Below are 55,180 nucleotides of genomic sequence, written 5' to 3'. Positions count from 1 at the left end.
AACACCTCCACTCTTGGCGTTAAAAAATTCTGGGCGTGGTTAATTGTGCCGTGGTTTGCATTGTCCCTTAGCCTGCATAGCTGGGCGAATCTTATCCAGTCACTCAAACAGTGGCGAACCCCGATCCAAGCACCCACCGCCAAAACGCTACGCTAATCCTGCTTACCCTAATGACGGTCCGTTTATGACGATTGCTGTTTTCTTGCTGCTGTTGCTCGGTGCGGTGCCCATTGCGCTAGTACTGGCATTGACTGCCATGTGGTATATCCAGATGTCAGGCAATACGGTGTTGTTTGATTCGTATCCACAGCAGCTGTTTAGCGCCATTGAAAGCTATGGATTGCTGGCGATTCCGTTATTTATGTTGGCGGGTGAACTAATGAATGAGGGCGGTTTAACCCGCCGTTTAATCGCTCTAGCACGCATTCTGGTAGGAGGGTTTCGAGGTGGTCTCGCCTATATCAATTTAGTCGCCAACATGATGATGGCGGCGATTATTGGTTCAGCAGCCTCGCAAATTGCCATTATGTCCCGTGCGATGGTGCCAGCAATGGAGCAGGAAGGTTACGACAAATCCTACAGCGCAGCGATTACCGCTGCGGGTGGGCTACTGTCGCCGATTATTCCACCTTCCATGCTGTTTGTGTTGTTTGGCGTCATGGCTCAAGTGCCTATTGCGGAAATGTTTATTGCGGGGTTGCTGCCGGGACTGCTCTTGGGAACCAGCTTTTTTATCGTGATTGCCTTGGTAGGCTTGGTTCAGCAATACCCTAAAGGCCAGTGGCCTACTCGCTCTCAGGCGCTTCATGACCTGCTTTGGGGGCTACCAGCACTGCTCATTCCAGTGATCATTATTGGCGGTATTTTGTGGGGTGTTGCCACGCCAACGGAATCGGCCGCGCTGGCTTCACTGGCGGCGCTATTGATGGGACGTTTTGTCTACGGTGATCTGCATTTCAGCCAGTTGCCCCAGGTGCTGACGCGCACAGCGATTAATGCGGGGTTGGTCATTATGCTGATTGCCGCCGCTGGCGTGTTTGGCTGGGTGGTGATTTATGAGCAGCTTCCGCAGATGGCCGCCGCATGGATTGCCGCGTTGACCAGCGATCCCTTCGTATTCTTGCTACTGGTGATTGGCGCACTGCTGTTAGTGGGAATGGTGATTGATGGCATTGCGGCGCTAATCTTAGTGGTGCCGATTTTAATGCCCATTGCCCAAAGCCAGTTCGCTATTAGCCCCTACCAGTTTGGTGTGGTGGTGTGTTTAACCCTGGTGATGGGGTTGTTAACGCCCCCCGTAGGGGCAGGGCTGTTTATCGCTTCCTCAATGACGGGGGCGCCGCCGCTTAAAATATTTCGCTCGCTGCTGCCGTTTTTGCTAGCAACGTTAGTGACCCTTGTTCTTCTCGCCTGGTTGCCGTGGTTAACCAACGGGCTTATCCAGCGTTAATCGCTATCACATCCATTTCAACCTCCAGCAGAACTGATGTTCTCCACGGCGTTTATGATGCCTTTTTAATGGCGGAACATCAGTCTTAGGCTGCTTACTCAGCGCTGAGTTGGCTAACTCTTTATCAAGTGGCTAATTGACGTTTACGTCAACTTGCTGATATACCCTAGAGTTCATCTTTGCGTCTCATAACAAACACAACGTTGAGGAAGGAAGTCATGTCCGTTCGTGAAATCCCTATGTATATCGATGGTCAGCCAGTCATGTCACAAAGCCAGGATTGGCGTGATGTGGTAAACCCGGCGACTCAGGAAGTGGTTGCCCGCGTACCATTTTGTACCGCCGAAGAGGTGGAACGTGCGATTGCCAGCGCTAAAACAGCTTTTAAAGGATGGCGTAAAGTGCCGCTTGGCAAGCGCATGCGCATCATGCTGAAACTTCAGGCACTGATACGCGAAAATACGGCTGAATTAGCCGCGCTAATCACCGAAGAGCACGGTAAAACCCTGCCTGACGCTGAAGGTGAAGTGGGGCGCGGTTTAGAGGTCGTGGAACACGCTTGTTCAATTACGTCGCTGCAGTTGGGTGAACTGGCGGAAAACGCCGCGAATGAAGTCGATGTTTACACCATGCACCAGCCGCTGGGCGTTGGCGCAGGTATTACCGCCTTCAACTTCCCGATTATGCTGCCCTGTTTTATGTTCCCGCTTGCCATCGCAACGGGAAATACCTTTGTCCTGAAACCATCCGAGCAGGATCCTAGTTCTACCATGCGACTGGTTGAGCTTGCCCATGAAGCGGGCGTCCCGGCCGGCGTTTTAAACGTGGTTCATGGCGGCCCTGATGTGGCCAACCAAATCGCCGACCACCAGGATATTAAAGCACTCTCATTTATCGGCTCGACCCATGTGGGCTCCTTGCTTTACGACCGTGCCGCCGCCGCTGGAAAGCGTATGCAGTCGATGATGGGAGCTAAAAACCACTGCGTTGTTATGCCGGATGCTAACCGTAGCCAAGCGATTGATAGCCTACTTGGCTCGGCGTTTGGTGCCGCTGGCCAGCGCTGCATGGCTAACTCTGTAGTGGTGCTGGTAGGTGAAGCGCGAGAGTGGCTGAAAGATATTGAGGAAGGCGCACGCAGCATGAAAGTTGGCCCAGGCACCCAGCGCGATGCCGACTTAGGGCCGCTTGTCTCACCACAAGCGAAAGAGCGCGTTGAGCGCTTGATTACAGCGGGTGAAAAAGAGGGCGCTAAACTGCTAATAGACGGCCGTGGTTGCACGGTAGAGGGCTATCCAAACGGCAACTTTGTTGGCCCAACTCTGTTTGCTGATGTGACCGCTGATATGACGGTGTACCGGGAAGAAATTTTTGGCCCAGTGCTATGCGTGGTCAGTGTGGAGACGCTGGATGACGCGATTGCGTTTATCAACGCTAACCCTAACGGCAACGGTACGTCGATCTTTACCAACTCAGGTTGGGTAGCACGGCGCTTTGAAACTGATATCGACGTAGGCCAGATTGGTATCAATGTGCCGATCCCTGTACCCGTCGCTTACTTCAGTTTTACGGGTTCGCGAGCTTCCAAGCTTGGCGACTTGGGGCCGAATGGCAAGCAGGCAATTACCTTCTGGACGCAGACCAAAACGGTCACTGCCCGCTGGTTTGAGCCAGAAAATGTATCTAGCGGTATTAATAGCACTATTTCGTTGAGTTAATTGCACCATGAAGAAGCCCCGCGATAAGCGGGGCTTTTAACGTTTCGGCTTAAGTATCCTGAAATAACGGCAGGCTTCTTTTTAGGAGCTGGCCGATAGGGCCAAGCTGACTGACGTGCATGACGAGAATGGTGGGAGTGGCAGTTTGCGTTTTTGCGCTGTGAGGAACTAACAGTGCAAATTCGCCTTCTTCAAGATGAAATTCATGCAGCTCACGCAGGCCATCAGGCGTTTCACACTGAGAGCAGCGGTAGTTGTCATCTTCGCCATAAACTAAGCGATGATACATTTTGAAGAGCGTATAAATGGCTAAACCGCCTTTCAAAGTAGGCCAGCGGGCAGGTGTGCTGCGCAGCGCGTCAGAAACGATGATGCCATCGGCTGCTGCGTTAGCGAATGTGCTCGCCAGTGGTGTTGAGAGGAGCGGCGTGCTAGCGCTTAATGACGTCTCGTGTTCTTGAGGGTTAGGAGGGATCTCGTTAACCACTCGGTGGAAATCATCTAAAGAGGCAAGCGGGAAGTCTTTGTGCTTTAGGTCACTTGGCTCGAAGCCGCCGTTTTCCCAGCCATGGATAACCCGGAGCGTGGCACGCGCGTGATGCATAGGCAGTGCAAGAAGGGTATGTAGCATTATCCGGATATGCAGCTGACGCTCATCGGTGTTGTTTTTAAACGCGCAATAAGGGTCGGCAAAAAGAGTGTGCAAGCGCCCAGGCGTATGCTCTTTGGCTTCGGAATAATGCATTTTGATGTTCCTGTTAATTGCCGTTTGATGCATTTTCTGCACGGCTTATAGGTCATTGAATAGTTGAGAGTATGGACAGCGTTAGCCGCGATTGAAAGTCACTTTGTTTAGTGTTTTGTTACCGTATCGCGTTATCTAACAACATAATTGTTTAAGCAAAACAAAAATTTAAAGCTAAAACAGCAAGTGAGGTGTAGCGATGACTGATCGACTTAGCCGTTTCCGTGTACCAGAAACGCTGGATGAACTACCTGACGATATTCGTGATGCAATATTAGAAGTGCAAAGCAAGGCGGGATTTGTGCCCAATGTGTTCTTAATGCTGGCGCATCGCCCTGCAGAGTTTCGCGCTTTTTTTGCTTATCACGATGCTTTGATGGAGCGTGAATCCGACACGCTGACTAAAGCTGAGAAAGAGATGATTGTTGTGGCTACTAGTGCTCGCAATCGTTGCCTCTACTGTGTTGTTGCCCATGGCGCGCTATTGAGAATTTATAGTAAAGATCCCTTAGTCGCTGACAATGTCGCTATCAATCATCTGACGGCAGGGCTAAGCGAACGCCATCGTGTCATGCTGGATTTTGCATTGCACTGCGGCATTGAGGTTGGGGAGTTCTCAGCCACGTGGCAAACAACATTAGAGAAAGTAGGTTTTACGCTAGAGGACTGTTGGGATATTGGCGCCATTGCTGCTTTTTTCGGCATGTCGAATCGATTAGTGACCATGACGGGTACGCCCCCCAATGAGGAGTTTTATTTGATGGGCCGCCTACCGCGTTAGCAGGATAAAGACGCACATCTAGTAGGCGTTACTCACGGATAGATTTTACTAACGCCCAGCCTTTACTAACGAGCCGCTTTCACCGAGGATAGCGTCTCCATTCACTGTCGCCAGGGGAGCCCGCAGCTGTTGGGCTGAGAATGCGCACTGCGCAGACCCTGGAACCTGATCCGGTTCATACCGGCGGAGGAAGCGCGACATGCCTTACCTAACGTCAGCCGTACTTGGTGCGGCGCTATTCTGTTTTGCTTTTCTGGGCCTGCGTGCACGTCATGTGCAGGGATCGCTTGATGACTATGTCACGGCACGAAACTCGCAAACCGCTTCCACACTTGGATTCTCCTTTTTAGCTTCGGGAATGGGCGCCTGGATCCTGTTTGCCCCGCCTGAAATTGGTGCCTTTGTTGGTCCGTTAGCGTTGGCAGGCTATGCCATTGGCTCTGCGCTGCCGTTTATTGTGTTGGGGTTGTACGGACCAAAAATTCGTCGTGCATTGCCAGAAGGCAGAAGCATCGCCGAATTCGCCCACGCTTGTTACGGCAAGGGGGTGCGTCATTGGGTGCTACTGGTGTCCGTAGCCTACATGGGCTGTTTTTTAGCAGCGGAACTGACGGCGATAGGTGCTATTACCGCGCTGCTTTCCGATGTGCCACCTGCACTAGTGATTATTGGTGTTGCGCTCACTACCTTGGTGTATACGGTGATTGGTGGGTTGCGTGCAAGCCTCGCAACGGATCGCTGTCAAGCATGGCTTTTGCTAGCTCTGTTATTAGCCGTGGGTAGCGTTGCGATTTGGCGGCTACCAACCATGCCGAATGACGCAGTCATGCCCTCTATTCCTATCGCAAGCGCGTTGAGTGTTGCTCTGACGCTTGTGATTGCGGTGACCGCCGCCAATCTTTTTCACCAAGGCTATTGGCAGCGCGTATGGGCTGCTCAGGATGACCAGAGCTTAGGTCGTGGCGCTTGGCTGGGCGGCGGGCTGACCGTACTGGTTGTGATGGTGATCGGCGGTGTCGGCATCATGGCCGCCATGAGCGGTGTTGCTTTGGGAGAACCACCTATTCCTTTCTTTGCGCTGTTAACAGATGCGCCTGCCTGGGTGGCGTTACCTGGATTGGTGTTGGCAGTCGCGCTAGTGACCTCAAGTGTTGATACGCTGCAAAACGGTATAGCGTCGCTGATAGTTGGGCGTGGCGGTGAACAACATGCAGCATCTTTAACGACCGCACGTTGGATAACGGTCGCAATGATGGTGCCGGTGGTATTTATTGCCCTGCAAGGACTGTCAGTGCTGCGACTCTTTTTGATAGCAGACCTACTTTGCGCTGCCATCGTGGTGCCTGTGCTGCTCGGCCTATGGCAACGTATGACGCCAATGGCGGCGATTGGTGGCGGCATGGCTGGGTTAGTAGGGGCAATACTACCGGGATGGCTAAGCCAGGGAAGCATCGCAGCTGGCATCATGGCGGCTACCTTTCCAGGCAGTATCCCAACGTTAGGGCCTTTTCTAGGGGCGTTGCTGGCGTCTATTGTCGTCAGCGTTACACTGGCATATCTGCCTAATCGACGAAGCGTTAGGCCGTAACGTTAAGCCGTGAGCCAAATTAACAGGGACGATCATGATTCGCAGCCTACTAACGACGTCAGAAGGCGATGTGTGCGAAGGCGATGAACGCCTCATCGATGACTGGCAAGCGATACCCGGCAGCCACCTATGGATAGACATGAAAGGTGAGCCTGAGGAGCGTGAACGCCAGCTATTGGAGCGTTTTGATTGTCATCCAATGGCAATTCAAGATGCCCACAAAGAGCGCCATCCGCCGAAAATTGAAGAGTTTGAGCACCATACCCTGATTATTTACCGAGGTATTTCGTCGTTTGATGCTCAGCTAAACTTTGTGCCTCAGCAGGTGTGCCTCTTTATTGGAGAGCGTTTTCTAATCACGCTGCACGCCGGTGAGGCGCTTAGTATTGAACGACTCTTTAATGAGCACGGCAAAACGCTGCTGGCACTATCTCCCGAGCGTGTCGCGCTGAAAATTATGTACATCTCGGCAGGCTTCTACATCGATAGCCTGCTGGAATTTGAAAGTGAGCTAAGCGATATAGAAGATGAGCTTTTGGAGGCTGGTAATGATGTGCTGATGCGCAAAATCACCGCCTATCGTTCACGATTGGTAAAGATGCGCCGTATTTTTAGCTACCACAAAGGCATTACCCAAGAGCTTACTGCCTATGACTATGCCCATCTGCCTCGCGGAGAAAGTGAAACGCTGCATGCCATCACAGATGTAGAGGAGCGCTTTGAGCGCCTATATACACTGACACAAATGTATTACGACATTTGCGGTGATCTCATTGATGGTTACATTTCGATTTCCTCTCACCAGCTAAATATCACCATGCGCGTATTAACGGTGATTACTGCCATATTTGTGCCACTGACGTTTATTGCCGGTATTTACGGCATGAATTTTGAGTACATGCCAGAGCTGCGCTATCAGTACGGATACTTTTTTGTTTGGGGAGCCATGCTGGGTATCGGAGGTTGTTTAATTTGGTTATTTAAGCGTAAAAACTGGTTTTAAACTGAGCCAGATGATCGCTGGTGGCGAAAAGTTGATAGTTGGTCATGTGGTTTGAGCGCTAGTGTGGCATCCTCGCAGTCGACCAATGACCTGCAAATAACCTGAGAGCCACTTTTATGACCATCATGATTATTGGCCTGCTGATTTTTCTTGGCAGCCATTCTGTGCGTATCTTTGCTGAAGACTGGCGTCAGCGACAGATTGTTAAACACGGCGAAAACACCTGGAAGATAGCGTACTCCGTAGTGTCGGTGATTGGACTGGCAATTGCTATTTACGGTTTTGGCCAAATGCGCCTAGACCCTATCTACGTTTGGTTTCCCCCCACGGGCTTACGCCATGCGGTAGCACTGCTGATGGTGCCTGCCTTTATTATGCTGGTGGCAGCCTATGTGCCGCGTAATGCTATCAAAGCGAAGCTTGGTCATCCGATGATGTTGGCCGTAAAAATTTGGGCATTTTCACACTTATTGGCTAATGGACGACTTGGCGATATTGTCTTTTTTGCAGCATTTTTGGTGTGGGCTATTCTGGCCTTTAAGGCAGCCAAAAAGCGTGATCGCCTGCATCCCGCTAACACAGTATCAACCTCGGTTCCCGCGACAATAGCCACCGTCGTGATTGGCTTGATAGCGTATATTTTGTTTGCTCTTTACCTGCATGTGCTAGTTATTGGTGTACCTGTTTTTAGCTAGTAATTGTTAATAAAAATTAACGGCGTCAATGGTTTATATCCGTTGACGCCGTTTTTATTATTACTCTTGAGTGGCGGCGAAAGTTTGCTATTGTCAGCTAGGTTCATCCAACGTTTCACAACGGAGAAATTTATGGCCGAAGCTGTACCTCAAGTACCTAAAACGATGTCTGCCATGTTGTTAACAGGCCATGGTGATGTAGATAAATTACAGTACCGGCAGGATGTTATTACCCCTAAACCAGGGGCGGGGCAAGTGCTGGTTCAGGTAACGGCAACGGCCAAAAATAATACCGACCGGAAAGCGCGTGAAGGGCTTTATCCTACGAAAGGGAAAGAGGAAGTCACATCGTTTGCGATGGGCGGATCGCCTACACTGACATTTCCTCGTATTCAAGGGGCTGATATTGCTGGGCGCGTGGCGGCAGTAGGCGAGGGCGTGGATGCTTCACGTATTGGAGAACGAGGCCTGCTCGATTTTAATATTTACGCTGATGAGCGTCGCGATATCAATCTGACGCCAGATTATTATGGCCACGGGGCTGATGGTGGCTATGCTGACTTTGTCGTCGTCCCAGCCGATCAGTTTCATCATGTTCCCAACCCTGAACTGCACGATGCAGAGCTTGCTGCAATGGGGATGTGCTCGTATCAGACGGCTTATCACATGATGACGTCTGCCAACATTGGCGCGGGTGAACGTGTGCTGGTGACAGGCGCCAGTGGCGGTGTTGGAACGGCGTTAATTCAGCTTTGTCGGATCGTGGGCGCTATTCCTTACGCTGTCAGCCAACCGGATAAAGCCGATGCGCTTCTGGCGTTGGGTGCAGAAGTAGTCATCGATCGGGGTGATTTATCAACGTTTGTTGAGCGTGTATTGGCGACCACTGATGGTAAGCCAATTGATGCAGTGATGGACTTGGTCGGTGGGCAGATGACCGATCTGTTTATCGATACCATGATTGTTGATATGCAAGGCCGTAGCAGTTATCCGCGGCTTTCCATTGCAGGTGCGAGTGGTGGCAATATCAGCGAGATTATGTGGACTCGCGTCTACTTGTACCAAGTGCAGATTTTTGGTGTTTCCCATGGTACTCGTGAAGAGGCTGAACAACTGATTGAGTGGATTCGCAGTGGGGCACTAAAACCAGTGCTGCACGCGGCCTTTAAACTATCAGATCTACATAACGCTGAGCGCTACTTTGTAAACCGTGGCAGTAACTACTTGGGAAAAATAGTTATTGTTCCTGATGCGCAGTGGGAAACCCATGGTGCACCGTTTGCCCTCACCACCGCCTAGGAGCAATGTTAATGAAGAATCTGCATACGATTCAGCTGATGGATACTCATGCCGGTGGTGATGTTAGCCGTATTGTGACGGGGGGGATCGGTGTGCTTCCTGGTGCCACAGTACGCCAACAAATGGAGTTTCTGCGTGATGATGCCGATGGTTTGCGACGGCTGTTGCTAGAAGAGCCGTATGGTATTCCGGAGATGTCGGTAGATCTGTTGGTGCCTTCCTCGCATCCGGACGCCGTCGCGGGCTATATCATTATGGAAGTCATGGGCTACCCGATTTATTCGGGCTCTAACACGCTGTGTACAGCCACTGCTGTGTTGGAAAGTGGGCTTGTCCCCAAGCAGGAAGGTATTCAACGCTTTAAACTGGAAGCACCCGCAGGCTTGGTGCAAATTGAAGCGAAGGTGTGCAATGGGGTAGTGGAGTCTGTTACCTGTGAAGGCCTGCCAAGCTATATCGACACCTATCGCGACACGATTCAAGTTCCGGAACTGGGAGCAATTACCTACTCAGTCGCTTACAGCGGTGGCTTTTATGCCTTGGTAGATGCCGAAGAGTTAGGCTTCAAGCTAGTACGCAGTGAGGAGCAGGCGCTTGCCGCTTGTGCTTATAAAATTGTTGAGGCGATCCAAGCGCAGCGCGGCTTTTCCCATTACACCCTGGGAGATGTAGGGCCATTGCCGTTTTTACATTTTATGGGGCCGGAAGAGAAAGTAGCTGAAGGCTATATTCGCTCGCGTTCAACAACGTATGTACATCCTGGTGTTATTTGTCGTAGCACCACTGGCACGGGCACCTCAGCGCGGTTGGCGCTGATGAATTATGAAGGTCGGCTGAGAATCGGTGATAAGTTAGAAACCGTATCACTACGTGAAACGGGGTTTATTGGTACCTTCACCGGTACGCATCAGGAAGGCGCTTATCAAGTGGTGGAGAACACCACGACTGGCCGTAGCTATGTGTTGGCAGAATCAAACATCGTGATTAACTGCGACGACCCGATGGTGGCGTGTGGCGAACTGCATCACATTCTGAGTGACCGGCATACAGAAGAGGGCTAGCGCTCTTCTCTGCGTAATGCATCGACGTAGCCTGTTTGCTCAAGCCGCTCCCATACCGGGGTCTTCTCGGCCTCGGTCATACTTCCCCAACAGGCAATTTCATCTAGCGTCCGACCGCAGCCTTGGCACAATGAAGAGGCTGGATCAATGTTGCATACCTGAATGCAGGGCGACAGCGGGCGAGCAGCACAGAGTGTAGTGGATGAGTCGCTGGACATGATGGCTAAGCTCAATGCAGTGGTGAGAAAACGGCGCTAGGGGAGAATTACTTACTCTGTTCACTTCTTATGGTCAGTGCATAGCATAAATTCAGTTCACGTCTTATGAGAGTGGCACTTTACCACGCAGCGACTTCGTTTTGCCTTTACGCGTTTTGTGGTCCACACGGCGTCGCTGTGAGCCTTTGGTGGGCTTAGTTGGCCGCCGCGTTTTCTGCTGCTTGCCAGCACTTTGAATCAGTGCTTTTAAGCGTGCAAGAGCGTCTTCTTTGTTCAACTCCAGGGTGCGATAGCTTTGCGCTTTGATAATCACCACGCCCTCTTTACTAATACGCTGATCAGACAGCGCCATTAAACGCTCTTTATAAATCGGCGGTAGTGTAGAGCTTTGAATATCGAAACGTAAATGCACCGCAGAGGCGACTTTATTGACGTTTTGGCCACCCGAGCCTTGCGCTCTGATCTGACTAATATCGATTTCCCAGTCCGCTATTGTCACGTTATTTGAGATAGTGAGCATTCAGTTCCTTTATGTCGCGTGTGGCTCGTAAGGCTAGCATACTTAGCGCCGAGGAGCCGATTTGAGACGGATTAAGGCGCGTCGCGTTGGCATGTATTTATAAACACTCCCATAGGAATACCCATGAATTACTTACTAGATGAACAACCTTTGAGTGCTGGTGTTATCTACCGTTTGCTGTCAGGCAGTGTCTGTCCAAGGCCAATTGCATGGGTGTCAACTCAAGATAAGAACGGCAATACAAACCTCGCACCGTTCTCCTTTTTTAACGTAGCCAGCGTTAATCCCCCCATCCTGGCTTTTTCACCGTTGCTCGACGGCAGCGGGCTGCCCAAAGACACGCTGCGCAATTTAACCGAACTAGCCGAATGCGTCGTGCATATAGGCAATGAAACGTTGATAGAAGCGCTCAACACGACCAGCGCGAGTGTTCCTCCCGAGCAAGACGAGTTCTTATTAGCGGGGCTAGAGAAGGCTGAAATGCCGGGAATCAGCGTGCCACGTATTGCAGGTGCCCCGGTCGCCTTTGGTTGCAAGCTGCGCGACTTAATTCGTTTTGGCGATCAGCCATTAGCGGGATCGTTAGTGCTTGCTGAGATTGTCGCTATTCATATTGATGACGCGATATGGGATGGTCGGCATATCAATATGGACGTGCTAAAGCCAGTAGGGCGCTTGGCAGGCAGTGATTATGTAAGCATCAGTGACCGGTTTGCTCTTGAGCGGCCTGCATAATCTAGCTAACCGATGTCATAAGCCTTGTCGTGAGTGGATGTAGTAGTGGCTTACTACCCGCTGCGAAGCTGCACTTGCTACTCTCATTTAACACACCCTTCGTGTGCTCTGTGCCTCGACCAATAACGACAAGGAGAAGTGAGATGAGCAACAAACGAATTTTAATGATTACCGGTGATTTCACTGAAGATTATGAAACGATGGTGCCTTTCCAGGCACTGATGGCGGTTGGCCATCAAGTCGACGCGGTATGTCCCGACAAGGTCGCCGGTGATACCGTGGCAACGGCTATTCACGATTTTGAAGGTGACCAAACGTATACTGAAAAGCCCGGCCATCGTTTCGCTCTGAACGCCGATTTTGCCAAAGTTAACCCGGCTGACTACGACGCCTTGGTGGTTCCTGGTGGCCGCGCACCTGAATACCTGCGCTTAAACCAGGAAGTACTGGCGATGGTGAAGCACTTTTTTGACACTCAGAAGCCGGTCGCTGCTATCTGTCATGGCGCCCAGCTACTGGCTGTCGCTAAGGTGCTTGAAGGCAAGCAGTGTTCTGCTTATCCGGCTTGCCAGCCAGAAGTGGAACTTGCCGGTGGTCACTTCGCAAACCTGGAGGTCACCGATGCAGTGACGGATGGCAACTTGGTAACTGCACCTGCATGGCCCGCACACCCTGCATGGCTTGCCCAGTTTATGGCGCTATTGGATAAGTAGTACTGATAGGCTACCCCTTTCGCGCCCAGCGGTATTGAACTCAATACGGTTGGGCGCGTTGTCTGTTAGCCGCTATGCTAAAAAGCAGAATTTACTCGATAGCAGATCTTGCCTAGTAGCTTAATAGTAGAGTTTGATAGCGGAGAGGGTGTAACGATGTGCAAGCTGTTTATTGATGCTGACCCGGAGCTATGGCGCAGCGCCACACACTCACTGCGCATTGATGGCATGGTGACCAGCGTTCGCATGGAAAACTACTTCTGGCACCTTCTGGAAGAGATGGCTCAACGGGATGGGATGAACACGGCTCAACTGATTACGCGGCTTTATCATGAGTCGATTGATGCTGGCCACGATCTTGGCAATTTCACCTCATTTTTGCGTGTCTGCGCGCTACGTTACCAAGCGCTACAGCTTAGCGGTGATATTCCCAAAAATGTAGAGGTGGCGATTGGCTCGCTAGATGCGCAGCAAATTCTGAGCAGAGAAGCTGCCGCGCGTACTAACCAAATGCACTGAAAGAGACGCACTGAAAGAAATACACTGAAACTGGTTTTCTACTGTTAAATCAGTCGAGAGATGAAATCCGCTTCAGATAAGACCGTTATTCTAACCGCTTACCCAGATTATCCAGGAAGGTTTCGATACGCAGTGCGTTGGTGCCGACATCGCTGGTCCCCAGTCGGGAGGCTGAGCGCATGTCCACCTGCACGCCGTTTTGTTGCTCAGTAAGACGAATGATGACGTCATCTTCAAAGCCAAACCAGCGGGTTGTTGCGGTCGCTTCGATAGTGCTCTCTGTTATCGCGGCGATCTGCCAGCCGGACGCTTCTACTTCTGCCTGAGCTGCTGCTAGAACGGTCGCTTTAGGCGCAGCTACTTGTAAAGGCTGCAGATTAGGATAAGCCATTTGTTGCTGACGCGCGGTGGCTTCTCCAGGGTAATCAACCGCATTAGGCGCCGCCTCGCGGGCGTCTCTTAACGCGACGAAGTCGGGTGGCTTTTGGGTGTCGGTGGTTATGTCATGAATGGCCGGTGCCTGCTGTGCACGCTGCCATTGTTGCCAAGGCATATATAACAAGGCAGCGGTTGCAACAATAACGAAGATAGCCGCTACGCCAGCGCCCATGCGGCGGGTAAAGGCGCTGAAGAGCAGCAGCAAGATGCTGATTGCCACGGCTGCGGTTGCTGCATAGACACCATTGCGCATCAGGCTGAAGGCGTCGCCCAGGCTAATCAACTCCCAGCGATAGGCTGGCCCTGCTCCAGCCATTAGCAGGGCTGATGCTATCAGTGCAATGACACTGAGCCAGGCCAGCAGCGTTGGCCAAACTCCTCCTCTACGCGAACGTGCTGAGCGCTCCTTTGCCATAGATCTTCCCTCATTTTGAATACGATGTTGACTTACTTAGCATAGGTTGCACTAGACCATCTGTCTTCGTTAGACGAATTGGCTAAGACACCCTACTATGCTGCTGTTAGCAGTAACGCAAGTATTCGCTGTGACACAAATGGACGTCAGTTTTTACAACTTGAGCTTTTTACACTTTGAGAGATTAACGCAAGCATGACATTAGCGACTGCATTAGCACCACCCTTGCGAGAGTTACTGGCGACGACCCCGAGCAGTGCTTTACCGATAACCTATCAGCAAGCGGCGAATGCGCTAGGCCTTTCGCCACCTAAGACTATTCAACGTATCGCACAGGCACTTGAACAGCTAATGAAAGAAGACGCCGCTGCAGGAAAGCCTTTTATTGCAACGCTTGTGATTAGCCGGAGTGGCAAAGGGCTTCCAGCGGCAGGCTTTTTTGAGCTTGCCGTGGAATTAGGACGTTTTCCTGCAGCGCCATCCCAGCAAGAAGCGTTTTACTATGCCGAACGTGGGCAAGCCATTAACGAATGGTGTCGTTCTTAGTTTTGAAAAGAAATCAGTTTTGAGAAAATTCAGTTTTTGCGCAGCGGGTTGAGCAAGTCGCTCAAACCATTGTGGTCAATTTCATGCATTAAATGCAGGAGTTGACCAATTTCTCCTTTTGGAAACCCTTCCCGAGCAAACCAGTTCAAATAGGGACCAGGCAAATCGGCAATAAGCCAGCCTTCGTATTTGCCAAAGGGCATGGTACGCGTTACCAGCTTCTCAAGGTCTTCGGGGTTCATGGGCTATATCTCCTTATCAATGGCAGCTGCACGTTGGCAGTTTAGAGTTGCTGTGATGATTCAGCTAGAAGCTGGGCAAACGCACGGGCAGGTTCGCTTAGATGGCCAACAGCGCGATGCACTAACCCAATATCTCGATGAAACGTATGCTCTTCTAACGAGATGGCTCGAACTGTTTGGGGCCAGCGTTTTAGCGCTATTGGCTGCGGTACTAAAGCAACGCCCACGGCGTTACCCACCAGCTTCACAATGGCTTCAAGCTCGTCCAGCTCACACAGGTCGCGAACTTGGCAGTGGTTGTCCCTTAAAAAGCGGCCTACTTGGCGTCCACCGAAAGAAGCGCGGTCGTAGCGAACAAAAGGGGAGTGGGTTAGCAGCTCCCGCCAGCAATCACCAGGTAACTCCTGCGGGACAAGCAAGCGAAACGGCTCGTGGGCAATGGGCGTCCAACGCAGATCGCTATGCAGCGAAAAAGGCGGCCGAATAATAACAGCCATATCCAGCTCGCCCGCATCTACCTGGTTCATTAAGTCCATGGAAAGACCTGGCACGATGCGGGTGCGACACTCGGAAAACTGCTGATGAAAGCGCGCTACAATATCTGGCAACACAGTACGCTGGATAGAGGCAATGGCACCAATAGTGACACGGCTGCCAAGCCCTTGGCCTAATGGTGAAACGCCTAGCGTGGCGTATAACCCGAGTAGAGTTTGGGCCTGAAGTAACGTCTCTTCGCCCCGCTGGGTAAGCACCGCAGTTCGGCCGCTGCGTTCAAATAGCGCAATGCCCAGGGCCTCTTCCAGACGCTTCATTTGAGCACTTACCGCGGCTTGGGTGAGGCCAACCTGGAGGCCTGCCGCCGCAAAAGTACCGTGCTGTGCCACGGCTACTAGCGTTTTAAGTTCTCGTATCATTCGTTGTTTCTGTCATAAGAACTGTCATAAGAAAATTCATAAAAAATATTTGTGAATGGGTCAAAAAACAATTGATTTTATTTTTGCATAGCGCGATCTAGGATGGCTACACAGTGGCCGTGTAATGCGGCTGACCATTGCAAATAACGCAACGAATAAATGCGCTGCAACAGGAGATAACCATGAGTCTTTCCCCTTTCCATCTCGCCATCCCTGTTTACGATGTCGCCCTAGCCAGAGCATTCTATAACGACGTATTTGGCCTGGAAGAAGGGCGCTCTAGCGATCACTGGGTCGACTTTAATTTCTTCGGCCATCAGTTGGTGATTCACGAACATCCGAAAACACCCGGCCAGCAGAGTGCTCACACTAACCCGGTCGATGGCCATAATGTACCGGTGCCGCACTTTGGCGTGATTTTGGAATGGGATGAGTGGGAAGCCTTAGCCGAGCGCTTGAAAGCGCGGCATACCGATTTCGTGATTGCGCCATACGTTCGCTTTAAAGGCGAAGTAGGGGAGCAAGCCACTATGTTCTTACTCGATCCCTGTGGTAATGCCTTGGAGTTTAAAGCGTTTAAAGATCAGGGTCAGATTTTTGCCAAGTAAACCTGTCCTGAAAAATATCCAAGCGAGGTGGGGGAGGTCGTGGGTATGGTTAAGCACGTAGGGCCTGTTCCTGGCGCCTATGCTGCAGCGGTGATGCGCCAAAGTAGCGCTTATAGTCTCTGCTAAATTGAGGCACGCTGCGATAACCGACCGCTTGTGCCGCTTGGTTCACATTGTGGCTATCTTGCAACAACAGTTGCTGCGCCTTAAGTAGGCGCAGTCTTTTTAAATACTGTGCGGGTGACGAACGTGTAATCTGCTTAAAGTGCTGGTGAAACGTCGATATGCTCATATTGGCCTGCTGGGCTAACTGGTCGACGGTAAAGTCCTCAGCAAAATGGGCATGCAACTGCGATAGTACCTGCACAATACGTGAATAGTGACCGTGACCTTTAACCAGTGCGCGTAAGGCGCGGCCTTGCTCGCCTTTTAACGCTTCAAACACCACCTCTCGTATCCTAGCTTCGCCCATGGCAATGCACTCGACTTCGTCGTGTAATGCATTTGCCAAGCGCAACACCGCGGCTTGCATGCCGTCATTCATCGCCACTGACGCCATCGGCTTAGGAGCCAGGTGTGAATGGCTCATATCGCCCATAGCGGTGACCATCTCACTCAGTAACGCTGGGTCTAGCTTCACCGATATACCTAGCAAAGGTGCTTCCGGCGAGCCGTGAGTTTCACACTCAAAGGGTAGCGGCAGGGTTTGTACAAGATAGTGGCCAGGATTGTAATGAATCTCACGATCGCCTAAATAGCCTATTTTGCGGCCTTGGGCGATGATGATAAGACTAGGTTCGTACATCAACGGGGTTCGTTCTTGACGCCGCCCAAGGCAAAGTAGCCCCACTCTGGGCAACCGAGACACGCTTAGCCCATCCCCCGTTACTAGCGGTGAGATCAAATCAGCGAGTGCGTTGCCGACGAGTTCGGTGTTGGCCACCATAGAAACTCCTAATCTGAGTGCATATTAGAGCTAAACGACAATTATGATGTTTTTTTGAGGTTTTTTGTTATTTTGTTGCGTTCTGATGGAGAAATGAGCAAAAAATACGTAGCTTCGTTCATCGCTATCTGGTGCTTAGCAGCGAATAATGGAAACACTTTCTCGTTTTGCAGAATACTTGTTAAGGAGTTTCCATGAGCCAAGCAAAATCTTATGCTGCCTTTTCTGCTGATAAACCACTCGCGCCATTCACCTTTGATCGACGTGAGCCCCGTCCAGATGATGTTGCCATTGAAATCCTTTACTGTGGTGTTTGTCACAGTGACCTACACTTTGCCCGAGATGACTGGGGCATGAGTCAATACCCTGTGGTACCTGGCCATGAGATTGTCGGCCGTGTAACCGCTGTTGGTGATGACGTGACACGTTTTAAGGCGGGTGATTTAGTCGGCGTAGGTTGCATGGTCGACTCTTGCCGCACATGTTCTGCTTGTAAAGATGGCGTGGAACAATACTGCCTGGAAGGGTTTACGATGACCTACGGCGGCCCTGACCGCCAAGACGGCACGCTAACCCAAGGCGGCTATTCAGATGCCATCGTGGTGAGCGAGCATTTTGTGCTGCAAATGCCAGAGGGCATTGATCTAGCCTCCGCGGCACCTATTCTCTGTGCGGGAATTACGACGTATTCACCGCTCAAACATCATGGCGTTGGTAAAGGTCACAAAGTAGGCGTGATAGGCATGGGCGGCCTCGGTCATATGGGCGTGAAATTGGCCAAAGCACTGGGTGCGGAAGTCACCGTCTTTACTCGCTCGGATGCCAAGGTAGCAGAAGCAAAGCGCAATGGTGCGGATCACGTAGTGGTATCCAGTGACCAAGCGCAAATGGAGGCTGTCGCAGAAACGTTCGATTTCATGCTGGATACCGTTCCTGTTCAGCACGACCTAAACCCCTATCTTACTTCTCTGAAATATAACGGTACGCATATTATTGTTGGCCTGTTAGAACCGATTGAGCCTGCTATTGAAGCATTCAATTTGGTGTTTAAGCGTCGCGTGGTAGCTGGTTCGCTGATTGGTGGTATCGCTGAAACGGAAGAGCTGCTCAAGCTTTGTGCAGAGCAGAACATCACTTGCGATATTGAGATGCTGGATATTAACAACATCAATGAGGGCTTTGAGCGTATGGAGAAAGGTGACGTACGCTATCGCTTTGTGATTGATATGGCAACGCTGAAAGATACTGCTGCGTAGCGAGTTGTTATCAATAACCCCACCGTTGACTAACGGTGGGGTTTTCGCGTGAGAACCACTGGGCGTCGAGGCTATCACACGTGGGCAGAGACCCGCAGTCTGACGTAGTCGGCGGTCCAGTTGCCTTGCCCATCACTTAGACTGTGAGAGAGCAGGTTAATCGTATTATCAATAATGGCTACCTGCAGGTCCTCATCTAATCCGTGCAAAAACGGGCTTGCAAAGGTTTCGAGCCAGCCAGCAATACCCGTGGGTAGTGGTGTGGGGCGAGGGATTAGCTCGATAGAATCGACATGAAAACCCGTCGTTTGAAGTAGGTTTGTGTACTCTTCCGGGGTGGGAAAGTACCAAGGATGACGGCCACGTGAGCTAATACCGCGAAACTGCAGCGAGGCAATAAGCGCAGTACAAATAGCGGCCACGTTGCCATGCCCCCCAAACTCTGCAACAAAACGTCCGCCGGGTTTTAGTGCGCGTTTTACGCCGGCCAATACCGTTTGCGGGTCCAGCATCCAGTGCAACGCCGCGTTGCTGAAGACCGCATCAAATTCTTGGTCAAAGGGTAACTGGTGCCCATCGACAACCCGAGCAGTGACTCCGCGCTGTTGGGCGGCGGCGACCATCTCTGCGGAGGCATCGACACCCAGCACATCGGCACCTAATTGCATAATACGCTCGGTGAGCGCGCCATCACCACAGCCAAGGTCCAGGATGCGCTGTCCGGGCTGTGGCGCTAAAAGCTTCATTACATCGCTTCCCAACGTGGGAACAAAATTTGCGTGTTCCGCGTAGTGGCTGGCGTTCCATTCCTGCCCTTGCGGTGTGAGAGGGGTGTTAGACATTATCGGCTTCCTAGCGGCGTTATTTATCTTAGGGGGGACCCAATGGCTTCATTTAGTATAGCTTGCTATCAATAGCATGCGTTAAGCCTGAATTCAGGAGTAAACGCATGGAACCAGGGCACTTTAGTTGTCATATCCGTTATATCAAGTATTAAGAGGCGAGACGAAATGAATGATGTTATCAAACTGCTTCAATCCCACCGCTCTATCCGCAAGTTTACCGATCAGAAGATTTCGCGTGGGCTGCTGTTAGAGCTCATCAAAGCGGGCCAGGCCGCAGCCACATCAAGCCATGTGCAGGCCTACACCATTATTAATGTCACAGACTCAGCGAATCGCGAAAAAATCGCTGAATACGCCGGTGGTCAAGGCTATGTCGCAAGTAGCGCGGTTTTTTTAGTGTTTTGTGCGGATATGAAGCGCCCGACAGAGGCGTCTGAACGGACAGGTGCCAACGTTGAACGAGGTATGACAGAACAGCTATTGGTCGCCACCGTTGATACTGCTCTAGTGGCACAAAACGTTGCAGTGGCCGCTGAGTCTGAAGGGCTTGGAATTTGTTATATCGGTGGTATACGCAATAATCCTCAGGCGATCAGCGAACTTTTGCATTTGCCTGACCATGTTTATCCGGTGTTTGGTATGTGCCTTGGCTATCCGGCCCATGACCCTGAGGTTAAGCCGCGTCTACCGGTAGAGGCTATTCTCAAGGAAGATACTTACCGTGAAGATACTGAGCAAGTCGAAGCGTTTGACAGCACTATGCAGGCTTACTACCAAACACGCAGCACGGGTAACAAAACGACTGACTGGTCGCATAATCTAACGCCGCTCTTCGATTCAAAACTGCGTCCCCACATGCGTGACTTTTTAGTTAAGCGTGGTTTTGAAATGAAGTAACGAACGAGCTGAGCGTGAAGCAGCTCATCACCGTGTGGTAAGGCGTTTAAAAGAGCAGGTTTCTTGCGCTGCACGATAATTGCGTTCATCTATACTGGTTGCATGCCAAAAGTAGTGCCGATAACAATAAAAGGAGCTATTGATGAATCTTCAGCGCGCTTATTACCTGCTAGCAGCTTTTTACAGCCTGTTTCCACTTATCGGGCTAATGGCCATTTTCTCAGGCGGGGGAACACCGTTTGCTGTGGCTCACCTCGCGTTGGGAGTGCTCGCCGTGATAGGGCTGTGGGGCTACGTACTCAAACGTGGGTTTATGAACCCCCGTATGTGGCGGCCCTTAGCCATGGTGCTGGCAGTCATGGCAGTAGGTCAGATGCTGGTGATCTTCATCCTTCCCGTTTCCAGCATTGCACTTACGTGGATGCTAACAAGCAGTATCTTCTCCGTAATGCTGGTCATAGTGCTGTTTCACTATGGAAAACGTGATCAGCCACTATGGGCAACGCCTGTAGAGGCAGATGCTGCAAAGCAGCTTGCAAAAATGCTTGATAGCGCTTCGCCTTTATCTGCTGTTCATTACGAAGGTGAACAAGAAAATAGCGTTAACGTTACTAAAATAGGCAGTCAATATCATGCCAAAGTGACGCGGCGTGGCAAAAACGGGCAAGAGACATTTGAACGCTACTTTCAGTATCCTGAAACACTGGTGTTTTTTCTAGAAAAATTCGCCAGCATTTCAGTTCATGATTTTCGGCAAACGGCGCTTTCTTAAATCGTTGAACGAGCCGGATTTTAAAAATGCGTTAAGAGATAAATGTGTGAGCGATCTGAGGCTTTAATGTTTTTACGATATATTCGTATAACGGGATCAGTCGCTCGCTCATCTCTTGTTTCGCCACATGATAGTCGATGTAGTAAGCATGGCGAGTACCGTGATACACAATCGGCTCACTCACTTTGGTAAACTTAAAACCTGATATCGCCAATAAACGGGGAAGGCGAGGTTCCATCATTGCAAAAACATGTCGGCGATTAGTTAAACCAACGATAGAGTAGGTGCATAAAAAAAGGCCCAGGGCGACGAGTGAAAATGTCTTTGCCTCATCTTGTGAAAATAAAACGACTTCTTTACCTGCTATTTCTTCTGGGGTGCTGGATTTTCGCGTTCTGAAATTTTTAGAAATGGCTAACCGTGATACTTCACACGTTTCAAGGGTCGGTAGCTTAAACGGCGTTAATGTAGGATGGTTTAGTAACTGCTTCCCTTGGTTTTGAACAGGCAAATGATCAGGAGGATTAGTGTTACTGGAAAAGGGCATGACTAATCGTACGCACCCTGCAAGAATGCCACTACGTTTGTGTTCTATAAGACAATGAATCGAGTAATTATCGTACTCATCGGACTCATACAAACGTGCCTCATCTTCATGCATCTCATAGTTGAACTCTTTTAAGAAAACATCATGCCGTAGCCGAAAGGCGCGCCGTTTTTGGTCGTCGGTGTTAGCAATAAAAAAATGATATTCGTCGATAAATTTGTCAATCATTCCCTTATGATTACTTTTATCGTCAAACTCACTCTCTTGGGTGGTTTTCCCTGCTAGCATCTGTTGCTTCCTTCTGAGTGCGGCACTTACCAAAGTCGAATTTTTTCAGGTTTCCCTAGATGATAGCCCTGTCCATACTGAATGCCATATGAAAGAAGAACAGGTATCAGTGCTTCTTGATCTACAAATTCAGCAATAGTCTGCTTACCGAAGCCTCTTGCTATATCGGCAATCGCTTTGACAAGCGTGTGGCTATCCGTATCGATAAGTAAGCTGCGAATAAAAGAGCCATCGATTTTAATATAGTCCACAGGGAGCTGACTAAGATAGTGAAAGCTGCTAAATCCAATCCCAAAGTCATCGAGTGCTGTTCGGCAACCTAAATCCCTTACGGTTTGCAGCACGTTGCGCGCTGTTGAGAAGTCTGTGATAGCAGCGGTCTCTGTTACTTCTAAAATGAGATGATGGGGATCAGCGCCACTGGTTTTTAATTGATCTGCCAGAAACTGTTTTAAACCTAAATCATGTAAAGACTGGCCTGATAAATTTACAGCCAACGACAAGCCCTCTTTTTGTAGCGTTGCCAGTGCTGCTAAGCTATGGCGCAGCACCCAACGGTCAACTTGAACAATTAAACCGCTTTGTTCAGCAACAGGTATAAACTGTGCCGGAGAGACCAAGCTACCATCGTCATTGCGCATACGTAGCAATACTTCGTAATGCTTAATATCGCGGTCCTTCAGCCGCACAATGGGCTGCGCCCACAGTTCAAACTCGTCGTTTTCTAGTGCCTTGTGCAGCCGCTCTACCCAATAGACACGTTCTTGAAGCTCATCTTTAGCATTTTCCGCCTGCTTGAGAAGGTACCAATGCTGATTGCCACTCTCTTTTGCTTTATACATGGCCATATCGGCGCTAGCTAACAGGTCAGCCGGTGTCTGCCCATTAACGGGGAACAGCGCGATCCCAATGCTGGCGGAAACATGATGCTTTCTTTCTATGGCTGAAAAGCTAAGGCCGTCCAACAGCTGAGCAATGTACTCAGCCACGTTAATTGCTTGTTCACTGCTAATATCTTCCAGCAGCAGGGCAAATTCATCACCACCGAGGCGGGCAATAATGCTTCGCTGACTGAGATTTAAAAAAAGCGTATCAGCAACTTCGCGTAATAGACGGTCGCCTACATGGTGGCCACTGAGTTCATTGATCTCTTTAAACTGGTCTAAGTCTAGTAGTAAAACAGCGCCTTTGGCTTGATTAGCGATAGTGCGCTGCAAGGCATCTTGGAAATAGCGACGATTATAGAGTTCCGTTAATGGATCGTGTTCCGCCAGCCATGTTAAACGTGCCTCAGCAGCTTTACGTTCGGTAATGTCTAGCCCAACGGATATCTTAGAGGCATCGTGGTTGTTACTGTTGGCCAAAGAAGCGTGGTACCAAACGACAGTAAAAGAGCGTCTATCCTGAGTTTGAAATGTCTTTTCTTCCTGGTTGAAAGCACTGAGGTGAGTCACGGTGCTGCCATTAGCATTACTTTCGCTGTCGGCTTCATCCACATTGTTGCTAGGCAATGCCAAGTGAGCATTTTTATCAAAGATGTCAGAGAAATGGCGCCCAATGATATCGGCGTCTTTTAGCCCTAACCTTTCTAGTGTGTAGCCATTAATCAGTTGGATACGCCCTGCACTATTTTGAACAACAATAAAGACCTGTGCAGTGTCGAGTAGGCTATTAACAAAATCACGCTCTTTGGCTAGCTCATCAACGCGTTCGGCTAGCTGTCCGCTATGTTCTTGGACACTCTGTTCCAGTGCTTCTAGCTGATGGGAAAGCTCACGGGTTGAATCTTCCAGCCTATCAATTTCATTAGAAAAATGCCGCCGAGGCAATGGTAGTTTATCTCTTACTCGACGAAACTCACCGTTTGCCAGCGCAGGCAGTAGGCCCGCGACTCGCCGTAGCCGATCCATTGGACCCAATAGGATAATCAACAGTAATAGCTCGGCAGCTAACCAGCCAACTAAGCCCACCACAAGTAGTGTCTTCGTTGCTGTACGAATAGCGGCGATCTGAGCAGTGATATCTGAAATAAGTAGGAAATACCCAGTGCTGCGCCAGTCGGCGTCTTCCTCCATATACACGGCACTTAATTCAAAATATCGGTTCATGTATTCAAGGCTGAAAGGCATGTGAACCAATTGATTCAGAAAGACGTCTTGAGATGCTCGTTGAAGTACAGAGAACGTCTGGTCACGGTTTGTAAGCGCTAGAATATGGCCGTTCCAATCTTCCAGTAGAAGCGCCTCGGCGGGAGGAGAGCCAGTAATGCGCCCTGTCACCATCAGCGCTATTTCGCTATTGGAGACTTCTTTCGCTTGTCGCGTAACATCGGCAAGTGAGCGCGATAGCACTACCATGCCGATGCTAGCGCCTTCCATAAGAACAGGAACCGCAGCAAACTGCTGGCATGTCATGGCGCAGCGTAGTGTGGTAATGGGTGACTCTGTGGTTAGTACACTACTTATCCAGCCTTGAATGGGCAGATCAATCAGCGGGTCGTTGGTGCCTGAGTAACCAACTCTTGTTCCTTGGGTATTAAAAACAAAGATTTCATCAATCCCCGCTTCTAATTGCAGAGAAGGCCACTGTGCTCTGAGCACATCAGCTAGCTCGTCCTGGTTATTCTCTTGTAGCGCGCTTCCAAGCTCCGGCGCCGCAGCGGTTAAGCCCGCTAACTGGCGTAAGTTATCCGATGAGCGTTGCATCGCTAAGCTTATCTCGCGCTGCTGCCGCTCATGGCTTTCCATCCGACTACTTTCTAACTGTTGAGTGAGCTGGTGTTGGCCTAACCATATAAAGAGTGCCACAAGCGCTAGCAGTAATAGACTGCTCAGCGCGATAACACGCCAAGTCAAACTAAGCCGGTAACGCGCTTTAGGGGACGAACGTGTGGTCATCTCTGCGTATCCCGATCAAAAGCGCAGTGAAAGCTGGAAGAGCAGCATATTCCAATGTCGGCTTGTTTCAGACGCATCCGCGTCTTTATGTAAGGGTAGCCAACCAGTGCCATCCACATGATGATATTCACCTGCCAACATTAGGTTGGGTCTGGGTGTCCACTGAACGCCAAAGGTAATGTCATCAGCAAATTGAGAATGGGCAGGGCCCAAACCACTTTGTTCGTAGCGAGCACCTGAACGGTCACTTCGGTCGTTTACCAAACGATCAAAGCGAATTAACCACTGCCAGTCATTGTCCATACGACGCGTATATTGCACATACCAGCTTTCACCGGTTTTTTTCTGGTCAATGGCGGGATTAAAACCATCTAGTTCAATTGTTCTCAGCGCATACTCAGAGGTTAAGCTCCACAGCTCGTCATTGTATTGTAATGAAAATACCCAAGGCTGAAACTGAAAGCTGCCATTAGTTAGTGGAGGTTGAGCATTTTCATAGTCAGCGTTAGCACTAGCGGTGCTGAGTGCCATTAGAAAGTGTCCACCGTTGTCTTCATAGCGAATTTGGCCAATCGCAGAAGAGCCCGCGCGTAACGATCCTGGAAAACGCTTCAGCCCAAGTGCTTGATCGACATCGTCTTCTATGCGGGTTTTACCGACGCCTGCTTGAAAGCGAAAAACGCCTGACTGGGTTCGCTCTTCGTGATAAATACTGGCGCCATCGCCAGCCATTCCCAACGAGCGAGTTCGATCAAAATAGATTGATTGTGGCAATAAGATGCTGGGGCGCGTGAAGGCGACGTCACGCGTTTGGTTATAAATGCCGAAGGGGTTTTTAAATCTACCTACCTGAAGGCCAAGCGTACGCTGCTGGTTGGAGACCATCTGATAATCCACCACGCCATAATCTAGCGTTGGGATGGCATCGCTAGTTTCACCGCCGGCGCGACGGCTAAGCACCTGAGCGGCCACCAGCACATTGCGGTGAGGGCGGATAGAGGCGTTAACACCTATTTCGGTATACTCCAGGCTTCCTGCATTCTCACTGCTGTTACCGAAGAAATCGTTATCGTCGGTGATGATAAGCGCCTGGCTCAGGAAACCATGTACTTGCAGAGTGTCGAGCACGTTTTCGTTTGCCCAGGCGGACGAGCAGACGGGCAGTGCTAGCAAACTTGTGAGTACGGCTACAGTGGGCCTACGGATAACGGAAAAATGTTCATTCCATTGAAATAACTTGGACACTTTCATCCAGATACTCCCTTTCAAGATATCCCAGCGCACCAGGAGTATTCGCAATCTTCTCGCGCATTTCGAGCTGATCAGCAACGCGATTAGGCGCTTGCCCCATGCCAGAAAACACCATGCGATCCCATGCCAGTTGTAGCTGATGTGGGTAAACGGCGAGCTGCTCTTTGGTGAAACGCGCATGTACAGGATCTCGGTTTGGCAGCACAAACACCTGTACGGCATCGCCGTCAGGCCATGTACGTTGCCGCATGGCAAATATCGCCCGCGTTGTGTCACGGTTTAGCCATTGCGTGGCTACCGCTGGGTGCGCTACTAGAAGTATGGCTGCGTCTTGATCAACGGATTGTGCATGGGTTTGTCCAGCCAAAAGAAAAGCCAGCACCAACCCAGTAAGGCCCCGTGTGATTTGTTGGCAAGCGATACGTATCAAGTAAAGAGACGGCATAGCGCGAGTCTTTTCCATCGCCTGCTGAACGCCAAGTCCATGCAGCATACCATTCGTGCTAGCACGCTATATGTGTGTGAAATGATGACGCTTACTCCTCTTCAGTCTCTAGAGGCAAATTTTTGTTTTATAAATATTTTGTGTGATGACAGATAAACTTTTGAACCTCGGCTCGGCAACGGTAAGTCGAAACGGCACAGTTTTTAAACCCTACATCAATTTTGTTGATCTTACCTACATCACAATCAACGAAACGATCTGCGACGAAAGTATGGTTCGTCTGGAAATATCGCATCGCAAGGTTGATTGACGATGACACACGAGAGCAGTGCTTGAAGCGCTAAATACATGCGTTCAATGGAGCTACTTCTCGATAGTTAAGCTGTTGCTAATTGCTATTAAGCTTGAGAAAGGGTACCCGGATTCACCCCGATCAACTTAAACGCCCGACCAAAGCCGAGCGTAAAAGTGACGAGCCAATGCAGGGTTAGTCCGCGAGTTCAAGAAGCCGATCAGCGTAATCGGTAAACAAACCGTTGACGCCCCAGTCCTGTAAACGCTTCATCTCATCAGTTTCATTGATGGTGTAAACGTGAACAGGAAGGCCGTTCTCTTGAGCTTGGCGAATAAAATTAGCATCAATAACGTCTTCGCCGTTATACGTCACATTCGTGCCGATACCTGCCGCGTACTCTTTAATAGCCTGAAAGTCTTCGTCAGTGATGTCTGCTGGCGCTGGAGTAACACCTGTCCACTCCACTAAACGATCATTATCTTCCTCACTGGGCGAGTACCACACCAACTGGATGAGGGGGATATGTTCATTAAGCTCATGTACTTTGAGTAGGCTACCCTGCTCAAACGATTGCACCAGCACCCGACCATTTTCAATCATTTCGTGATCTTCAAGTGCCTCAACCAAGGCTTCTTCTAAACCAGGGTTCAATAGAGGGGACTTGGTTTCAATGTAGTAACGAGCATCGTGACCAAAGCGCTCAAATAGCTCTTCCAGTGTGAGTATTTGCGCTCCTTTAAAGGCCGTATCTGCCTTATCGACATTGGCGTCGTTGAACCAGGTACCGATATCAAGAGCCTTTAGCTCTTCTAGCGTGTAATCATGAATATTGCCTTCGCCGTCACTGGTGCGATCGATGGCATCATCATGGAATACCACTAACTCACCATCGGAGGTGAGCTGAACGTCCAGTTCCAGGTAATCAGCTCCCCACTCATGGGCCAGTTCATAGGCTGCCATGGTGCTTTCCGGCGCATGTCCGCTGGCACCGCGGTGAGCGATTACCTGAAACGACTCCAGATCCTTTAGCTGCTGCTCTAGTGGCGTTGCCTCTGCGAGTGCAGTGGACGTAGCAGCACCAGCAAAAAGACCCAGTGACACGGCAGTAATCAGCGGATGACGTTGCATAGAAATTCCTTAGTTGAACAGTTGTTCAATTATCCTACAGGTCTCCTCACGCAAATGCCAAACGGTGTACATCTTCCAAGGGGGCCTTGGCAGCCGATTAGCGCAGCTATTCGGCTTACTAAAGGAAATACACGTGGGGTAAGCATTAGAAGCTACATAGTTTAGACAGAGGCATTATGATGGAGGTTATCCACTAGCACCTGCGCTTCTCTACGCGAGGTTAAACGCACAAACTGGATATGGGCATAGCGTGGATCAATCATATCGGCGAAGTAACGTTTGCGGTTTTGATGCCATGTTTTAAGCGACCAGAGTAATACTGAATTAAGGCTTAAAAAAGTTTGGCGAAAGCTTTCGCGGTTTCCTGTACCGGGCCAGATCTCTTCTCTGCTAATAATACGCTTTATGGCTCGTGAGCAGGCTTGGCTGAAGACACGCCAGAAGGGGAAGTCGATCCACACCACCATATCGACATCGCGCCACTTAATTGGCCGCGTGCGATCAAAGTTGCCATCCAATACCCACCCTTTGGTGGGGGCCGACAGTGCTTCCTCCAGCTTGGTGAAAAAGACATCGTCGGGTGTGCCTTCCCAGTTAGCGCACCAAAACAGCTGGTCAAGCTGAATGTGAGTGGTGTTCAGCGCTACTGAGAGCTGTTTAGCCAGTGTGCTTTTGCCACTACCACTAGTGCCGACCACATTGATTTTCATGGGGGTATCTCCTGGGCGGCGCAGTAGTTTAAAGAGTGTTCTAAACACGGGCAAGTGCACTTAAGAAAAGAAACTAAAAGGCTCACAGTGAGTTACCAACGCCTGGGAACTGCTAAGCTTCTTTTCAGGATGCCGTTAATGATCAAACAGCCTGAACGAGTAGCCGCCATTAGCGCCAAGGATGAGAAATTTGGTTTGGAGAGCCAGAAGAGTGACTTTGCGATGTGCGAGTAGGGAAAGGGGACTGCTTATCTTCTCACTGATAGCCCAGCGATCGGCGGCTATCTGAGCTGAGTAGATAAACAAGGAGATAGACGATAAGAGGTAGCCACAATGATTGCTTATACAATGGTAGGAACGCATAACCTGGAGCGTGCACTTCGCTTTTATGCGCCGTTGTTTAACAGTATGGGGCTGGATGTGTGCTGGCAAGACGATGCCTGCGTTTCTTTCGGCGACCCAGATGATGTCAATGTGCCAAGGTTCTTTGTTGGTTTTCCCTTTAATGGTTATCCCGCTAGCGTTGGCAACGGCACCATGACAGCGTTTCAATTTGCTGATCCTAAAGAAGTCGATACGCTCTATCAATTAGCGATGCAGAACGGAGGCAGCGATGAAGGTCCGCCAGGTTACCGCCCTCAGTATGGTGAAGGCTTTTTCGCTGCCTACGTACGAGATCCAGACGGCAACAAGCTGGCGTTCGTCGTCTATCCTCATCGGTAGATGCTAAGTCAACGCAGCGTCAACAAATAGCTCCTCTGTAAAGGTTGAATTACACAAAAACGCCTGCAACTAAAGGTTAGCAGCCATTCAAAAGGAGCAATGATGACGACGCTAGTAATCGGTGCAAACGGGCAGATTGGTAAACAGTTTTGTGAACTGGCGCAGCAGTCGGGTATGCCTATTAAAGCGATGATCCGCAGCGAAGAGCAGGCAGAGTGGTTTAACGAACGTGGTATAGATAGCGTGGTGGCCGATTTAGAAGGCGAATTCGATCACGCCTTTGAAGGTTGCGACCAAGTCATCTTTACCGCGGGGTCCGGCCCTCATACCGGGCCGGATAAAACGCTGATGATTGATCTTTTTGGTGCCATTCGTACCGCCGATGTCGCCAGTCAAAAGGGGCTCTCGCGCTATATTATGGTCAGTGCCATGCGAGCGGAAAACCCGCTTGAGGCGCCGGAAAAGCTGCGCCCTTATATGGCTGCTAAGTTCTCAGCCGATGCATATTTACGTAACAGCGATATCCCCCATGTGATTCTCAAACCGGGGCGCCTGACCGACGAAACAGCCAGCCGCCAGTTTGCTAGCTCAATGGATGAGGCGGGTGATAATCAAATCTCCCGGGCTAACGTCGCCCATGCATTGCTACGCGTGGTGCAAACTCCCAGCATTACTAACCAGGAATACCTGCTGCTGGATGGAGAGCGCTCGATTGATGAGATTATTCAGTAGTAGCGCCAGCACTCAAGTCGTAACAGGTTAGGCATTAACCCCTTTCATGCCTTCCGGCGTGTAGCGCTCACCGATCACCGGAATGCGTGCGGTGGCTGCTTCCAACTGACGTTGCTCATCAGGGGTAAGGGTAATCGACGTTGCTGCTGCATTCTCTTCAAGGTAGCGCAGCCGCTTAGTCCCTGGAATTGGCACGATGTTGGGGCCTTTAGACAGTAGCCAGGCGAGCGATAGCTGTGCAGGTGTGCAGCCTTTGTTGGCGGCCACCTCACCAATCACGTCGGCGATTCGGCGGTTGGTGCTCATGGCCTGATCTGAAAAGCGCGGCAAGTTAGGGCGAAAATCGCCTTCCTCGAAATCCGCAGTATCCTGAAATCTACCCGTCAAGAATCCCCGGCCTAGTGGCGAGTAGGGCACAAAGCCGATGCCTAGCTCGTTACAAGTGGGGAGCACCGCCTGCTCTACGTCGCGTGTCCAAAGCGAATACTCGGTTTGGACGGCAGTAATCGGGTGCACTGAATGGGCGCGGCGCAAGGTGTCAGCGCTGACCTCGCACAGGCCGATATGGGCAATTTTTCCCTCTTTGACTAGCTGGGTGAGGCCTTCCATGGTCTCTTCAATAGGCGCATCCGGGGTAACGCGATGGACGTAGTAGAGATCGATTTGCTCGACCCCTAACCGCCGCAGCGATGCCTCGCAGGCCTTGCGCGCATACTCGGCGCTGTTGTCCAGGCGTCGTTGATACTCACCGGGGTTGCGCACAATGCCAAACTTAGTTGCGATACGCACTTGCGGCTTATGCTTAGCGAGGAAGCGGCCAATCAGCTCTTCGTTATGGTGCGGTCCGTACATATCTGCCGTATCAAAAAAATCGATGCCCAGTTCCACTGCCTGCGCCAATACGCGTAGTGATTCACTGTCATCCCGTGGGCCGTAGAATTCACTCATTCCCATGCAGCCCAGGCCAATAGCGGAAATAGAAAGGTCGGTGCCAAGTGTACGTTGTTGCATGCTGTCTCTCCGTAAACCGTTCTTGAGTAGCGGAGTGGCAGCGTGGCACTATCCTATAATGAAAAAAATGAACGAATTCGATAAGCCATTTTCCGGTTTTGAAAAACAGATGCCCCGTGGGTGGGTGTGGGATGACACTCGCGCTTTTTTGGCTGTGGCTCGTCACGGCACGCTGAGTGGTGCCGCAGCGGAACTCCATTTGGGCATTGCGACGCTCTCTCGACGTATTGAACGGCTGGAAAAAGCGCTGAAACTACCGCTATTTGTGCGCCAACAGTCGGGCTACCAACTGACCGAGGAAGGCGCAGGGCTGGTCGAGAAAGCTGAAGCACTGGAAGCGGCTGCGGTGGCATTTACCACCGATGTGTCCCGCCACTCACAACTGAGTGGTAGAGTGCGTTTGGCTACCGCAGAGAATTTGGCAACGGCATTGATTCTACCTGCGCTTGCGCAATTTCGTCGTCAGTATCCTGGCATTACGCTTGAGCTGGTGACGGATATCTCTACTGTCAATCTACACCGTCGTGATGCCGATCTAGCCCTCAGAATGGTCAAACCCGAACGCGGTAATGTCACCCTGCGCCGCTTGGGTTCCTTAGGCTATGGGCTTTATGCTAGCTCAGCCTATGCGGCGCAGCGTAAGACGACTCTTGACGCTGGCGGCTACGACATGGATGCCTTTATCACCTGGGGGGAGACGCAAGCGCACCTGCCTGCAGCACAGTGGGTCGAGCGCGTTCTACAAGGGCGAGAACCCGCGTTAACCACTACCTCTGTGGCGACCCAAATCGCGGCAGCTAAAGCTGGGCTAGGGATAGCAGTATTACCGCATTTTTTGGCTCAGGAAGCTGGATTAGTCTGTATTGCTGCTGATCTTGGCGTGGACCAGCCTATTTACCTAGTCATCCAAACAGACCTGACACAATCACGCCGAACCCGTGCTGTGGCCGATTTTCTTATTGATCTGGTCGCCAGTAACCACACTCGCTTGGCATGGGCTGAGAAGCGGGGGGTATGACTCTAATTGATGCCATCAACGCCCTCTCCGTAGCCAGGACCTCGGTAGCCAGGATTCCCGTAGCCAGGAGAGGGCGTTAAAGCCAAGCGTCAGCCTTTGGAACTGAGAGCCTGGGCCGGTGAGTACGATGATGAACTGTGTGTCACGAGACTCACGCTGATGAACACGGCGGTATTGACGACTAGACCACAGAAGCCAGCGTGCCAGCCGAATGGAGTGCTGACTCCAAACTGGAACAATAGGGTTAGGGCCGCGCCTATTGCTAGACCTGCAAAGGCGCCAGTGCGTGAGGCTCGCCGCCAAAATAGTGCACCAAGCAGCATTGGTAGCAACTGCACCACGATGCCATAGGCGCCTAGTAACAGGCCAACCAATGAGCCAGGATTGGCTAGGGCTAGCAGATAGGCCGCTAAGGAGATCACCACCACACCGTAACGAGTCAGTTTGAGTGCCTTGTCATCAGATATACCACGCAGCACGGGCAGGTGCTGACCCACGTCTCTTACCAGGATAGTGGCGGAGGTATGGGCCAAGTTGGCAGCCGTAGACATTGCCGCGGCTAGCGCGCCGGAGAGTGCTATACCGATCAGCCACGCTGGGAAGTCAGCTAGCTCGACCACTAACGTCAACAACACGCGATCGGCGGAGTCGAGTGGGCTATCTTCCAGTAGTAAAACTCCAGCGAAGCCGATAATCAGCAATGGCACCAGCAGATAGCTATAAAGTGGGTAGAGCACGAACACCTGTTTGAGGGTTCGCTCACTGCGCGCACTATAAAACTTCATGAAAATGTGCGGCCACATTACGCAACCTAGGGCACTAACCAGGATTGCTGTGGAGAAGGCGCCCCAGCCCATGCCGCCAGCACCGGGCATGGTTAGGTATTCCGGCGCTTCGCGCTGCAGCTCGCGGAACATCTCGCCAACTCCGCCGAAGAACTGGTCGGCCGTTGCTAAGCCTAGGAACCACGCGACGCCCACCATCATCACGCCCTGAAGCAGGTTGGTCCAGCCGATGCCTTGTAAGCCGCTCGCGTAGACATAGGCCGCCACCACGCCACAGGCTAGTAAGCTGCCGAGCCAGAACGGAATGGTGCCTGAGGTTGCCGCCTCGAAGAGCAGCCCTGCACCAGCGATCTGAATGGTTAGGTAGGGGATCATCGCCAGTACGCTGACCACACCGATGAACAACCCCAGCAGATTACCCCGAGTTGGATAACAGGCGGAGAGGAACTCTGCCTGGGTCAGGAAGCCATGGCGGCGGCCAAGCCGCGAAATATATGGAGCGATTAACCACCATACAATCACAGCGAGCGCTAGGTAGGCGATGATATAGAGTGCCGGTGCTCCCTTGCTGTAGGCCCAGCCAGGGGCTCCAAGAAAGGCGAAAGCAGAGAATATCTCCGCTCCAAGAATGAAAAACAGCACCAGTAGCCCCATGTGGCGCCCACCAGCGACGTAGCCTTCCAGAGAAGAGCTCTGGTTATGTCTTGCTCGCAGGCCTACCGCCAGAACGATCAGTAGATAGGCTAGGGTGATGGTAGTGATCAGCAGTGAATCACTCATCGTTCACCTCCTGCGCGGCATCGTGACGATAGGCAATCACTAGCCCCACAAATAGGGCAAAGACCCAAGCGACGTACCAGAACATGAAGAAGGGCAAGCCAATCACCATCGGTTCGATGCGGTTGGCCACTAATGCGCCAGGCCAGATCATCGCCAGCGCACAGATAGTGAAGTAAATCAGCAATCCCCTAGGGGGAAGCGAGGGCCGGGATTTCATATGCATACCTCGTTATTGTGGTGTTATCGGTAGTAGAGCAGGCCTCGTTCAGGCGGCGGCGAGTGCGCCGAGGCCGATTGCCACCAGCAGTTGGCAACCAGTGGGAATAATGTCGTCGTTAAAGTCGTAACGAGCGTTGTGTAGTGGCGCGGTGGCCTCATCCTTGGCTGTACCGAGGAAGAAGTAGGCTCCTGGGCAACGCTGCAGCATGAAGGAGAAATCTTCGCCGCCAAGGCTAGGGTCGACGTCGCGCACTAGAGCTGCTTCGCCGAGTGTTTGCACAACACAGGATTCCACGTGGCGGGTTTCCGCCTCGCTATTGACCGTCGCTGGGAATATGCGCTGATAGTCGACCTCAATTTCGCCGCCATGGGCAATGGCCACCCCTTCACAAACACGGCGAACAGCATGCTCAATATGATTCTGAGTGTCGGCATCAAGGCTTCGTGCTGTACCGCTGATGCGTACTTCATCGGGAATAATAGCGAAGCCGTCAATGTCGCCCCCCTGCAATCCACATAGGCTGAGAGCCGCGGGGGAGAGAGGGTTAATATCACGTGCGACCACGGAGTGTAGATTTTGAATCAGGGCGCCCGCCATACGCACAGGATCTGTCGATAGGTGAGGATTGACGCCTCCATGGCCCCCTTTTCCGCGTACGCGGATATCGAGCCGATCGGTGGCTGCCATGATTGCTCCTGAGCGGACGGCCACTTGGCCAGCAGGCAGAGAAGGCCAGTTGTGCAGGGCGTAGATTGCCTGCATAGGAAAGCGCTCGAATAAACCCTCCTCGACCATTGCGCGGCCACCACCTAAGCCTTCTTCTGCGGGCTGAAAGATCAGGTGAATAGTGCCAGCGAAGTTGCGGTGTTCAGCCAGATAGCGGGCCACGCCAAGCAGTAGGGTCGTGTGACCATCATGGCCGCAGGCATGCATTCGGCCGGGTACTTCGGATGTGTGGTTGTGCTCGCTAAGCTCCTGGATCGGCAGGGCGTCCATGTCGGCGCGCAGACCAATCTGGCGTCCATTGTCGGGCTGATCACCGAGGATAGTCGCAACGATACCGGTTTTGCCGATACCAGTTTCAAAGGTCAAACCGAGACGTTCTAGTTCTTCAGCGATGCGCTTAGCCGTGGCATGTTCCTGAAACCCTAGCTCTGGGTGACGATGCAACTCGTGCCGCATCTGGGTCAGTTCGGCGTGATGGCGCTCGAAGAAATTTGGGTTGATGAATTCTGTCATAGTTGATTCGCATAGTTGTTGGATGGGCCAATTCATCTTGGTTGTTTCGGTGGCATAGAGAAAATAGTTTTTTTATTAGCTTTCCATGCTTATATTGGATGGAAAGAGCCACGGCGTGTCATTCAATGGGAATGAGATGGACTTCAAACGCTTAAAATATTTTCAGACCGTCGTAGAGGAGGGAGCTATCTCCTCAGCAGCACGACGGATACCACTTGCTCAGCCAGCCCTATCGCGTCAATTGCTGCTGCTTGAAGATGAGGTCGGTACCACGTTGCTGACTCGTTCACGGCATGGCGTTCGCCTGACCGCCGCAGGCGAATCGTTCTACCGTGATACCCGGCGTTTACTTGGCGAATTCGAACAGGCCAAACGCAATGCACGACGCATCGCCGACGGTCAATTCGGTGAGTTGCGTCTAGGGGTGACGGTGATGCATTTATGGGTACCGCAGATAATCGGTTTGCTCAACCGTTTCCGCGAGCAATATCCCGAGGTCACGCTGAAGGTGGAGTCGCTGCTTTCGGGGCCTCAGGTCGATGCAATTCGCCGAGGGAGGCTGGATGCTGGCATGTTGTTCTTCCCTCCGGAAGACGATGACAGCCTCTGTAGCCATTGTTTGTATGAAGATCATCTAGTATTGGTTACCAGTGCCACCTCACGCCTAGCGCGCCACCCGCCGCGATACCTAGCCGAACTCAATGACGAGAATTTTATCTGGTTTGACCGCAGCGCCACCCCGGTCTATCACGACAAGCTGATTCACTCTTTTCAGCGAGCGGGGTTCACGCCTCATGTGGTGCAGGAGGGAACTGACAACGCTACTATGTTGTGTTTGGTGGCTGCTGGCATGGGCTGCAGTATTTTACCGGCCATGACCATGGCTGGGGCACCAGAAGGCGTGGTAAGCCATCGTTTGGAGGATCTCAAGCTGGCTTTGCCTCTGATGCTTGTGTGGCGAAGGGATTCAGGGTTGTCGGCGGTACGCCGGCTGATCGAAATTGCCGAAACAGAATCTTTGGCGAACGGTGTAGACGCATCCTTGATTGTTCAGAAGGGATGAAGAGTCTATAGCCTGGCTTGCTGGTGTAACGTATCGACAAAACGGGCTAAGGCGGGCGACCAAGTAGCGGGTTCCGATGTGACAAAATAGGTATCGATATTGGCAATGGCGGAGGGTAGTTCCATCGCGTGAATGCCGAAGCGGTGCTGGTGCGCTTCAATGATAATACGTGGCAGCACGGTATATCCCATCCCGGCTGCTACGCAACCAAGCATGGCGTCTAGCGTGCCAAACTCAAAAACCCGCACGGCATTAATTCCTTGAGATGCCAGCAGCAGTTCGATACGTTGCCGGTAACTACATCCCTGGCGAAATGCGAGAAACGTTGCTGTCAGTAGTTCTTCAGAGCTGGGTGCGCTCGTCATGGGAGTTGAACTTACCAGCACAAGCTGTTCGCTGAAGACTTTGAGCGAATGATAGCGATGATGATCGATAGCGCCGGCCACAAACACACCATCCGCCTGACCGTCCATTAGCTTCTCGATCAAACTGGCGGTGGGGCCGGTCGCCAAGGTCATATCAACCTCTGGAAAGTCAGCATGATAGGCCGCCAGTATCGGGGGGAGGCGCAGCGCCATCGTCGTTTCCATCGACCCCAAGCGCAGCTGGCCTGTTGCATTCTCTGCGCTTTGAAACAGCATTAATGCTTCGTCATGTACTGCCAGCAATCGTTCTGCATAATCCAGTAACGCTAGCCCCGCAGAGGTAAGACGCACGCCCCCCGCGCGATGAACCAGCTGCACGCCTAATTCCTCCTCAAGTTTTTTGATATGCGTGGTCACGTTAGATTGCACTGTGTGCAGCTGCTTTGCGGCAGCCATAAAGCTACCGGTTTCTGCCACCGCCATAAATAGCCGCAATGATTTAAATTGCATGCCCATCTCCCTTAAATGGCCACTGTCTCAAGGGCTATCTCAAGAGCTGTTTTAAGAGCCATCTCAAAAACTGTTTTAAGAGCCATCTCAAGAGCCATCTCAAGAGCTATCTTAAGATCTATCTCAAAAAAAGATAGAGGCTATCATTATAAATCGTTTCTAAAGAATTGTTGGGGTGGGTAAGCTACAGATAAATACGCCTGTTGCCAATTTTGCCGCACAGCGATTTAGTAAGGATACGACATGATCAATAGCAAAGACTTGCCTGCTCTGATGACCGGTGTGATGGCCACCTTGGCGGGAATAGGCATTGCACGTTTTGCCTACACACCCCTATTACCGGCACTGATTCAAGAAGGCTGGTTCAGTGCCAGCCAAGGAGCTTATCTAGGGGCTGCTAATCTTCTCGGCTACTTCATTGGTGCGTTGTCTGCTCACGCACTAAGTGAGCGTTTTCCTGTTCGCGCGGTGATGGGGGCAAGTTTCGTAGCGATCGCACTGAGCTTTTTTCTCTGTGCAGGGGCAGGCAGTTTTGGCTGGTTTTTCTTTTGGCGATTAGTCTCAGGTATTGCTGGCGCCATCCTTATGGTGGTTGGCCCATCGTTAGCTCTTTCGACCACGCCTCCGGAAAGGCGGACGAGTGTCGGTGCCTTGGTGTTTACTGGCATTGGCTTCGGTGCGCTGCTTTCCGCATCGGTGGTGCCTGTGCTCCTGGAGTTAAGCTTAACGGTTACCTGGGCAACGCTGGGCCTGCTCTGTATTGCCGCTGCTCTGGTATGTGACTGGGGCGTTACGCAGCTCTCCTCTCCGCCGTTGGCCAGTCAGGAAAAGTCAACAAGTCAGACCGGGTATGCAGGAATAAATGCCGCTGTGCTACTGGTGATCGGGGCGTATGCCCTGGATGCCGTCGGGTTTGTTCCGCATACCGTATTTTGGGTGGATTATCTCGCCAGAGAAAATGCCTTAGGCCATCAAGCGGCTTCTCTGCAGTGGGGTATTTTCGGCTTGGGCGCTGTGTGCGGGCCACTGGTGGTAGGAGCGTTGGCGCGAAAAGTGGGTTGGCATCATGGTTTAACCCTCGCTTTTTTAGCCAAGGCTGCCGCTGTGGCCCTGCCCGTATTTTCACTTGCACCGCTTAGTCAGTCAGTTTCCTCGTTCGTGGTGGGCGCGCTGATCCCAGGTATTGTTGCGCTGACCTCTGGGCGACTGGCCGAATTGGTCGGCCCCGCTGCCCACAAAAAGCTCTGGGGGCAAGCGACTGCTGCTTTCGCCGCGGCTCAAGCGTTTTCTGGCTACGCGATGTCGGCGCTCTATGTAGCCTGGGGCACTTATTCACCGCTATTTGTGATTAGCAGCCTGGTATTGGTAGGCGGCTTTGTACTGGTGCTGCTGAGTCGATACCAGCAGCGCCACGTTTCCCTGTCTACTGTTCCTCTCGCTACTAAAAACCGGAGGCCATAATGCAGCTTTTTCTCAACGCAACCTCACCCTATGCGCGCCTAGCGCGGATCATCTTACTTGAGAAGGATCTGGTGGATGACGTTACATTGCGCTGGTGCGACCCTTGGGCAGACGACCAAGCGCTGCTAGAAGCTAATCCCGCCGGGCGAATTCCAGCGCTAGTGACAGACGAAGGCACAACACTTAGCGAGTCGATGTTGATTGCTGTTTATCTTGATAGCGTCAGTTCTCACTCGCCTATGATTCCCCAAGCCCGATTAGCGAATGTGCTGCATCTAGCGGGGCTTGGTCAGAATCTTATGGATGTTGCGTTTACAACCGTTATCGCCAGAAAACATTATGGCGCTGAGATTGATCGCAGTGAGCTTGGGCGAAGGCGCCAGCGAGCCATGCAGCGAATAACCGAACAACTGAACAGTGAACTCCACGAAAGTCAGCTGGCGCCATCGATGACGCTTGGTGAAATCGCCTGTGCTGTTGCACTAGAGTACGTGTCTTTCAGGTTGCCAGAAGTGCACTGGAAGGAAGCGTACCCACAGCTCAAAGCGTGGCATGCCGCAGTAATTGCCAGAGATAGTTTTCAGCAGACGGCATTTGTGTAGCCTCCCGCGGGTGCGGTGACGCTTAAACCGCGCTACAACATAATAAAATTCAATAGTTTGGATTATGTTGCGCGGGGTAACGAATCTTGCGAGGGACGAGTAAATGAGGCATCCGCGAACGGAGACGGAGCCTCCCATTAAGGCTGGGGATCACTCGCTGAGTGCCTGCTTAAGCCACTTTGCCAGTGGTTCGCTGCGGCGGCTGTTGGTTTGTTCCGGCAGCCATAGGCAGAGACGGGCGGGTGTTTCGATACTCCCCCAGGGAGCCACCAGCCGCCCGCTGCGTAAATCGTCTTCCACCAGTAGCTTGGGCGCTATTGCGACGCCCAGGCCCGCCACTGCTGCTTCAATCAGATAATAAAGATGGGCAAACCCTTGGCCCTGTTGAAGGGCATCTTCCAATACACGTTGCTCCAGCCCTTTGGCGCTCGCCCACTGTGGCCACGCCTGGGGACGTGAAGCGGTCACTAACAGCTTGTTGGCAAATAACGATTCTGGCTTGGCTGGGTCAATGTGCGCGGCTAGTAGTGGGCTTGCTACTGGGCAAATCTGTTCGGGAAGTAGCTCGATAACCTCCACATCCGCGGGCCAGGGCGGTTCAATAAACGCCAGGGTGGCGCTGGTATCTACCTGTTGACCGGGCAGTTCGCTGTCACTTACCACGACTTTTAGCTTCAGTCGCGGCAGCTCTTGGTTCAGGCGATCCAGGCGGGGAATTAGCCAGCGCGCTAGCAGGCTGCCGGGGCAGGCCAGAGTAAAGGGCGCTTCTTCCACGTCACGCTTGAGTGCTGCGCAACTATTGCGCAGTTTGCTAAATGCCTCGCCCACGCCGCTTTGCAGTTGCTCACCATGGTGAGTCAGCACCAGCCCACGGCCTGCTTTTGCGAATAGTGCTACACCAAAGTGCTCATCCAGGCTTTTAAGCTGGCGGCTAACCGCGCCGTGGGTAACGCTTAACTCATCGGCGGCAGCGGTCACGCTACCCAATCGGGCAGTGGCTTCAAAGGCGCGTAGGGCGCTAAGCGGCGGCATGCTGTACTGCATTGCTTATTCCACCATGATGTTGTGGCTTAATAGTTGATTAAAACTCACCTATTGGTGACATCTTATCGATTTTTATCCTCGCCTTCCTGCGCTACCTTCAATCCATTGCTAATTTTTACCTTGTACTCAGAGGTCGTAATGAACCAATTCGTGAACCTGCCCGATGCCAATGGACTGTTTGGCAGTTTCGGCGGCCGCTTTGTCGCTGAAACACTCATGCCGCTCATTTTAGAGCTGCAAGAAGAATACGCTGCTGCTAAAAATGATCCTGAATTCCAGCGCCAGTTAGCCTACTTTCAAGGGGATTACGTGGGGCGCCCAAGCCCACTTTATTTCGCTGAACGACTGACCGAATACTTCGGTGGGGCGAGTATTTACCTCAAGCGCGAAGAGCTTAACCACACCGGCGCGCACAAGATTAACAACTGCATTGGCCAGGTACTGCTGGCCAAGCAGATGGGCAAAAAACGCATCATTGCTGAAACCGGCGCCGGTATGCACGGAGTGGCCACTGCCACGGTAGCAGCGCGTTTTGGCCTGCCTTGTGTCATCTATATGGGCTCAACCGACATCGAACGCCAGCAGCCTAACGTGTTCCGCATGAAACTACTGGGGGCTGAGGTGATTCCCGTTACCTCCGGCACCGGCACGCTCAAAGATGCCATGAACGAAGCGCTACGCGACTGGGTGACCAACGTAGATGATACCTTCTACATTATTGGAACCGTGGCTGGGCCGCACCCGTACCCTGAAATGGTACGCGACTTCCAAGCAGTGATTGGCCATGAAACCCGCAGCCAAATGCTCGAAAAGCAGGGACGTTTGCCGGATTCGCTGGTGGCCTGTATTGGTGGCGGTTCAAACGCGATGGGGCTGTTCCATCCGTTCTTAAACGACCCAGATGTGCAGATGATTGGCGTAGAGGCGGGCGGCAAAGGTGTTAAAAGTGGCCTGCATGCCGCCAGCTTGAACGGTGGGACGCCAGGCGTACTGCATGGTAACCGCACCTACCTGCTGCAAAATGAAGATGGCCAGATTATCGACGCCCACTCAATATCAGCGGGGCTGGATTACCCTGGTATCGGCCCAGAACACGCATGGCTCCACGAGCAGGGACGGGTTGAGTATGTTTCCGCCACTGACGATGAAGCGTTGGACGCCTTCCAAATCTGCTGCCGTCAGGAAGGCATTATTCCCGCCCTGGAAACTGCCCACGCCTTGGCGGAAGTGGCTAAGCGTGCGCCCCGGCTTCCCCGTGAGCACTTAATGGTGGTCAACCTTAGCGGTCGTGGCGACAAAGACATGATGAGCGTCGCCCATCATCTAGGTGAGAAATTCCAATGAGTGCGAACCAGGAGACTGTTATGAATACCCCCACTCGTCTTAAAGACTGCTTTGCCGCGCTCAAGCAGCAGAATCGCCCAGCGCTGGTTAGCTACCTTACCGCAGGCGATCCAGACGCGGAGACTTCACGTCGTCTTCTGCATGGGTTACCAGATGCTGGGGTAGATATCATCGAACTTGGCATGCCGTTCAGTGACCCTATGGCCGATGGTCCCGCGATTCAAAAAGCCGCGCTGCGTGCACTTGAAGGCGGCCAAACCCAGGTTAAAACCTTGGACATGGTGCGCCGTTTCCGCGAGCAAAATAGCACCACGCCGATCGTACTGATGGGCTACTACAACCCGATTTACTGCTATGGCGTTGAGCGCTTTCTAACGGAGGCCGCCAGCGCAGGGGTCGATGGCCTGATCGTGGTAGACCTGCCCCCTGAACATGATGAAGAACTCTGCCAGCCAGCAGCTCAGCACGGCATTGATTTTATCCGCTTAGCCACCCCGACCACCGATGCTAAACGGTTGCCTAAGGTACTCAGTAATACCTCTGGGTTTATCTACTACGTATCGGTGGCAGGGGTTACTGGCGTTAGTGCGCCAACACCAGAACGGCTAGAGGCGTCGGTCGCTCAGCTCCGCGAATACACTGAGCTACCCATTGCCGTTGGCTTTGGAATTCGCACCGCCGAGCAAGCCGCTACCATTGGACGCTTCAGCGATGCAGTGGTGGTCGGCTCCGCGCTTGTTGACTGCATCGAACATGCCAGCACGCCTGATGAAGCAGTGGAGCGAGTGCATGGCTTAGTCAGTGAGCTGGCAGAAAGCGTCAGGGCATGTCGTACCGCAAGCGAGCCACAAGCCTGTTGATACCAGCAGCGTAAAAAGAAGGATACGTTAAGAGAGCAGGCCAGCAGCGGTTGCTCTTTTTAACGTTGAGCAAAATCCTAATTAAAGGTTAATCTAGCTGGATCGATGGTGAAATAATGAGTGGAAGCTCATGCGAGCTAATAGGAACGGGCTTTTATGAACCTGACAACACTGCTGTTTTTTATCCCTGCCTGCTTCGCCCTTAATATGGCGCCTGGCCCTAATAATCTGCTTTCATTAACCAATGCGAAACGCTATGGCGTTCGGACAGCTTGTTTAGCGGGTATTGGGCGGCTAATAGCATTTGTCGGCATGATTACGCTGGCAGCGACTGGCTTGGCGACACTGCTTTACACTTCTGAAAAAATCTTCCTCGTTATTAAGGTGGTTGGTGGCCTCTATTTGTTATGGCTGGCATATCAGCTATGGGGCGCCGACACTACCGCAAGTGATAGCGCTGAAACCCAACACATGAGCTTATTTGAGCTGGCGCGACAAGAGTTCTTGCTTGCTGCTGGTAACCCCAAAGCCATTCTGATTTTTACCGCTTTCCTACCGCAGTTCGTGGAACCTAGCGGCAATGTAGGTCTGCAGTTTTTGGTGCTAGGTGTGCTGTTTTTACTATTGGAATGGGTAGCGATTGCTGGTTACGCCTATGCAGGTAGCTTTTTGAGCCAGTGGTTTTCTCGACCAGCCATGCGGTGCTTATTTAACCGCGGCTGTGCGGGCCTGTTAGCCAGCGCCGGGGTAGGGCTATTGCTGGCTAAAAAAGGGTGAGTAAGCGTTAAGACTCGCTGTTTAAATACGCTAAATTCCTTTGCTGACTGTGATGAGGCATGCATGAAAAAGGGCAATACCACCATCGCGTTAGCACAACTCCCGGTAGAAAAAGGCGCAGTGGCCGAGAACCTTGCAACACACCTTACCTACATTCAACACGCCGCTAGGCTTGGGGCTGATGTAGTGGTTTTCCCAGAGCTTTCGCTTACCGGCTACGAGCTTGAGCTACTAGAGCAACTGGCGATGCCCAAAAGTGCAGAGACCTTCAGTACGCTTTCTGCCGCTGCAGTTGCTCATAATATAGTAGTGATAGCAGGTTGCCCGCTGTTGAATGAAAGCAGTAAGCCCCACATAGGCGCTGTTATCTGTTTCCCAAGCGGAAAGCGCGATTTCTACGCAAAGCAGCACCTGCACGAAGGAGAAGACGTTTACTGCTTGGCGGGTAATGAAAGCTACCAGTTCTCGGTAAATGACACTCGCATAGCCTTGGCGATTTGCGCCGACTTCGCTCACCCTACCCACGCAGAAGTGGCAGTTGCTCAGCAAGCAGATGTGTATATCGCCAGTGCGCTTATATCAGAAGCAGGTTACGAGCCTGATGCACAATTACTCGCCGCTATGGCAAAACGCCATCAGTTCCCAGTACTGCTTGCTAACCACATTTCCGACACGGTTGGCTGGCAAACCTGTGGCAAAAGTGGCGGCTGGAATACAGCGGGTGAGTTAGCGGTTGCTGCTAACGGTACCGAACCCAGCCTAGTGTTATGCAATGTTCAGCAAGGCATACTGAGTGGAGGGGCGGAGGAAGCATGAAAACACGACACCTTAGGTGGACCTGAGCTCAATGGCTGAGGAAATTGAAGCACTTAAAGGAGAACGTTTATTTCCTGTGGTGGTTGCTTTACGCCAGTGGGGGGAGCGCTACTTGTTCGCTCGTAGCGAGCAGCACTCCACACTTATCGACAAATCAACGGGGCAGCCTGTGCCCTTAATGGCTCTCCAAGCTGGTGACGGCAATGTGCTGACCCCAGATGCTGCTATGGTTAAAAAGCTGCAGTAATAGCAATCTCGTATTGTGCTGTTTACGACAATTCATAGCGATGGTCTGCCTGTGTCAGCAGGGGTGGCAAAAAACGAAACGTGCTCTTTCCCCAAGTAGTGATGGTGTCGCTATCATGTTACTGATGAAATCATTTATACAAAATTTTTTCTCAGCAAAGTCAATTTTTTGCTTTGAAGTTGGTGTAATAATATAGTGAGTGAAAATTATACTGAGGATGTTTAAATGATGAGCGATAGTGCTACTTCGAATGTTTATACACTGTCGTGGTTGGCGTATGTGCGACCATTGATAGTATCAGTTGTGATTGGGGTAGTCGGCTTGATTATCGCTGGAATTGCGGAGCGGCAGTGGCTGATTGGGGCTGCTGTCATTATTGCTATTGCTTGGTTGATTTACCAAGTTATGTATCTTCGAAGTATTAAGCTGTTTGCGAACGATAGCGGTGTTTGGATTTATCAAGGAGTCTTGCCCTGGCAAAAAGGATTTAATGGTGTGAAATGGCGTGATGTAGATGGTGCTCTTTATTCCCGAGGTTTTATTAGTTGGGCTTGTGGTTCATACGCTATACATGTGGGACATCGCTACACAAAAGGCTGCGAAATTGCTATTCCTCATGTACGTCATGGCCATCGCTTTGTTGAGTATGTTAATGATGAACATCAGCGAAAGATAAGTGAAACTCTTGCTCCAAGTCCCTCTCAGGAAGATAGCTTAATAGAAGATTAACTTTTTTTATAGAAAATAAGTACGCTTTTTTTAAGTTTTACGTAAGGGCTAGTTGTGGTGTTGTGGCTAGCTCTTATAAGTTGAAATAGATTTCATATATATCTATATGTCGATTTAAAGTCTCGCTAGGTTTTTCCCTTTCACTCATAACTTCCCCCGCCACTGCCTCATTTAGTCTCTTGACGTTGGTCAGCTTTAAGCCATCGCCCGTTTCGGGCGATGACCCTCGACGAAGATTTTGCGAGCAGCTGGATAATGTACTCATGAAAGGCTGAAGTATTGAGGCGTACTTGCTTCCAAATAACATTGGCATAATTTTTACGTAGATTGGCATCTATGCCACTTATGCGGCCCAGCTTTATTACCCAGAATTGAATGCATCTAATGGCTGTCAGCGACACTCACCAGGCAGCATTTCTTGGGCTCAAATACTCAATTAGGTGCATATAATGAAGGGTAGATGCGTTGTCTGGGCAGGAGCCTTATTGGTTATTATTTATGCACTGCAATTTCTGACTGCGAGGGCTAGTCTTCAGGGAAGCATTACGCCACTGGGTCTGACTATCTTGCGTTTCTATGCGGCTGGTGCACTTTTCATACCCTATGCATGTATGGCTAGTACGAGACACAAACTAGCCCAGCTCGGCATCCTTAGAGTCATCGTGCTCTCAATGCTCGTCGGGTTTCCCTATCTAGTGGTGATTAATACGGGAATTTCTCTGACCTCCGCCGGATATGTGGCTGCGGTTGGACCTGGTTCGATTGTGCTTTTTTCATTTTTACTGCCACTTATATTTCTTAACGGCAAACCTGACCTCGCTTCGGTCGCCAGCACAGCATTAATCTCTCTAGGTATTGGTATGTTCGTCTACAACACTTTCCTTGTGGAGGGTCTATCTCCGGCAGGTACATCGCTCTTCGTTCTACAGGGTTTAATGTTTTCGTTATATGGCGTTCTGATCCAACGTTGGCAAGTAGATCCAATTCTTGGGACAGCTGTTATCTCTATCATGTCATGCCTACCAGCCGCCGCGGTTCACATGGTTGCAGATACGGGGTTTGGGGCTGCTTCAATGATTGAAATTGCATTTCAGGCTTTTGCTCAGGGAATTCTGGCGGGGGCCGCAGCGATCTTTCTTTACAGTTACATTGTTCAGTCGATAGGCCCACAGCGAGCATCCCTTTTAATGCCCAGTGACCCGTCCTGAATAGAGTTGACACGTTCTTGTCCTTATTTTGGGAGAGCGTGATGAGTCAACGAGTTAAGCGCACACAGAAAGACTACACTCTGGCCTTTAAACAGGCCGTGGTAGATCAAGTGGAGCGCGGTGAGATGACCTATAAGCAGGCGCAGAGTCGTTACGGTATTCAAGGTCGCTCAACGGTACTAAAGTGGTTACGTCGATATGGTCATCAGGACTGGCGTCCCTGTGCCACACAGCACTCTAGAAGGAGTCCCGACATGCCTCGGCCACTTACCCCTGAACAGCGGATCAAAGAGCTTGAAGAGAAGTTGCGGCTTGCTGAGCAAAAGGCTCAGTTCTTCGAAGCGGTTGTTGAGGTGATGGAGAAGGATTTTGGGGTGTCTGTAAAAAAGCAGCCAGGCAAGTCCTCACGCAAGAACGTGTTGCCGGATTAACCATTAGCAGGGTATGCCACCTTCTAGGTATCAGTCGCCAGGCTTGGTATCAGGCCAAAAAAGCGCAGCAGTCGCGAGAAGCCCGGGAGCAGCGAATCGTCGACTTTGTTCGAGACATACGACTTACTCAGCCCCGACTGGGCACCCGCAAGCTGCATCATCTGCTGCACCGCCAGGCCGATCAAGAGTTGCACGTGGGACGAGATCAGCTCTTTCAGGTACTTCGTGCACGGCGTCTGCTGGTGCCCATACGACGAGCTTATCATAAGACGACTCACAGCCATCATCGCTTCCGGCGACATCCGAACCTACTCAAGCCAGGCCCCGAGCAGGTGGTCGCCTGCCGTCCTAATCAGGTCTGGGTCGCTGACATTACCTATCTACCGACGCGTCACGGGATGAGCTATTTAAGTCTGGTCACCGACGCTTACTCCCGCAAAATTGTCGGTCATCACGTCCATGAGAGCTTACGTAGCCAGGACGTCGAGCAAGCCTTACGCAACGCTCTACGCCAACGGCCAGGAAGTGAGCCGTTAATCCACCACTCGGATCGAGGCATCCAATACTGTTGTGACAGCTATCAGAAGATACATCGCCAGTATGGTATCCAGTGCTCAATGACAGACGGTTATGACTGTTATCAAAATGCCCTAGCGGAGCGTATCAACGGGATACTGAAGACTGAATTTATCTTGATTCAGCCAGGAAATGTTGATCAAGCGCGTACGATGGTGAATGAGTCCGTCGAGATTTATAACAGTCAGCGGCCGCACTTGGCGCTTAAATACAAAACGCCCAATGCAGTGCACTGGGCGTTTGAGATGAAATAAGTGTCAATCTATTTCAGGACTAGACACAGTGTCCCGATTATCACCACCATTGCTGGCTATTTTCTGCTTCATGAGTTTCTAACAATGGTCCAGGTTTTCGGGTTAACTGCCATGGCGGTGGGGATGGCGACCCCAGGGGCACTTGCCATAAAGCAGAAGTACCGTTCCCCAGCGGCTACTCTTTAAAAGTGCTGACTGAAGTGCAGTGTCACCTTAGCTTCAATATGAGAAGAGGGGCTATGATGAATATCAGCTTAGAGCCACGCTTGGGAGTCAATAATGAACGATGGGGATACTGAGAAAATTGGGCGCCGAGTGGTCTGCCTTATTTCTGATGAGCTACTTTCCTTTGAGTTTGGTATTGCTTATGAAGTTTTCGGGTTGCCTCGCCCGGAGTTTGGCAGTGATTGGTACAGCTTTGAAAGCGCTGCCGTTGTACCTGGAGAAATTCGCTTAAGTGGCGGCCTTTCGGTATATATCCAAAATGGCCTTGAAGCAATCGAGAGCGCAGAACTCGTCATCATTCCGGGGTGGCCAGATGTATCCTCGCCGGTTCAGCCGAAAGTCATCGCTGCCATACTCAAGGCTCATCGTAACGGTGCTCGAATTGTCTCACTCTGTTCGGGAGTGATTGTGTTGGCAGAAGCTGGATTGCTCAATAATCGGAAAGCAACTACCCATTGGCGGTTCATCGAAAAAATTGCATCTAGATTTCCTTTAATAGAATTCGATCCAGGTGTTCTTTATGTCGACGAACAAAGTGTCCTCACGGCAGCTGGCAGTGCCGCTGGTATAGATCTTTGTATTCACATCGTTAGACAAGACTTTGGGGTTGAGCGGGCCAATGACGTTGCGAGGGGGCTTGTAATGCCGCCGCACCGCGCAGGCGGGCAGTCGCAGTTCATTCCTCACCCGGTACCCAAAGCCTATGAAGCTACACGGATCGGGGCGGTAATTGAAACAATGCGCAATAACCTCGACCAAAGCCATTTAGTCAGCGATTTAGCTGCTCTGGCAGGCATGAGCCTACGCACATTCCAAAGACGGTTTGAGGCGACGACTGGTCTACCACCTAGCACTTGGTTGCTCAGCGAGAGGTTACGTGTCGCCTGTGAGCTTTTGGAGCAAGGTCAAATGAGTCTGGAAAATATCGCGGCTCGGAGTGGCTTCGGTAGTCTTCCTACCATGCGACATCATTTCCGGAAATGCCTAAACACTAGCCCGAGTAGCTACCGTAAAGTGTTTGTCGGGGCTTCTCTCAGCACGGTTGATTGATGCTCGATGTTGGGCGGTATTCATCGCTCCTAACAAGGTCTACACATAAAACCTCCAATACTTGCATTCCACCACACCCGCGCAAAGCTGCGTAGGCGTGGAGAATACAAACGTTGTGGCCACCCCCATTTATGATGAGTGCGCGTGACGCGAATCCTCAGGTGCCTCGTGCCGGTCGTTCATTCCGTAGTCTCGGATGACGGAGGCGACACGCAGACGGTAGTCGGCAAAGATATCCTGTCGACCAGCTTTCTGGGCCGCTCGGTGAGATTCAAGCGAACGCCACTGCTTCACGGCATCTTCATCCCGCCAAAAAGACAGCGACAGCACTTTGCCGGGCTGCGTCAGGCTCTCGAAGCGCTCAATCGATAGAAAACCGTCGATAGCTTCCAAATCTTGGCGTAATGCGCTGGCAGTATCCAAGTAGTCTTGATAACGGTCAGTATGTGGAAGCACTTCGAAGATCACAGCGATCATGGCCAATTCCTTATATTCATAAGCTCTTTATATTCTCAGACTCTTTTATAGTCACAGCGTCGTTACGTCGATACGTTCATTACATCGACAGCCTCAATGCCCAAGGTGCCATCTACCACCTCAACAAAACTGCGCTCCTCTTTGAGGATAAATCGGTGCTCTTGGGCCATTGTGAAGTTCGCGTGTCCTCCTTCATCAGATCTCAGCCGAACGCGATAGGCTTCATAGGAAGCCAGACTATCGAAGGCAATGAGGCCCCAGGCAATATTGTTGGTGCCCTCTAAAGGCAGGAAATAACCAATAAGATGGCCACCACACCAGGGGATGATTTTTCCCCAGTTTTCGGCGTATTGCTTGAAAGCGTCGCGTTGGAAAGGGTCGATCTCGTAGCGAATGATGCAGGTAATGCTCATCTGATTATCTCCATTGAAAGGCAACGGAGACGATACCTAATTGCCGCACCCAAATGGTTCGACTAAGATCGAACCATGAATGAAGCCCCTAACATTGTGCGCGTTGCCGCACTGATCGGAGATAACGCTCGGGCGGAAGCGCTCTGTGCCTTAATGTCTGATCGCGCGCTAACGGCGACTGAGCTGGCAAATATGGCCAGTGTGACTAAGCAAACCATGAGCTTCCACCTCGGAAAGCTGCGAGAGGAAGGACTGCTCGCGGTCGAGAAGCAGGGGCGCCACCGCTATTTTAGGCTGGCGGGGCCACATGTTGCTGAACTTTTGGAGTCGCTGATGGGCCTCGCTTTCCGAGGCGACGATAAGCATCTGTCCATCGGCCCGCGCGACCCTGCGCTGCGCAAGGCGCGAGTGTGTTACGACCACCTTGCAGGGGAGCTGGGGGTTTTTGTGTACGAACAGATGCTCGAGACAGATATCCTTCAGCAGCTTCCAGGCGGACTACAGCTGACTAAACAGGGACGGCTGTGGTTCCAGAAACATGGCATTGATGCAGACGCGCTGGCTTCTTCGAAGCGGTCATTTTGTCGAGCGTGCCTGGATTGGAGCGAGCGTAGGAATCATCTTGCCGGCGCGCTCGGGGCGGCGCTGCTTGCGCGAATTCAGGCGCTTGGCTGGGCGAAACGGGAGGAAGACTCCCGCGTTATCGTTTTCAGTGCCAAAGGGGAAGCGTCGCTGCGGGCAATGTTCGCAGTGAGCAACATGCCACTTACTCCCGACACCTCACCATTAGAATCCTTCTCGCTTGTTTGTAAATAATGTTCATTTTTCAGTACTTGTAGCTACTTACTACCGCAGGCATTATCAGCGCTCGTAATTGCTGGCCGAAGGCGGCAACCATAAGGATTTCGTCGCAATGGGGGGAAATAATGGGGAAGCTCTTTTCACTGATCGTACTACTGGCAATTGGCTACGTGGGCATCTATATCTATTACGGTGTCGCCGTAAAACAAGAAGTGCAGCAGCAATTGGATGATCGCGGTCTGTCTTCGGTGAGTGTTGATAACGTTGAGTATGGTCTATTCGCGCCGATTAACACCTCTGCAGAACTGACAGTAACTGTTACTTACCGCGGTTCTCAGGCAGCAGTGAACATGGTGGTGCAAGGGCACCCAGTGTTTTCAGACGACGTTAGCGTTGAGTTCGATGGTCTTCAAGCACTGAGCTTGGGGATAGGCTTCGGGCAGTAGGTTTTACAACGTCCGCTTTCACTTACAACACCGCGTGGCAAACGCGTTTGCCGCTCGATCAGAGACACGTGGCTAATTTATGCTTTCCAAAATTATGAGTGGCGGCCAAACAGGCGCTGATAGGGCGGCTCTCGATGCTGCCTTAACATTAGATTTTCCCATTGGTGGAACGTGCCCGGTGGGCAGAATGGCCGAAGATGGGCCAATGAGCAGTATCTATACCCTCGAAGAGGTCAGCGGTGATTACCGTCAGCGCAACCATCAAAATGTACAGAATGCGGATGGCACCGCTATCTTCTATGCGTCTTATCTTCAAGGGGGAACAGAAGCCACTGCACTTTTCTGTATTCAGCAATCAAAACCCTACAAGCTAATTGATATTGAGCTGATAGACCCACTGCACGCGGCGATGTTGCTGGCCGACTTTGTGCATGATCGCAACATTAGCGTCTTAAACGTGGCAGGCCCCAGAGCCAGCACTTGCCCGGTAATGTACGCGTACGTTAAGCAAGCGATTGAACTGGTTATTAAGCAGTCACGTTAGGCTAAGCTGTCACTGGGTGGCAACTAAACGTGCTCATAATCTGAATTCGGCAACGTAAAGGAACAGACCTATGCACCTGCATGAAAAGCTTAATTACGTCGAGTTTGCAGCGAAAGATTTAGCGGCGACAAAAACGTTTTTCACGGCGGTGTTCGGCTGGGAATTCGTCGATTATGGCCCGGAATACAGTGCATTTTCCAACCAGGGGTTAGATGGCGGCTTTTATCATTCAGATGCTTGCAGCCGAACCGCTAATGGCGGCGCACTGCTAGTTTTCTACAGCGCGGATATTAACGCAACGCTCGATAAGGTAGAGCAAAGCGGTGGTGACGTCATCCAGCCTATTTTCGAATTCCCAGGCGGCTTTCGCTTTCACTTCCTAGAACCCAGTGGCAATGAGTTTGCGGTTTGGTCAGAGGCGCGCACTTAAAACGCGAACGCCCCAGAGATCTTGTTAAAGAGGAGTACATGAGTGGCCTTTTCTGATGCCGAAAGAGATGCGCTTTTGAGTGTCAAAGGCGTTGGCCCTACCGTCCTCAAGCGTTTTGAAGAGATTGGTATTGACTCATTTGCTGAGCTGGCCGCCCGCCAAGTTGATGAGATAGCAGAAATGGTGGCCGCCATGCTGCACACCACCTGCTGGAAAAACAGCCCGCAGGCAAAGGCAGCCATTTCTGCCGCTATTGCCAGGGCGCAAGAAAGTGTGTGACACACTGCAAATGTAGCGAGCAATCAAAGGTTAGAATGCTCGCTACCTGTGTCATCAGGCTAGCTAGCGTTAAGCGCCAGCCAAACATGCTCATAGCCAATCGATAACGCCACGGCGACCAGCAGCCCCGCCATTACCCAGTTGAAGCCCTTCACGATCCCTGCGCTTTGAATGCGCTGGCCAACCAAACTGCCCATCAAGACATAACTGCCGGGTGCGCCAGCGGCTAATATTGCCAGCCCGAATGCCCAAACCACCAAGCTAAGCCCCTCAATACCCGCCGCAGGAAATTGCAGTGTAGCAAGGGGTAGGGTGGCAATAATGGCTTTTGGGTTAAGCAGTTGCATCACCAGCCCATCGCGAAAACGCAGCAGATGTGGCGTGTGGTCATGGTTGTTTAACTGGGTGTTTAAGTCGCTACTTAAATCAGTGCTTGAACGGGCAATTTTTATTGCGAGATAAACAATATAACTACACCCTAATGCGCTCACAACGATCAGTGCCTCATCGTCGATCCAAGCGGCGCCTGCCCAGCCCAATAGTAATAAGTAAGTAAACATCGCGGTGCCCACTCCCAGACAAAAACCGAGCGATTTTTTGGCTTGGCCATTGATGCCAACGTTTAAGCCCAGCAGATTCACAGGCCCAGGCGTATACATAGCGCCCAGGGCATAGGCGACGATTCCTAGCATGGTGATGCCTCGTTAGTTTAATGGCAGTTCTAAAACTGGGGATTAACGCGCGATATCGCGTTGGTATTGGTGGGGTGTCATGCCATAAATGCGCTTAAAGCGCCGATTAAAATGGCTAAGGTCGGCAAAGCCAAAGCGTAGCGCCACTTCGTTAAGTGGGGCACCGGCGTCTAGTGCAGTACGCGCCGCATTGATTCGACAATTAATCACATACTGATGGGGGGTAATGCCGTAATGCTGGCGGAACAGGCGCAAGAAATGGTACTTGGATAAATGCGCTGCCTGGCAAATATCATCCAGCGACATATCGCTTTCCAAGTGGGAGTGGATATACGCCTTAGCCAGACCTAGCAGGGCATCAGGTCGACTTGTGATGGGGTTGGGTTGGGAAATGCCGCCGAGTTGAACGGTTCTCTCGATAACCCGATAAAGCGCATTTTCCTGATCAATACAGCTACCTGCTTGGGAGGTGACCAAGCGCGCCAGTTCCAAAATGGCATGGCGCAGTTGCACATCCTGAATCAGCGTTTGGTTGGAACGAAAATCCGTGGCATGTTCGCGCCCAAGCGCATCAGCGAACAGCGGCTTGACCTGTTCTGGATGGGCATAAACCATCAGGTAGTCCAGTGCATGCTCACCGCCTGGTTGGCCATCGTGAACCTCCTCAGGGTTGAACAGAATCACATTGCCCGGCGGGCTTTTGTGGAACTGCCCGCCGCTAAAAAAATCCTGACGCCCGGCCAGCGTTACGCCGAAGGCAAATTCCTCATGGGCATGACGGTCATAGCTGAAATCTTCAATTGCCGCCTGAAGCACCGTCAGTGTTGGCACATGCTGACTTTTGATGAATTGAAACCGGCTTGTATTCGCCATGCCAAGCCTCTCCTGGTTAAGCGCCCTTGGTTAAGCGTTATTGGTTAAGTACTACCACCTAGCTTATGCGCTCCTGGGTATCAAATGCTTGTACATAATTGCTAACTAACCTTGGAGACTCTCTAGCCTCATCATGCAGCATCACGTATGTTAATAGCCTCTTATCTGTCATCGTAAAAGGATCATTCACCATGTTCACTGGTTTGAGCGCTTTTCCGCTAACCCCCATGAACGAGCAGGGCATACATGAGCATGAGTTTACTCGTTTAGTGGAACGCTTGGCGGAGGCGCGGGTGGATTCTATCGGCGTGCTGGGGTCGACGGGCAGCTACGCTTATTTAAGTAGTGAAGAACGCGCCCGCGTAGCCAAGCTGTGCGTTGAGCATGCCGCCGGCGTGCCAGTGGTGGTAGGCATAGGTTCGCTCCGCACCCGTGATGTACTGGCTAATGCAGAAAGCGCCCAGCAAGCAGGCGCTAGTGGCGTGCTGTTGGCGCCAGTGTCTTATCAAAAGCTGACCGAGGATGAGGTATTTGGTCTTTTCGAAACGGTTTGTCGTTCGCTGAGTGTGCCGCTATGTGTCTATGACAACCCAGGCACTACGCACTTTGAATTCAGTGATGAACTGCATGGTCGCATCGCCCAACTATCCCAAGTTCGCTCGATTAAAATTCCTCCAGTGCAGAATGATATAGCCGCCGCACAGGCGCGCGTGGCACGGCTGCGTGGGTTAATTCCCAGCGACGTAACCATCGGCATTAGCGGCGACCCAGCGGCCGCCACGGGCATGCTTGCTGGCTGCGATGCTTGGTACTCGGTGATTGGTGGGCTATACCCTGAAACTGCGCTGGCGCTAACCCGTGCCGCCCAAGCGGGAGACGCAAAAGACGCCAACGCGCTTTCCGCTGCGCTTGAACCGTTATGGGCGCTCTACCGTGACTTCGGCGGCAGCCTACGGGTAGTCGCTACCATTGCGGAACTTACCGGGATAGTAAGCCAACCCTGTTTGCCCCAACCGCTACAAACGCTGCAAGGCGATGCGCGGAAAAGGGTGGCGGTGGCGATTGACGCTTTGCAACTAAGCTAACGCGTTTATCGATGGCAGGCTCTGGCTAAAGCGCTGACTTCCCCAGGGCCTGTTGCAGATGCGAATTAAAGCCCTTGAGCGCCGCGCCGTAGCCAATTATGCACGAAGGCTAGCTTGCGCATCGCCGGGTCGGAAAGCACAAACGGATAAAGATCCGAAAGCCCCATCGAGCGGTTTACATGATTAACACCGGCGACTAATGATGCCGCGATGTGAATCAAGCGCTCAGCATCCGGTTCGGCGTAAGCATCCCAACCATAGGTGTTGGGCAAGGCCGGCGAGGTCATGCCTGCCGACACAAAACTATCGGTGATATCAGTTAGGTGCAGCAGGTGCGAGGTGGTTTCCGCCCAATCTTCATGGGGATGGGAGGACGCATAGGTAGACAGAAACCTCTGCCGCCAATCCACGGGTGGGCCATTGTGATAATAGTGCTGCAACGCTGCTGGATAATCCTCGCGCTCATCGCCAAACATCTCACGAAACGCATCAAGAAAGTCATCCCGTAAGCTCAGCCGCCACCACAGCATATGGGCGATTTCATGGCGCATATGGCCAATCATCGTGCGGTAAGGCTCTGCCAAT

At 51.5% G+C, this 55,180-nt stretch carries 62 protein-coding genes, 1 pseudogene and 1 riboswitch (2 of these 64 cut by a window edge); of the genes and pseudogenes, 38 read left to right on the top strand and 25 right to left on the bottom strand.

All coding sequences use genetic code 11. The features are described from left to right. From NDQ72_14730 to NDQ72_14720, 3 genes are all read left to right on the top strand, one after another. Nucleotides 1-156 carry the final stretch of a TRAP transporter small permease subunit gene (locus NDQ72_14730; protein WKD27303.1) on the top strand. 408 nt of this gene lie to the left of the window's left edge, so only the last 156 of its 564 coding nucleotides appear in the window; its start codon lies off the left edge, out of view; the stop codon is at nt 154-156. Nucleotides 157-184: 28 nt separating this feature from the next. Beyond that, nucleotides 185-1,450 carry a TRAP transporter large permease gene (locus NDQ72_14725; GenBank protein WKD27302.1) on the top strand — a complete coding sequence of 422 codons (1,266 nt, stop codon included), beginning with the start codon at nt 185-187 and terminating at the stop codon, nt 1,448-1,450. 218 nt (nt 1,451-1,668) lie between these two features. Then, a complete protein-coding gene (locus tag NDQ72_14720) occupies nt 1,669-3,168 on the top strand; it encodes a CoA-acylating methylmalonate-semialdehyde dehydrogenase (protein ID WKD27301.1) in 1,500 nt (499 codons plus the stop codon). 49 nt (nt 3,169-3,217) lie between these two features. On the opposite strand, the gene NDQ72_14715 is transcribed toward NDQ72_14720, so the two are convergent. Continuing rightward, nucleotides 3,218-3,913: a hypothetical protein gene (locus NDQ72_14715; GenBank protein ID WKD27300.1), complete on the bottom strand. Its 696-nt coding sequence runs from the start codon at nt 3,911-3,913 to the stop codon at nt 3,218-3,220. A gap of 199 nt (nt 3,914-4,112) precedes the next feature. On the opposite strand from NDQ72_14715, the gene NDQ72_14710 reads away from it, so the two are divergent. From NDQ72_14710 to NDQ72_14685, 6 genes are all read left to right on the top strand, one after another. Then, on the top strand, nt 4,113-4,694 hold the full coding sequence (locus NDQ72_14710) for a peroxidase-related enzyme (GenBank protein WKD27299.1): 582 nt from the start codon (nt 4,113-4,115) through the stop codon (nt 4,692-4,694). A 102-nt stretch (nt 4,695-4,796) separates the two neighbouring features. Further along, nucleotides 4,797-4,904, top strand: a riboswitch (TPP riboswitch). Then, nucleotides 4,894-6,282, top strand: coding sequence for a sodium:solute symporter (locus NDQ72_14705; GenBank protein ID WKD27298.1), 1,389 nt, complete (start codon nt 4,894-4,896; stop codon nt 6,280-6,282). Its footprint overlaps the riboswitch before it by 11 nt. A 34-nt stretch (nt 6,283-6,316) precedes the next feature. Then, nucleotides 6,317-7,285, top strand: coding sequence for a magnesium transporter CorA family protein (locus tag NDQ72_14700; protein ID WKD27297.1), 969 nt, complete (start codon nt 6,317-6,319; stop codon nt 7,283-7,285). A 116-nt stretch (nt 7,286-7,401) separates the two neighbouring features. Beyond that, complete coding sequence (locus NDQ72_14695) at nt 7,402-7,980, top strand: NnrU family protein (protein ID WKD27296.1); 579 nt, start codon at nt 7,402-7,404, stop codon at nt 7,978-7,980. A gap of 132 nt (nt 7,981-8,112) precedes the next feature. Beyond that, nucleotides 8,113-9,279: a zinc-binding dehydrogenase gene (locus NDQ72_14690; GenBank protein ID WKD27295.1), complete on the top strand. Its 1,167-nt coding sequence runs from the start codon at nt 8,113-8,115 to the stop codon at nt 9,277-9,279. A gap of 11 nt (nt 9,280-9,290) precedes the next feature. After that, complete coding sequence (locus tag NDQ72_14685; GenBank protein WKD27294.1) at nt 9,291-10,340, top strand: proline racemase family protein; 1,050 nt, start codon at nt 9,291-9,293, stop codon at nt 10,338-10,340. Here the strand turns inward: NDQ72_14685 and NDQ72_14680 are convergent. Beyond that, the gene (locus tag NDQ72_14680; GenBank protein WKD27293.1) at nt 10,337-10,558 is read right to left on the bottom strand and encodes a DUF1289 domain-containing protein; all 222 of its coding nucleotides are present in this window, start codon (nt 10,556-10,558) and stop codon (nt 10,337-10,339) included. The genes NDQ72_14685 and NDQ72_14680 overlap by 4 nt on opposite strands. A 103-nt stretch (nt 10,559-10,661) precedes the next feature. Continuing rightward, a complete protein-coding gene (arfB, locus tag NDQ72_14675; GenBank protein ID WKD27292.1) occupies nt 10,662-11,078 on the bottom strand; it encodes an aminoacyl-tRNA hydrolase in 417 nt (138 codons plus the stop codon). Nucleotides 11,079-11,201: 123 nt separating this feature from the next. On the opposite strand from arfB, the gene NDQ72_14670 reads away from it, so the two are divergent. From NDQ72_14670 to NDQ72_14660, 3 genes are all read left to right on the top strand, one after another. Further along, complete coding sequence (locus NDQ72_14670; GenBank protein ID WKD27291.1) at nt 11,202-11,813, top strand: flavin reductase family protein; 612 nt, start codon at nt 11,202-11,204, stop codon at nt 11,811-11,813. A gap of 143 nt (nt 11,814-11,956) precedes the next feature. Then, entirely contained in the window at nt 11,957-12,526 is a 570-nt protein-coding gene (locus tag NDQ72_14665; GenBank protein ID WKD27290.1) for a DJ-1/PfpI family protein, read from the top strand. 156 nt (nt 12,527-12,682) lie between these two features. Continuing rightward, nucleotides 12,683-13,045: a ribbon-helix-helix domain-containing protein gene (locus NDQ72_14660; protein ID WKD27289.1), complete on the top strand. Its 363-nt coding sequence runs from the start codon at nt 12,683-12,685 to the stop codon at nt 13,043-13,045. An 85-nt stretch (nt 13,046-13,130) separates the two neighbouring features. On the opposite strand, the gene NDQ72_14655 is transcribed toward NDQ72_14660, so the two are convergent. Next, on the bottom strand, nt 13,131-13,898 hold the full coding sequence (locus NDQ72_14655; protein ID WKD27288.1) for a DUF1499 domain-containing protein: 768 nt from the start codon (nt 13,896-13,898) through the stop codon (nt 13,131-13,133). A 195-nt stretch (nt 13,899-14,093) separates the two neighbouring features. Here NDQ72_14655 and NDQ72_14650 point away from each other — a divergent pair, with 195 nt between their 5' ends. Further along, entirely contained in the window at nt 14,094-14,444 is a 351-nt protein-coding gene (locus tag NDQ72_14650) for a hypothetical protein (protein ID WKD27287.1), read from the top strand. A gap of 29 nt (nt 14,445-14,473) precedes the next feature. On the opposite strand, the gene NDQ72_14645 is transcribed toward NDQ72_14650, so the two are convergent. Together NDQ72_14645 and NDQ72_14640 are read right to left on the bottom strand one after the other, a co-directional pair. Beyond that, nucleotides 14,474-14,686, bottom strand: coding sequence for a DUF3820 family protein (locus NDQ72_14645; GenBank protein WKD27286.1), 213 nt, complete (start codon nt 14,684-14,686; stop codon nt 14,474-14,476). 41 nt (nt 14,687-14,727) lie between these two features. Then, on the bottom strand, nt 14,728-15,600 hold the full coding sequence (locus tag NDQ72_14640; GenBank protein WKD27285.1) for a LysR substrate-binding domain-containing protein: 873 nt from the start codon (nt 15,598-15,600) through the stop codon (nt 14,728-14,730). A 182-nt stretch (nt 15,601-15,782) separates the two neighbouring features. Between NDQ72_14640 and NDQ72_14635 the strand changes: the two genes are divergently transcribed. Continuing rightward, nucleotides 15,783-16,208 carry a VOC family protein gene (locus NDQ72_14635; GenBank protein WKD27284.1) on the top strand — a complete coding sequence of 142 codons (426 nt, stop codon included), beginning with the start codon at nt 15,783-15,785 and terminating at the stop codon, nt 16,206-16,208. Nucleotides 16,209-16,257: 49 nt separating this feature from the next. Here NDQ72_14635 and NDQ72_14630 read toward each other — a convergent pair whose 3' ends face one another. Further along, a complete protein-coding gene (locus NDQ72_14630; protein WKD27283.1) occupies nt 16,258-17,154 on the bottom strand; it encodes an AraC family transcriptional regulator in 897 nt (298 codons plus the stop codon). Nucleotides 17,155-17,348: 194 nt separating this feature from the next. On the opposite strand from NDQ72_14630, the gene NDQ72_14625 reads away from it, so the two are divergent. Beyond that, nucleotides 17,349-18,410 carry an NAD(P)-dependent alcohol dehydrogenase gene (locus NDQ72_14625; GenBank protein ID WKD27282.1) on the top strand — a complete coding sequence of 354 codons (1,062 nt, stop codon included), beginning with the start codon at nt 17,349-17,351 and terminating at the stop codon, nt 18,408-18,410. 74 nt (nt 18,411-18,484) lie between these two features. Here NDQ72_14625 and NDQ72_14620 read toward each other — a convergent pair whose 3' ends face one another. After that, nucleotides 18,485-19,252, bottom strand: coding sequence for a methyltransferase domain-containing protein (locus NDQ72_14620; protein ID WKD27281.1), 768 nt, complete (start codon nt 19,250-19,252; stop codon nt 18,485-18,487). A 168-nt stretch (nt 19,253-19,420) separates the two neighbouring features. Here NDQ72_14620 and nfsA point away from each other — a divergent pair, with 168 nt between their 5' ends. Together nfsA and NDQ72_14610 are read left to right on the top strand one after the other, a co-directional pair. After that, nucleotides 19,421-20,152 carry an oxygen-insensitive NADPH nitroreductase gene (gene nfsA / locus NDQ72_14615; GenBank protein WKD27280.1) on the top strand — a complete coding sequence of 244 codons (732 nt, stop codon included), beginning with the start codon at nt 19,421-19,423 and terminating at the stop codon, nt 20,150-20,152. A 142-nt stretch (nt 20,153-20,294) separates the two neighbouring features. Then, nucleotides 20,295-20,924, top strand: coding sequence for a hypothetical protein (locus tag NDQ72_14610; protein ID WKD27279.1), 630 nt, complete (start codon nt 20,295-20,297; stop codon nt 20,922-20,924). Nucleotides 20,925-20,955: 31 nt separating this feature from the next. Here the strand turns inward: NDQ72_14610 and NDQ72_14605 are convergent, their stop codons facing one another. From NDQ72_14605 to NDQ72_14580, 6 genes are all read right to left on the bottom strand, one after another. Next, nucleotides 20,956-21,759 (bottom strand): PEP-CTERM/exosortase system-associated acyltransferase, encoded by an 804-nt coding sequence (locus NDQ72_14605; protein WKD27278.1) that lies wholly within the window; start codon nt 21,757-21,759, stop codon nt 20,956-20,958. 26 nt (nt 21,760-21,785) lie between these two features. Beyond that, nucleotides 21,786-24,656, bottom strand: coding sequence for an EAL domain-containing protein (locus NDQ72_14600; protein ID WKD27277.1), 2,871 nt, complete (start codon nt 24,654-24,656; stop codon nt 21,786-21,788). Nucleotides 24,657-24,671: 15 nt separating this feature from the next. Further along, nucleotides 24,672-25,907 (bottom strand): hypothetical protein, encoded by a 1,236-nt coding sequence (locus NDQ72_14595; protein WKD27276.1) that lies wholly within the window; start codon nt 25,905-25,907, stop codon nt 24,672-24,674. After that, nucleotides 25,876-26,400 carry a hypothetical protein gene (locus NDQ72_14590; GenBank protein WKD27275.1) on the bottom strand — a complete coding sequence of 175 codons (525 nt, stop codon included), beginning with the start codon at nt 26,398-26,400 and terminating at the stop codon, nt 25,876-25,878. Before NDQ72_14590 ends, NDQ72_14595 begins: the two co-directional genes overlap by 32 nt. 439 nt (nt 26,401-26,839) lie before the next feature. Continuing rightward, nucleotides 26,840-27,775, bottom strand: a complete 936-nt coding sequence (locus NDQ72_14585) for a glycerophosphodiester phosphodiesterase (protein ID WKD27274.1) — start codon at nt 27,773-27,775, stop codon at nt 26,840-26,842. A 161-nt stretch (nt 27,776-27,936) separates the two neighbouring features. Next, entirely contained in the window at nt 27,937-28,485 is a 549-nt protein-coding gene (locus NDQ72_14580; protein ID WKD27273.1) for an adenylate kinase, read from the bottom strand. A 333-nt stretch (nt 28,486-28,818) separates the two neighbouring features. On the opposite strand from NDQ72_14580, the gene NDQ72_14575 reads away from it, so the two are divergent. Both NDQ72_14575 and NDQ72_14570 read left to right on the top strand, forming a co-directional pair. Then, the gene (locus NDQ72_14575; GenBank protein ID WKD27272.1) at nt 28,819-29,208 is read left to right on the top strand and encodes a VOC family protein; all 390 of its coding nucleotides are present in this window, start codon (nt 28,819-28,821) and stop codon (nt 29,206-29,208) included. A 102-nt stretch (nt 29,209-29,310) separates the two neighbouring features. Then, nucleotides 29,311-29,940: an SDR family oxidoreductase gene (locus NDQ72_14570; GenBank protein WKD27271.1), complete on the top strand. Its 630-nt coding sequence runs from the start codon at nt 29,311-29,313 to the stop codon at nt 29,938-29,940. A 27-nt stretch (nt 29,941-29,967) separates the two neighbouring features. Here NDQ72_14570 and NDQ72_14565 read toward each other — a convergent pair whose 3' ends face one another. Then, complete coding sequence (locus tag NDQ72_14565; protein WKD27270.1) at nt 29,968-30,951, bottom strand: aldo/keto reductase; 984 nt, start codon at nt 30,949-30,951, stop codon at nt 29,968-29,970. Between the two features lie 58 nt (nt 30,952-31,009). Between NDQ72_14565 and NDQ72_14560 the strand changes: the two genes are divergently transcribed. Next, the gene (locus NDQ72_14560; protein ID WKD27269.1) at nt 31,010-31,969 is read left to right on the top strand and encodes a LysR family transcriptional regulator; all 960 of its coding nucleotides are present in this window, start codon (nt 31,010-31,012) and stop codon (nt 31,967-31,969) included. An 89-nt stretch (nt 31,970-32,058) separates the two neighbouring features. On the opposite strand, the gene NDQ72_14555 is transcribed toward NDQ72_14560, so the two are convergent. From NDQ72_14555 to NDQ72_14545, 3 genes are read right to left on the bottom strand one after another with little or no spacing between them, the layout of a single operon-like run. Continuing rightward, the gene (locus NDQ72_14555; protein ID WKD27268.1) at nt 32,059-33,534 is read right to left on the bottom strand and encodes a sodium:solute symporter family protein; all 1,476 of its coding nucleotides are present in this window, start codon (nt 33,532-33,534) and stop codon (nt 32,059-32,061) included. After that, complete coding sequence (locus tag NDQ72_14550) at nt 33,527-33,751, bottom strand: DUF3311 domain-containing protein (GenBank protein ID WKD27267.1); 225 nt, start codon at nt 33,749-33,751, stop codon at nt 33,527-33,529. Before NDQ72_14550 ends, NDQ72_14555 begins: the two co-directional genes overlap by 8 nt. A gap of 48 nt (nt 33,752-33,799) precedes the next feature. Then, the gene (locus NDQ72_14545) at nt 33,800-34,993 is read right to left on the bottom strand and encodes a M20 family metallopeptidase (GenBank protein WKD27266.1); all 1,194 of its coding nucleotides are present in this window, start codon (nt 34,991-34,993) and stop codon (nt 33,800-33,802) included. A gap of 115 nt (nt 34,994-35,108) precedes the next feature. On the opposite strand from NDQ72_14545, the gene NDQ72_14540 reads away from it, so the two are divergent. Further along, on the top strand, nt 35,109-36,056 hold the full coding sequence (locus NDQ72_14540) for a LysR family transcriptional regulator (GenBank protein ID WKD27265.1): 948 nt from the start codon (nt 35,109-35,111) through the stop codon (nt 36,054-36,056). A gap of 5 nt (nt 36,057-36,061) precedes the next feature. Here the strand turns inward: NDQ72_14540 and NDQ72_14535 are convergent, their stop codons facing one another. After that, nucleotides 36,062-36,931, bottom strand: coding sequence for a LysR family transcriptional regulator (locus NDQ72_14535; GenBank protein ID WKD27264.1), 870 nt, complete (start codon nt 36,929-36,931; stop codon nt 36,062-36,064). A 243-nt stretch (nt 36,932-37,174) separates the two neighbouring features. Between NDQ72_14535 and NDQ72_14530 the strand changes: the two genes are divergently transcribed. Together NDQ72_14530 and NDQ72_14525 are read left to right on the top strand one after the other, a co-directional pair. Next, entirely contained in the window at nt 37,175-38,392 is a 1,218-nt protein-coding gene (locus NDQ72_14530; protein ID WKD27263.1) for an MFS transporter, read from the top strand. Continuing rightward, nucleotides 38,392-38,994, top strand: coding sequence for a glutathione S-transferase N-terminal domain-containing protein (locus tag NDQ72_14525; protein ID WKD27262.1), 603 nt, complete (start codon nt 38,392-38,394; stop codon nt 38,992-38,994). Before NDQ72_14530 ends, NDQ72_14525 begins: the two co-directional genes overlap by 1 nt. A 150-nt stretch (nt 38,995-39,144) precedes the next feature. On the opposite strand, the gene NDQ72_14520 is transcribed toward NDQ72_14525, so the two are convergent. Next, nucleotides 39,145-40,038 carry a LysR family transcriptional regulator gene (locus tag NDQ72_14520; GenBank protein WKD27261.1) on the bottom strand — a complete coding sequence of 298 codons (894 nt, stop codon included), beginning with the start codon at nt 40,036-40,038 and terminating at the stop codon, nt 39,145-39,147. A gap of 138 nt (nt 40,039-40,176) precedes the next feature. Between NDQ72_14520 and trpB the strand changes: the two genes are divergently transcribed. From trpB to ftrA, 9 genes and pseudogenes are all read left to right on the top strand, one after another. Beyond that, nucleotides 40,177-41,382, top strand: a complete 1,206-nt coding sequence (gene trpB / locus NDQ72_14515; GenBank protein ID WKD27260.1) for a tryptophan synthase subunit beta — start codon at nt 40,177-40,179, stop codon at nt 41,380-41,382. 20 nt (nt 41,383-41,402) lie between these two features. Beyond that, nucleotides 41,403-42,242: a tryptophan synthase subunit alpha gene (trpA, locus tag NDQ72_14510; GenBank protein ID WKD27259.1), complete on the top strand. Its 840-nt coding sequence runs from the start codon at nt 41,403-41,405 to the stop codon at nt 42,240-42,242. Nucleotides 42,243-42,398: 156 nt separating this feature from the next. Then, the gene (locus tag NDQ72_14505; GenBank protein WKD27258.1) at nt 42,399-43,019 is read left to right on the top strand and encodes a LysE family translocator; all 621 of its coding nucleotides are present in this window, start codon (nt 42,399-42,401) and stop codon (nt 43,017-43,019) included. Between the two features lie 63 nt (nt 43,020-43,082). Continuing rightward, nucleotides 43,083-43,835 (top strand): carbon-nitrogen hydrolase family protein, encoded by a 753-nt coding sequence (locus tag NDQ72_14500; GenBank protein WKD27257.1) that lies wholly within the window; start codon nt 43,083-43,085, stop codon nt 43,833-43,835. A 31-nt stretch (nt 43,836-43,866) separates the two neighbouring features. Then, nucleotides 43,867-44,082, top strand: coding sequence for a hypothetical protein (locus tag NDQ72_14495; protein WKD27256.1), 216 nt, complete (start codon nt 43,867-43,869; stop codon nt 44,080-44,082). Between the two features lie 225 nt (nt 44,083-44,307). After that, entirely contained in the window at nt 44,308-44,811 is a 504-nt protein-coding gene (locus NDQ72_14490; GenBank protein WKD27255.1) for a hypothetical protein, read from the top strand. A gap of 485 nt (nt 44,812-45,296) precedes the next feature. Continuing rightward, nucleotides 45,297-46,019, top strand: a complete 723-nt coding sequence (locus NDQ72_14485; protein ID WKD27254.1) for a DMT family transporter — start codon at nt 45,297-45,299, stop codon at nt 46,017-46,019. A gap of 41 nt (nt 46,020-46,060) precedes the next feature. Further along, nucleotides 46,061-47,280: pseudogene (locus NDQ72_14480) on the top strand (IS3 family transposase). Between the two features lie 279 nt (nt 47,281-47,559). Further along, on the top strand, nt 47,560-48,555 hold the full coding sequence (ftrA, locus tag NDQ72_14475; protein ID WKD27253.1) for a transcriptional regulator FtrA: 996 nt from the start codon (nt 47,560-47,562) through the stop codon (nt 48,553-48,555). Between the two features lie 129 nt (nt 48,556-48,684). Here ftrA and NDQ72_14470 read toward each other — a convergent pair whose 3' ends face one another. Together NDQ72_14470 and NDQ72_14465 are read right to left on the bottom strand one after the other, a co-directional pair. Then, entirely contained in the window at nt 48,685-49,032 is a 348-nt protein-coding gene (locus NDQ72_14470; GenBank protein ID WKD27252.1) for an antibiotic biosynthesis monooxygenase, read from the bottom strand. Nucleotides 49,033-49,094: 62 nt separating this feature from the next. Beyond that, the gene (locus tag NDQ72_14465; GenBank protein WKD27251.1) at nt 49,095-49,445 is read right to left on the bottom strand and encodes an NIPSNAP family protein; all 351 of its coding nucleotides are present in this window, start codon (nt 49,443-49,445) and stop codon (nt 49,095-49,097) included. 75 nt (nt 49,446-49,520) lie between these two features. Here NDQ72_14465 and NDQ72_14460 point away from each other — a divergent pair, with 75 nt between their 5' ends. From NDQ72_14460 to NDQ72_14440, 5 genes are all read left to right on the top strand, one after another. Then, the gene (locus tag NDQ72_14460; protein WKD27250.1) at nt 49,521-50,261 is read left to right on the top strand and encodes a helix-turn-helix domain-containing protein; all 741 of its coding nucleotides are present in this window, start codon (nt 49,521-49,523) and stop codon (nt 50,259-50,261) included. A gap of 110 nt (nt 50,262-50,371) precedes the next feature. Next, on the top strand, nt 50,372-50,692 hold the full coding sequence (locus tag NDQ72_14455; GenBank protein ID WKD27249.1) for a hypothetical protein: 321 nt from the start codon (nt 50,372-50,374) through the stop codon (nt 50,690-50,692). 79 nt (nt 50,693-50,771) lie between these two features. After that, nucleotides 50,772-51,236, top strand: coding sequence for a putative molybdenum carrier protein (locus tag NDQ72_14450; protein WKD27248.1), 465 nt, complete (start codon nt 50,772-50,774; stop codon nt 51,234-51,236). 70 nt (nt 51,237-51,306) lie between these two features. Beyond that, the gene (locus tag NDQ72_14445; GenBank protein WKD27247.1) at nt 51,307-51,666 is read left to right on the top strand and encodes a VOC family protein; all 360 of its coding nucleotides are present in this window, start codon (nt 51,307-51,309) and stop codon (nt 51,664-51,666) included. Between the two features lie 42 nt (nt 51,667-51,708). Then, complete coding sequence (locus tag NDQ72_14440; protein ID WKD27246.1) at nt 51,709-51,945, top strand: helix-hairpin-helix domain-containing protein; 237 nt, start codon at nt 51,709-51,711, stop codon at nt 51,943-51,945. Between the two features lie 59 nt (nt 51,946-52,004). On the opposite strand, the gene NDQ72_14435 is transcribed toward NDQ72_14440, so the two are convergent. Together NDQ72_14435 and NDQ72_14430 are read right to left on the bottom strand one after the other, a co-directional pair. After that, nucleotides 52,005-52,637: a LysE family transporter gene (locus NDQ72_14435; protein WKD27245.1), complete on the bottom strand. Its 633-nt coding sequence runs from the start codon at nt 52,635-52,637 to the stop codon at nt 52,005-52,007. A 42-nt stretch (nt 52,638-52,679) separates the two neighbouring features. After that, a complete protein-coding gene (locus NDQ72_14430) occupies nt 52,680-53,510 on the bottom strand; it encodes an AraC family transcriptional regulator (GenBank protein WKD27244.1) in 831 nt (276 codons plus the stop codon). A gap of 191 nt (nt 53,511-53,701) precedes the next feature. On the opposite strand from NDQ72_14430, the gene NDQ72_14425 reads away from it, so the two are divergent. Beyond that, entirely contained in the window at nt 53,702-54,595 is an 894-nt protein-coding gene (locus NDQ72_14425) for a dihydrodipicolinate synthase family protein (GenBank protein WKD27243.1), read from the top strand. Between the two features lie 65 nt (nt 54,596-54,660). On the opposite strand, the gene NDQ72_14420 is transcribed toward NDQ72_14425, so the two are convergent. Next, nucleotides 54,661-55,180, bottom strand: the 3' portion of a protein-coding gene (locus NDQ72_14420) for a putative zinc-binding peptidase (GenBank protein WKD27242.1). Its footprint extends 449 nt past the window's final position; the window shows 520 of its 969 coding nt (coding positions 450-969); its start codon lies off the right edge, out of view — the gene reads right to left on this strand; its stop codon occupies nt 54,661-54,663.

It is taken from the genome of Halomonas sp. KG2 (genome assembly GCA_030440445.1).
Classification (GTDB): Bacteria; Pseudomonadota; Gammaproteobacteria; order Pseudomonadales; family Halomonadaceae; genus Vreelandella.
This window is presented reverse-complemented; position numbering and strand designations above follow the sequence as displayed.

Bases quoted from the DNA above. Each gene is read 5' to 3' on its own strand.
- NDQ72_14725 (WKD27302.1), top strand. From the start codon at position 185: ATGACGATTGCTGTTTTCTTGCTGCTGTTGCTCGGTGCGGTGCCCATT.
- NDQ72_14720 (WKD27301.1), top strand. From the start codon at position 1,669: ATGTCCGTTCGTGAAATCCCTATGTATATCGATGGTCAGCCAGTCATG.
- NDQ72_14715 (WKD27300.1), bottom strand. From the start codon at position 3,913: ATGCATTATTCCGAAGCCAAAGAGCATACGCCTGGGCGCTTGCACACT.
- NDQ72_14710 (WKD27299.1), top strand. From the start codon at position 4,113: ATGACTGATCGACTTAGCCGTTTCCGTGTACCAGAAACGCTGGATGAA.
- NDQ72_14705 (WKD27298.1), top strand. From the start codon at position 4,894: ATGCCTTACCTAACGTCAGCCGTACTTGGTGCGGCGCTATTCTGTTTT.
- NDQ72_14700 (WKD27297.1), top strand. From the start codon at position 6,317: ATGATTCGCAGCCTACTAACGACGTCAGAAGGCGATGTGTGCGAAGGC.
- NDQ72_14695 (WKD27296.1), top strand. From the start codon at position 7,402: ATGACCATCATGATTATTGGCCTGCTGATTTTTCTTGGCAGCCATTCT.
- NDQ72_14690 (WKD27295.1), top strand. From the start codon at position 8,113: ATGGCCGAAGCTGTACCTCAAGTACCTAAAACGATGTCTGCCATGTTG.
- NDQ72_14685 (WKD27294.1), top strand. From the start codon at position 9,291: ATGAAGAATCTGCATACGATTCAGCTGATGGATACTCATGCCGGTGGT.
- NDQ72_14680 (WKD27293.1), bottom strand. From the start codon at position 10,558: ATGTCCAGCGACTCATCCACTACACTCTGTGCTGCTCGCCCGCTGTCG.
- arfB (WKD27292.1), bottom strand. From the start codon at position 11,078: ATGCTCACTATCTCAAATAACGTGACAATAGCGGACTGGGAAATCGAT.
- NDQ72_14670 (WKD27291.1), top strand. From the start codon at position 11,202: ATGAATTACTTACTAGATGAACAACCTTTGAGTGCTGGTGTTATCTAC.
- NDQ72_14665 (WKD27290.1), top strand. From the start codon at position 11,957: ATGAGCAACAAACGAATTTTAATGATTACCGGTGATTTCACTGAAGAT.
- NDQ72_14660 (WKD27289.1), top strand. From the start codon at position 12,683: ATGTGCAAGCTGTTTATTGATGCTGACCCGGAGCTATGGCGCAGCGCC.
- NDQ72_14655 (WKD27288.1), bottom strand. From the start codon at position 13,898: ATGGCAAAGGAGCGCTCAGCACGTTCGCGTAGAGGAGGAGTTTGGCCA.
- NDQ72_14650 (WKD27287.1), top strand. From the start codon at position 14,094: ATGACATTAGCGACTGCATTAGCACCACCCTTGCGAGAGTTACTGGCG.
- NDQ72_14645 (WKD27286.1), bottom strand. From the start codon at position 14,686: ATGAACCCCGAAGACCTTGAGAAGCTGGTAACGCGTACCATGCCCTTT.
- NDQ72_14640 (WKD27285.1), bottom strand. From the start codon at position 15,600: ATGATACGAGAACTTAAAACGCTAGTAGCCGTGGCACAGCACGGTACT.
- NDQ72_14635 (WKD27284.1), top strand. From the start codon at position 15,783: ATGAGTCTTTCCCCTTTCCATCTCGCCATCCCTGTTTACGATGTCGCC.
- NDQ72_14630 (WKD27283.1), bottom strand. From the start codon at position 17,154: ATGGTGGCCAACACCGAACTCGTCGGCAACGCACTCGCTGATTTGATC.
- NDQ72_14625 (WKD27282.1), top strand. From the start codon at position 17,349: ATGAGCCAAGCAAAATCTTATGCTGCCTTTTCTGCTGATAAACCACTC.
- NDQ72_14620 (WKD27281.1), bottom strand. From the start codon at position 19,252: ATGTCTAACACCCCTCTCACACCGCAAGGGCAGGAATGGAACGCCAGC.
- nfsA (WKD27280.1), top strand. From the start codon at position 19,421: ATGAATGATGTTATCAAACTGCTTCAATCCCACCGCTCTATCCGCAAG.
- NDQ72_14610 (WKD27279.1), top strand. From the start codon at position 20,295: ATGAATCTTCAGCGCGCTTATTACCTGCTAGCAGCTTTTTACAGCCTG.
- NDQ72_14605 (WKD27278.1), bottom strand. From the start codon at position 21,759: ATGCTAGCAGGGAAAACCACCCAAGAGAGTGAGTTTGACGATAAAAGT.
- NDQ72_14600 (WKD27277.1), bottom strand. From the start codon at position 24,656: ATGACCACACGTTCGTCCCCTAAAGCGCGTTACCGGCTTAGTTTGACT.
- NDQ72_14595 (WKD27276.1), bottom strand. From the start codon at position 25,907: ATGAAAGTGTCCAAGTTATTTCAATGGAATGAACATTTTTCCGTTATC.
- NDQ72_14590 (WKD27275.1), bottom strand. From the start codon at position 26,400: ATGCTGCATGGACTTGGCGTTCAGCAGGCGATGGAAAAGACTCGCGCT.
- NDQ72_14585 (WKD27274.1), bottom strand. From the start codon at position 27,775: ATGCAACGTCATCCGCTGATTACTGCCGTGTCACTGGGTCTTTTTGCT.
- NDQ72_14580 (WKD27273.1), bottom strand. From the start codon at position 28,485: ATGAAAATCAATGTGGTCGGCACTAGTGGTAGTGGCAAAAGCACACTG.
- NDQ72_14575 (WKD27272.1), top strand. From the start codon at position 28,819: ATGATTGCTTATACAATGGTAGGAACGCATAACCTGGAGCGTGCACTT.
- NDQ72_14570 (WKD27271.1), top strand. From the start codon at position 29,311: ATGACGACGCTAGTAATCGGTGCAAACGGGCAGATTGGTAAACAGTTT.
- NDQ72_14565 (WKD27270.1), bottom strand. From the start codon at position 30,951: ATGCAACAACGTACACTTGGCACCGACCTTTCTATTTCCGCTATTGGC.
- NDQ72_14560 (WKD27269.1), top strand. From the start codon at position 31,010: ATGAAAAAAATGAACGAATTCGATAAGCCATTTTCCGGTTTTGAAAAA.
- NDQ72_14555 (WKD27268.1), bottom strand. From the start codon at position 33,534: ATGAGTGATTCACTGCTGATCACTACCATCACCCTAGCCTATCTACTG.
- NDQ72_14550 (WKD27267.1), bottom strand. From the start codon at position 33,751: ATGAAATCCCGGCCCTCGCTTCCCCCTAGGGGATTGCTGATTTACTTC.
- NDQ72_14545 (WKD27266.1), bottom strand. From the start codon at position 34,993: ATGACAGAATTCATCAACCCAAATTTCTTCGAGCGCCATCACGCCGAA.
- NDQ72_14535 (WKD27264.1), bottom strand. From the start codon at position 36,931: ATGCAATTTAAATCATTGCGGCTATTTATGGCGGTGGCAGAAACCGGT.
- NDQ72_14530 (WKD27263.1), top strand. From the start codon at position 37,175: ATGATCAATAGCAAAGACTTGCCTGCTCTGATGACCGGTGTGATGGCC.
- NDQ72_14525 (WKD27262.1), top strand. From the start codon at position 38,392: ATGCAGCTTTTTCTCAACGCAACCTCACCCTATGCGCGCCTAGCGCGG.
- NDQ72_14520 (WKD27261.1), bottom strand. From the start codon at position 40,038: ATGCAGTACAGCATGCCGCCGCTTAGCGCCCTACGCGCCTTTGAAGCC.
- trpB (WKD27260.1), top strand. From the start codon at position 40,177: ATGAACCAATTCGTGAACCTGCCCGATGCCAATGGACTGTTTGGCAGT.
- trpA (WKD27259.1), top strand. From the start codon at position 41,403: ATGAATACCCCCACTCGTCTTAAAGACTGCTTTGCCGCGCTCAAGCAG.
- NDQ72_14505 (WKD27258.1), top strand. From the start codon at position 42,399: ATGAACCTGACAACACTGCTGTTTTTTATCCCTGCCTGCTTCGCCCTT.
- NDQ72_14500 (WKD27257.1), top strand. From the start codon at position 43,083: ATGAAAAAGGGCAATACCACCATCGCGTTAGCACAACTCCCGGTAGAA.
- NDQ72_14495 (WKD27256.1), top strand. From the start codon at position 43,867: ATGGCTGAGGAAATTGAAGCACTTAAAGGAGAACGTTTATTTCCTGTG.
- NDQ72_14490 (WKD27255.1), top strand. From the start codon at position 44,308: ATGATGAGCGATAGTGCTACTTCGAATGTTTATACACTGTCGTGGTTG.
- ftrA (WKD27253.1), top strand. From the start codon at position 47,560: ATGAACGATGGGGATACTGAGAAAATTGGGCGCCGAGTGGTCTGCCTT.
- NDQ72_14470 (WKD27252.1), bottom strand. From the start codon at position 49,032: ATGATCGCTGTGATCTTCGAAGTGCTTCCACATACTGACCGTTATCAA.
- NDQ72_14465 (WKD27251.1), bottom strand. From the start codon at position 49,445: ATGAGCATTACCTGCATCATTCGCTACGAGATCGACCCTTTCCAACGC.
- NDQ72_14460 (WKD27250.1), top strand. From the start codon at position 49,521: ATGAATGAAGCCCCTAACATTGTGCGCGTTGCCGCACTGATCGGAGAT.
- NDQ72_14455 (WKD27249.1), top strand. From the start codon at position 50,372: ATGGGGAAGCTCTTTTCACTGATCGTACTACTGGCAATTGGCTACGTG.
- NDQ72_14450 (WKD27248.1), top strand. From the start codon at position 50,772: ATGCTTTCCAAAATTATGAGTGGCGGCCAAACAGGCGCTGATAGGGCG.
- NDQ72_14445 (WKD27247.1), top strand. From the start codon at position 51,307: ATGCACCTGCATGAAAAGCTTAATTACGTCGAGTTTGCAGCGAAAGAT.
- NDQ72_14435 (WKD27245.1), bottom strand. From the start codon at position 52,637: ATGCTAGGAATCGTCGCCTATGCCCTGGGCGCTATGTATACGCCTGGG.
- NDQ72_14430 (WKD27244.1), bottom strand. From the start codon at position 53,510: ATGGCGAATACAAGCCGGTTTCAATTCATCAAAAGTCAGCATGTGCCA.
- NDQ72_14425 (WKD27243.1), top strand. From the start codon at position 53,702: ATGTTCACTGGTTTGAGCGCTTTTCCGCTAACCCCCATGAACGAGCAG.